This window comes from Streptomyces mesophilus (assembly GCF_040300965.1).
Classification (GTDB): Bacteria; Actinomycetota; Actinomycetes; order Streptomycetales; family Streptomycetaceae; genus Streptomyces; species Streptomyces mesophilus_A.
In genome coordinates, this window is record NZ_JBEPEW010000038.1 from 1 (window position 1) to 57,671 (window position 57,671).

The 57,671-nt window shown below is 69.7% G+C and carries 40 protein-coding genes; 12 read left to right on the plus strand and 28 right to left on the minus strand.

The window, feature by feature from the left end; genetic code table 11:
- Both ABT367_RS16180 and ABT367_RS16185 read left to right on the plus strand, forming a co-directional pair.
- Positions 1-633 (plus strand): thiamine pyrophosphate-dependent enzyme (locus ABT367_RS16180; protein WP_352253732.1); only part of this gene is annotated, 633 nt, incomplete at its 5' end.
- Positions 634-781: 148 nt separating this feature from the next.
- On the plus strand, positions 782-1,348 hold the full coding sequence (locus ABT367_RS16185) for a hypothetical protein (RefSeq protein ID WP_352253733.1): 567 nt from the start codon (positions 782-784) through the stop codon (positions 1,346-1,348).
- A gap of 60 nt (positions 1,349-1,408) precedes the next feature.
- On the opposite strand, the gene ABT367_RS16190 is transcribed toward ABT367_RS16185, so the two are convergent.
- A complete protein-coding gene (locus tag ABT367_RS16190; RefSeq protein ID WP_352253734.1) occupies positions 1,409-2,677 on the minus strand; it encodes a PLP-dependent aminotransferase family protein in 1,269 nt (422 codons plus the stop codon).
- 477 nt (positions 2,678-3,154) lie between these two features.
- Between ABT367_RS16190 and ABT367_RS16195 the strand changes: the two genes are divergently transcribed.
- A complete protein-coding gene (locus tag ABT367_RS16195; RefSeq protein ID WP_352253735.1) occupies positions 3,155-3,907 on the plus strand; it encodes a MarR family transcriptional regulator in 753 nt (250 codons plus the stop codon).
- 131 nt (positions 3,908-4,038) lie between these two features.
- On the opposite strand, the gene ABT367_RS16200 is transcribed toward ABT367_RS16195, so the two are convergent.
- The 5 genes from ABT367_RS16200 to ABT367_RS16220 form a co-directional block, all read right to left on the minus strand.
- The gene (locus ABT367_RS16200) at positions 4,039-4,167 is read right to left on the minus strand and encodes a hypothetical protein (RefSeq protein ID WP_352253736.1); all 129 of its coding nucleotides are present in this window, start codon (positions 4,165-4,167) and stop codon (positions 4,039-4,041) included.
- Between the two features lie 120 nt (positions 4,168-4,287).
- A complete protein-coding gene (locus ABT367_RS16205; protein WP_352253737.1) occupies positions 4,288-5,292 on the minus strand; it encodes an EamA family transporter in 1,005 nt (334 codons plus the stop codon).
- Positions 5,293-5,304: 12 nt separating this feature from the next.
- Entirely contained in the window at positions 5,305-6,696 is a 1,392-nt protein-coding gene (locus tag ABT367_RS16210) for a hypothetical protein (protein ID WP_352253738.1), read from the minus strand.
- A 3-nt stretch (positions 6,697-6,699) separates the two neighbouring features.
- A complete protein-coding gene (locus ABT367_RS16215) occupies positions 6,700-7,674 on the minus strand; it encodes a hypothetical protein (protein WP_352253739.1) in 975 nt (324 codons plus the stop codon).
- Between the two features lie 120 nt (positions 7,675-7,794).
- A complete protein-coding gene (locus tag ABT367_RS16220) occupies positions 7,795-8,844 on the minus strand; it encodes a zinc-dependent alcohol dehydrogenase (protein ID WP_352253740.1) in 1,050 nt (349 codons plus the stop codon).
- A 760-nt stretch (positions 8,845-9,604) separates the two neighbouring features.
- On the opposite strand from ABT367_RS16220, the gene ABT367_RS16225 reads away from it, so the two are divergent.
- From ABT367_RS16225 to ABT367_RS16235, 3 genes are all read left to right on the plus strand, one after another.
- Positions 9,605-17,317, plus strand: coding sequence for an amino acid adenylation domain-containing protein (locus ABT367_RS16225; RefSeq protein ID WP_352253741.1), 7,713 nt, complete (start codon positions 9,605-9,607; stop codon positions 17,315-17,317).
- Positions 17,318-17,320: 3 nt separating this feature from the next.
- On the plus strand, positions 17,321-21,184 hold the full coding sequence (locus ABT367_RS16230) for a non-ribosomal peptide synthetase (RefSeq protein ID WP_352253742.1): 3,864 nt from the start codon (positions 17,321-17,323) through the stop codon (positions 21,182-21,184).
- 387 nt (positions 21,185-21,571) lie between these two features.
- The gene (locus ABT367_RS16235; protein WP_352253743.1) at positions 21,572-24,538 is read left to right on the plus strand and encodes a type I polyketide synthase; all 2,967 of its coding nucleotides are present in this window, start codon (positions 21,572-21,574) and stop codon (positions 24,536-24,538) included.
- Between the two features lie 40 nt (positions 24,539-24,578).
- Here the strand turns inward: ABT367_RS16235 and ABT367_RS16240 are convergent, their stop codons facing one another.
- From ABT367_RS16240 to ABT367_RS16275, 8 genes are all read right to left on the minus strand, one after another.
- The gene (locus tag ABT367_RS16240; RefSeq protein ID WP_352253744.1) at positions 24,579-25,061 is read right to left on the minus strand and encodes a VOC family protein; all 483 of its coding nucleotides are present in this window, start codon (positions 25,059-25,061) and stop codon (positions 24,579-24,581) included.
- A gap of 43 nt (positions 25,062-25,104) precedes the next feature.
- Complete coding sequence (locus tag ABT367_RS16245) at positions 25,105-26,079, minus strand: SAM-dependent methyltransferase (protein ID WP_352253745.1); 975 nt, start codon at positions 26,077-26,079, stop codon at positions 25,105-25,107.
- A gap of 19 nt (positions 26,080-26,098) precedes the next feature.
- A complete protein-coding gene (locus tag ABT367_RS16250) occupies positions 26,099-26,896 on the minus strand; it encodes a LamG-like jellyroll fold domain-containing protein (protein ID WP_352253746.1) in 798 nt (265 codons plus the stop codon).
- 69 nt (positions 26,897-26,965) lie between these two features.
- Positions 26,966-27,910: a phytanoyl-CoA dioxygenase family protein gene (locus tag ABT367_RS16255; RefSeq protein WP_352253747.1), complete on the minus strand. Its 945-nt coding sequence runs from the start codon at positions 27,908-27,910 to the stop codon at positions 26,966-26,968.
- Between the two features lie 83 nt (positions 27,911-27,993).
- Entirely contained in the window at positions 27,994-28,869 is an 876-nt protein-coding gene (locus ABT367_RS16260; protein WP_352253748.1) for an aminoglycoside phosphotransferase family protein, read from the minus strand.
- A gap of 119 nt (positions 28,870-28,988) precedes the next feature.
- Positions 28,989-30,209: a cytochrome P450 gene (locus ABT367_RS16265; protein ID WP_352253749.1), complete on the minus strand. Its 1,221-nt coding sequence runs from the start codon at positions 30,207-30,209 to the stop codon at positions 28,989-28,991.
- A gap of 10 nt (positions 30,210-30,219) precedes the next feature.
- A complete protein-coding gene (locus ABT367_RS16270) occupies positions 30,220-33,294 on the minus strand; it encodes an AMP-binding protein (RefSeq protein WP_352253750.1) in 3,075 nt (1,024 codons plus the stop codon).
- A gap of 442 nt (positions 33,295-33,736) precedes the next feature.
- Positions 33,737-34,375 carry a hypothetical protein gene (locus ABT367_RS16275; protein ID WP_352253751.1) on the minus strand — a complete coding sequence of 213 codons (639 nt, stop codon included), beginning with the start codon at positions 34,373-34,375 and terminating at the stop codon, positions 33,737-33,739.
- 403 nt (positions 34,376-34,778) lie between these two features.
- Here ABT367_RS16275 and ABT367_RS16280 point away from each other — a divergent pair, with 403 nt between their 5' ends.
- The gene (locus tag ABT367_RS16280) at positions 34,779-35,150 is read left to right on the plus strand and encodes a cupin domain-containing protein (RefSeq protein WP_352253752.1); all 372 of its coding nucleotides are present in this window, start codon (positions 34,779-34,781) and stop codon (positions 35,148-35,150) included.
- A 56-nt stretch (positions 35,151-35,206) separates the two neighbouring features.
- On the plus strand, positions 35,207-35,575 hold the full coding sequence (locus ABT367_RS16285; protein WP_352253753.1) for a cupin domain-containing protein: 369 nt from the start codon (positions 35,207-35,209) through the stop codon (positions 35,573-35,575).
- Here the strand turns inward: ABT367_RS16285 and ABT367_RS16290 are convergent.
- From ABT367_RS16290 to ABT367_RS16340, 11 genes are all read right to left on the minus strand, one after another.
- Positions 35,503-36,417 (minus strand): hypothetical protein, encoded by a 915-nt coding sequence (locus ABT367_RS16290; protein WP_352253754.1) that lies wholly within the window; start codon positions 36,415-36,417, stop codon positions 35,503-35,505. The genes ABT367_RS16285 and ABT367_RS16290 overlap by 73 nt on opposite strands.
- Positions 36,418-36,475: 58 nt before the next feature.
- Positions 36,476-37,300: a PIG-L deacetylase family protein gene (locus ABT367_RS16295; protein ID WP_352253755.1), complete on the minus strand. Its 825-nt coding sequence runs from the start codon at positions 37,298-37,300 to the stop codon at positions 36,476-36,478.
- A 67-nt stretch (positions 37,301-37,367) separates the two neighbouring features.
- Positions 37,368-38,198, minus strand: a complete 831-nt coding sequence (locus tag ABT367_RS16300; protein ID WP_352253756.1) for an inositol monophosphatase family protein — start codon at positions 38,196-38,198, stop codon at positions 37,368-37,370.
- The gene (locus ABT367_RS16305; protein WP_352253757.1) at positions 38,195-39,352 is read right to left on the minus strand and encodes a glycosyltransferase family 2 protein; all 1,158 of its coding nucleotides are present in this window, start codon (positions 39,350-39,352) and stop codon (positions 38,195-38,197) included. The genes ABT367_RS16300 and ABT367_RS16305 overlap by 4 nt, the downstream gene beginning before the upstream one ends.
- 22 nt (positions 39,353-39,374) lie before the next feature.
- Entirely contained in the window at positions 39,375-41,255 is a 1,881-nt protein-coding gene (locus ABT367_RS16310) for an alpha/beta hydrolase fold domain-containing protein (protein ID WP_352253758.1), read from the minus strand.
- Between the two features lie 9 nt (positions 41,256-41,264).
- A complete protein-coding gene (locus tag ABT367_RS16315; RefSeq protein WP_352253759.1) occupies positions 41,265-42,614 on the minus strand; it encodes a thymidine phosphorylase in 1,350 nt (449 codons plus the stop codon).
- Positions 42,611-43,954, minus strand: coding sequence for an aspartate aminotransferase family protein (locus ABT367_RS16320; RefSeq protein WP_352253760.1), 1,344 nt, complete (start codon positions 43,952-43,954; stop codon positions 42,611-42,613). Before ABT367_RS16320 ends, ABT367_RS16315 begins: the two co-directional genes overlap by 4 nt.
- Positions 43,951-44,697: a thioesterase II family protein gene (locus tag ABT367_RS16325; protein ID WP_352253761.1), complete on the minus strand. Its 747-nt coding sequence runs from the start codon at positions 44,695-44,697 to the stop codon at positions 43,951-43,953. The genes ABT367_RS16320 and ABT367_RS16325 overlap by 4 nt, the downstream gene beginning before the upstream one ends.
- A gap of 2 nt (positions 44,698-44,699) precedes the next feature.
- The gene (locus ABT367_RS16330) at positions 44,700-46,640 is read right to left on the minus strand and encodes a non-ribosomal peptide synthetase (RefSeq protein ID WP_352253762.1); all 1,941 of its coding nucleotides are present in this window, start codon (positions 46,638-46,640) and stop codon (positions 44,700-44,702) included.
- Entirely contained in the window at positions 46,637-47,914 is a 1,278-nt protein-coding gene (locus ABT367_RS16335) for a DegT/DnrJ/EryC1/StrS family aminotransferase (protein ID WP_352253763.1), read from the minus strand. The genes ABT367_RS16330 and ABT367_RS16335 overlap by 4 nt, the downstream gene beginning before the upstream one ends.
- A complete protein-coding gene (locus ABT367_RS16340; protein ID WP_352253764.1) occupies positions 47,859-49,037 on the minus strand; it encodes a Gfo/Idh/MocA family protein in 1,179 nt (392 codons plus the stop codon). The genes ABT367_RS16335 and ABT367_RS16340 overlap by 56 nt, the downstream gene beginning before the upstream one ends.
- 262 nt (positions 49,038-49,299) lie before the next feature.
- On the opposite strand from ABT367_RS16340, the gene ABT367_RS16345 reads away from it, so the two are divergent.
- Positions 49,300-50,853: an alkaline phosphatase gene (locus ABT367_RS16345; protein WP_352253765.1), complete on the plus strand. Its 1,554-nt coding sequence runs from the start codon at positions 49,300-49,302 to the stop codon at positions 50,851-50,853.
- A 53-nt stretch (positions 50,854-50,906) separates the two neighbouring features.
- Entirely contained in the window at positions 50,907-51,383 is a 477-nt protein-coding gene (locus ABT367_RS16350; protein ID WP_352253766.1) for a hypothetical protein, read from the plus strand.
- A 40-nt stretch (positions 51,384-51,423) separates the two neighbouring features.
- Here ABT367_RS16350 and ABT367_RS16355 read toward each other — a convergent pair whose 3' ends face one another.
- Entirely contained in the window at positions 51,424-52,656 is a 1,233-nt protein-coding gene (locus tag ABT367_RS16355) for an ATP-grasp domain-containing protein (RefSeq protein WP_352253767.1), read from the minus strand.
- Between the two features lie 362 nt (positions 52,657-53,018).
- On the opposite strand from ABT367_RS16355, the gene ABT367_RS16360 reads away from it, so the two are divergent.
- Positions 53,019-54,314 (plus strand): MFS transporter, encoded by a 1,296-nt coding sequence (locus ABT367_RS16360; protein ID WP_352253768.1) that lies wholly within the window; start codon positions 53,019-53,021, stop codon positions 54,312-54,314.
- A gap of 60 nt (positions 54,315-54,374) precedes the next feature.
- Positions 54,375-55,607, plus strand: coding sequence for an ATP-grasp domain-containing protein (locus ABT367_RS16365; protein ID WP_352253769.1), 1,233 nt, complete (start codon positions 54,375-54,377; stop codon positions 55,605-55,607).
- Between the two features lie 83 nt (positions 55,608-55,690).
- Here the strand turns inward: ABT367_RS16365 and ABT367_RS16370 are convergent, their stop codons facing one another.
- On the minus strand, positions 55,691-56,731 hold the full coding sequence (locus tag ABT367_RS16370) for an LLM class flavin-dependent oxidoreductase (protein WP_352253770.1): 1,041 nt from the start codon (positions 56,729-56,731) through the stop codon (positions 55,691-55,693).
- A gap of 68 nt (positions 56,732-56,799) precedes the next feature.
- Positions 56,800-57,069 (minus strand): acyl carrier protein, encoded by a 270-nt coding sequence (locus ABT367_RS16375; RefSeq protein ID WP_352253771.1) that lies wholly within the window; start codon positions 57,067-57,069, stop codon positions 56,800-56,802.
- Positions 57,070-57,671 lie beyond the last annotated feature (602 nt).

Consider the following 57,671-nt stretch of genomic DNA (forward strand, 5'->3'; position numbering starts at 1 on the left):
AAGGGCCAGTACTCGCCCACCTCCGAAGTCGGCAAGATCACCAAGTCCACGCCGATGGGCTCACTCGACGCGCCCTTCAACCCGGTGTCCCTCGCGATCGGCGCCGAAGCCAGCTTTGTGGCGCGCACGGTCGACTCCGACCGCAAGCACCTCACCGAGGTGCTGCGCCAGGCGGCCGCCCACCCCGGCACCGCACTGGTGGAGATCTACCAGAACTGCAACATCTTCAACGACGGCGCCTTCGAAGTGTTGAAGGACAAACAGCAGGCCGAGGAAGCCGTGATCCGCCTGGAACACGGACAGCCGATCCGCTTCGGCGTCGACGGTGCCAAGGGTGTCGTTCGGGACTCGCTGACCGGTGACCTGAAGGTCGTCGAGGTCACCGAGGCCAACCAGTCGCAGATCCTGGTGCACGACGCGCACTCCGCGTCCCCCACCACCGCGTTCGCGCTCTCGCGGCTGGCCGACCCGGACACCCTGCACCACACCCCGATCGGCGTCTTCCGCTCAACCGACCGCCCCGTCTACGACACCCTCATGTCCGACCAACTCGACACCGCCATCGAGCAGTACGGCAAGGGCGACCTTGCCGTACTGCTCACGGGAAAGGACTCCTGGACCGTCGCCGGCTGACGGCCGAGAAGCCCCTCTGCCGGTACGGATGCCCTCGGCGGCTGACCCATGGGACGTGCGCCCAGGGGTACGCGATGACTGTCGCGCCGCAACGTCGCAGGGGCGGCGGCCGCACTGGGGTGGTGGACGACGCGTGACGCCGGAGTCGATGACCGACAAGCGTGCCGAGCACTTGGACGAAGCGATGCTGCGGCGTCGGCTCGCCGTGCGCTGCGCGCTGTTCCTTGCGGCCGCCGGCCTGCTCGGCTTGGGAATCGGCTGGGTGGCGAACATCGGGGAGCGGCTGGCCACCGGTGTCTGCGCCTCGGCGCTCCTGATCGCCGTGACGGCCGTGCCGGGCCGGGTGACCCTGCACCGAGACCGCGCGCGGGCCGGCCGCCACGGCCTCTCCCTCAGCCGGTATGCCTATCTGGGCGAGCAGATTCGCAGAGGGCGCCCGCCCACGGACGCGGCCCTGCGTCCCGCCGTACTGGAGGTCGCGGAGCGCCAGTCCCTCGCGGTGGAGCAGGCGTCGTCCAAGCCGGTCCAGGCGTTGCGTGTCTCCGCGATCGTGCTGGTGACCTGGCCCACCGTCGATCGGATACTCCGTCAGGAATATGGCCTCGGCGCCCTGTACCTGTGCATGATCCTGTCCACGGTCTGGGCCGAAGTGAGTGTGCGCCGCAGGCGAAGGCGCCTCGGTACGGTGCGCAGGAAGCTGGACGAGCACGTGTGACACGCCCGCGCGCCAGCCCTCATGGCGCCCCCGCTGCTGCGGCCCCGTCGATGGGATGAGTCAGAGAGCGGACCGCAGCACCGCGGCGACCCGTCGCACACCCTCGTGGATACGTTCCGGGGTCGGGTAGCAGAACGAGAGCCGCATCTGGCGGCCACCCGACCCGTCCGTGAAGAAGCCGCTCCCGGACGCGTACGCCACCTGTGCGTCCAACGCCCGAGGGAGCAGCGCCTTGGTGTCCACGCCCTCCGGCACCGTCACCCACACGAAGAAGCCGCCGTCCGGCTCGGTCCATGTGCAGCCGGGCGGCAGGTACTCCGCCAGGGCGGCCAGCATCGCGTCGCGGCGCCGGCGGTAGTTCTCCCGGAACACATCGATCTGGCCCTGCCAGTCGTGCGAGGACAGATAACGGGAGACGATCAGCTGGTTCAGCGTGGGCGGACACAGAATGGCCGACTCCATGGCCAGCGTCAGCTTCTCCCGTATCGCGGCGGGCGACAGGACCCAGCCGACCCGTAGACCTGGGGCGAACGTCTTCGAGAACGACCCCAGGTAGACGACATTGTCCTGGTCGAGAGAGCGCAGAGCCGGATAGGTCTGGCCGTCGAAGCCGAGCAGACCGTAGGGGTTGTCCTCGACGACGAGCACGCCGTACTCCCGGCAGATCTCCACGATGTCGGCCCGCCGTTCGACGGCGAGCGTCACTCCGGACGGATTGTGGAAGTTCGGGATCGTGTACAGGAATTTGACACGGCGCCCGGCCGCCCGCGCTTGCCGGAGCGTCGTCCGCAGGCTCTCCGGCACCAAGCCGTGCTCATCCATCGCCACGTGCACGACCTGCGCCTGGTACGCGGCAAAGCACCCCAAGGCGCCGACATACGAAGGCCCTTCGGCCACCACCACGTCGCCCGGATCGCAGAAGAGCCGGGTGACCAGGTCGAGACCCATCTGCGAGCCGACGCTCACGACGACGTCGTCCGGGTGAGCAGTGATGCCCTCGAGCTTCATCACGTCGCAGATCTGGCCGCGCAGCTGCGGCAGCCCGTGCGCCGACGTGTACTGCAGCGCGCTCAGTCCGTCCTGCGCGACGAGCCGAGCGGCCTCGGCGGCCAGCGCATCGAGCGGCAGTCCGGTGAGGTCCGGCAGGCCGCCGGCCAGTGACACCACCTCCGGTCTGCTGACGACCGTGAACAGCGAGCGGATTTCAGAACTCGTCAGACCCGCGGCGCGTACGGCGTACCAGTCCAGATAGGGATCCCATCCCGGTGGTGCGGGAGAGACCGGGGGACGGAGGTCGAGAGTGGGGGAACCGGTCACCGCGATGGGCACGAGTACTCCTTCAGTCGCTTCGGTCGCTGGAGGCAGACGGCGTGAAGCGCCGCAGCCCATGGCGCAGCAGAAGTAGCCGATGCCGCGAGCGGCGCCGCACGAGCTGCACGATCGGGGCGTGGGACATGGCTCTCCAGCACGTTGCAGGCCGGGTCTTGGCAGAGGGTCGGGAACGCCGGTGTACGAGCCACGATGGCCGACGGCGAACGAGAAATGCTCGAGATGTGACGGAGCGCCGACGGACCGGAGGTTTCGCTGACACGAAGGTGAACCCAATCCTGCGTCCCCGGGACCACCGCGTTTCATCCAGCGGAAAACTTGCGTTGCGTTCCTACCCGGTGCCGATTGAATTCGGCCAACTCTGCGTTCTGTACCCGGAGTTGAGTGAGGGTATCGATCTCTTCTGTTGCAATGAGATTGCGCGGCAGTTAGGTTACAGGGCGCCTAGAACCCCACAGTCCGCCAAAGGAGTCCGTGATGCCGGGAGGCAGGCTGACCGGGCAGGAACGCGAGCAGATCGCGCAGGGGCTGGCGGACGGCATCGCCTTCGCCGAGATCGGCCGCCGCCTCGGCCGCCCCACCTCGACCGTCACCCGTGAGGTCATGCGCAATGGCGGCGCGGCCGCCTACCGCGCAGACGTCGCCCACTGGGCCACCGAGCAGCGGGCCCGCCGTCGAAGGCAGGCCGACGCGAGGGATGCGACGAAGGCGGCGCCGCTGCCGCACGGGCGCGATGCCGGCGCGGTGCGCGCGTACGAGGAGGTGTTCGCCACTGTCTTCATGGCGTCGGGCCTGCCCAGGATGACGGCCCGCGTGCTCGTCTGTCTTTACACCTCGGATGAGGGCGGCCTCAGTGCGGCCGAACTCGTCAGGCGTCTCGGGGTCGGCCGGTCGTCCGTCTCCAGGGCGATCGCGTTCCTGGAGAGCCAGGGGCTCGTCCGACGTGAGCGCGGTGAGCGCCGCCGCGAGCGCTACACCGTCGACAACGACGTCATGTTCCAGTCCACGGTGGCCGGGGCCCACTCCACCGCCCGCTTGGCCGAGACCGCGCGTCAGGGAGTGGCCGTCTTCGGGCCCGGCACCCCGGCTGCCGCTCGTCTGGAGAACGTCGCCCGCTTCGTCGACTTCATCTCCGAAAGCATCATCCGCGCCGCGGAACAGGGCCGTGAACTCCTCCACATGCCCGAGCCCAAGGCCACCTCTTCGGCACGCAGGAAGAACGAACCCTGATCATCCACGGTGAGCGAGCGGAATCGAATTCATCGAATCCGGCAGAGAAAAGATTCGGGGGCGGCCCGAAAGCCGCCCCCGAATACCTCGTTTCAGGTCCTCATGCGTTTCGGACCTTCTCGATGGCTGTTTCAGGCCTTCTTGAGGACCTCAGCGGCCAGCGGAAGCTCGAGCTCGGCGAGTTCCGCGACCTCGGTCTCGGCGGCGTCGTCGAGCAGAGCTTCATCAGCGGCGGCGTTGAGCTTGTCATTGAGGGGCATGAGATTTCTCCGTTTCCTGGAAAGCATCGGGGTGCGTTTCTCAGTGGGCTGCGGCCAGTGAACGGCAGCGCCGGATCCCGGGTCAAGGCGAAAGGAAAGAACAGCCGCTCCAGCGGATTCTCAGCACTGCGATCGACTCATTCGCTGTTTTGTCCTGCGGACGGGACATGCCCTTTCCTCTTCCGGCCCGGCGTCCCCGACTTCCGCCTGCCGTGGCCCGCATGGAGCGGCGCTCGACTTCCGCTCGACTCCTGCCCCCGGGCCACTCGTCCCCGGCGGCGGCGCCTCACGAGGCGTGCTCAGAACCGTACCGATGCCGGCGAAGGTGACCAGGACGACTCCCAGCGCCTGCGGCCAGGAGGGCTGTTGGGACAACACCACGGAGCCGACGACGACACCGACAGCAGGCTCAAGACTCATCAGAGTGCCGAAGACGGCCGTGGGCAGATCCCGCAAAGCGACCATCTCGGCGGCATACGGCAGGATCGGCAGCAGCAGCGCCGCCAGGCCCGACAGCGCGAACGAGGGCATGTCCATCTGCCCGGCCACACGGGCGACATCGGCGAACGGCAGCGTCACCACCGACGCCGCCGCCATGGAGACGGCCAGCCCCCCGAGGCCCGTGAACTGATCGCCCACCCGTTTGGTCAGCACGATGTAGCCGGCCCAGCCCGCGGCCGCGCCGAGCGCGAATCCGACCCCCGCCAGGTCGACGGCGCCGCTCCAGGGCCGTGTCAGGGCGAGCACTCCGACCGCGGCGGCGAGGGGCCACAGCGCGTCGACCCGGCGCCGCAGCCCGGCCACTGCCACCCCCAGTGGGCCAAGGAACTCCAGCGCCGTGGCGGTGCCCAGCGGGATACGGACCACCGCCTCGAAGTAGAGCAGGGTGAGCAGTCCACTGACCGCGCCGAGCAGCAGCGCGGTGCCCAGCTCACGCCGGTCACGGCCGCGGATGCGGGGCCGGGCGATCAGCCACAGCACCGCCGCCGCCCAGGTCAGCCGCAGCCAGGCGGTGCCGGGCACACCGAATCGGTCGAAGAGCCAGCTGGAGGTACCGGCACCGGTCTGCACACTGATCATGGCCACCACGGCGAGCGCGCTGCCTCGCAGGCGGGGGACGGGCATGGACATCGCCGTTCACGCCCCGACGACGAGGCCGGCGACCGGGGGCGCCACAGCACCGGAGGCGTCGGCTTCGGTCCCCGGATGCCCCACGGTGCAGGACCCGGCCCCCGGATGCCCCACGGTGCAGGACCCGGCCCCCGGATGCCCCACGGTGGAGGACCCGGTCCCCGGATGTTCCGCAGCGCACGGCCCGCCCGACCAGTGCCCCTCCGCGAGCGAGAGGAGCCACCGCCCCGTCCCGGCGTCCCGGTCCACGCCCAGGAGGTCCGCGTCACGCTGCACCCGCTCTGGCGCGCGGACCGCCTGCAGAGCGAGGTAGAGCTGCGCCCGGTCGGCATCCACGACGGGCAGTGCGGGCAGTCGGCCGGCGGCGAAGTCGAACCAGCCGGCGTCCCCGTTCTCCAGCGCGTCACCGAGCAGCTTCCCGGCATCCTTGGCGCGCAGCCGCGCCCCACCCCGCTCGCACGCCAGGCGCACCAGCGCACGGTCACCGGCCGCCACCCCCACCGTGTAGGCGCCGCTGGCCTCCCGGGCCAGCAAAGCCGTGTCCACACAGTGCTCATAGGCGAAGCGGACGGCGGACGCACAGCCCGAGGCGATCAGCCGGCGCCACATCACGGTGTCCAGGACCTCCCGGTCGGCGTCCGCGAACACCTGGAACAGGGCGGGCAGTTCGGCCAGCCGGTCCTCGGCGGCCAGCCGCTGGAACACCTCGGCGAAGCCCTCGACACGGGGCGGTGGACGCAGGCACTCCAAGGCCCTGGCAAGCTCGGGCAGGGTGCCGTCGACGACGGCTTCCTCGACGGCGCGCCGGACCTCCTCCTCGTCGAGGCGGACCTCGACGTCCGTGAGCGTGGCCAGCTTGCGCAGCGCCCCGTACCGGCCGCTCGCCAGGAGGGTGCGCATTCCGGTGGCGACGGCGTCCGGCCTGAACCGGACGGGTACGCGCGTGAGTTGACGCACATAGTCGACGGCGCCGAGCCGTCCGGCCGCCACCAGCACGTCGTACGCCCGCAGGGCCGTCGCCTCGTCGAGTTCCGGACGTACACCGGTCGCCGCGATGATCTGTTCGATGCCTCCGGCGTTTCCGCGGCGGGCGAGACGCGTGCAGGCACGGCCGATGAGGTCGGCTCCGGGCCGCCGAGCGGGCGGCAGATGCTTGGCGAGGAAACAGAAGTCGTCCACCACGGCACGTTCCAGGGCCCGCTCGGCGGCCCGCGCCACCACGTCCTGCGGCAGTGAGGACATCACGGGGACGTGCTTGTGGAGCTGCTCCAGGACGTAGATCTCGTCCTGGTCCACAAGCCGGCGCGCCTGCGCCGTGACGAACTCCGCCGGCAGTCGGCCGAGTGCGCCGGGGGCGTCCTCGCTCAGGTGCTTGAGGAGATTGCGGTACGCGCGCATGGCCTAGCCCGCCAGCGCCAGCGGCCGGTTCATGAACGGCAGCAGGTGCGCGACATCCTGATCGCGGTTGAAGCGCACCATCGCCATGCGGAGCTCGGGATCGTATCCCTCGCGGCCGCGGAAGTCGGTGCTCTCGTCGGCGAGTTCCTCGCTCCAGAGCCCCGTGTAGACGGGCAGGCCCATGCCGTGCCCGGCGAGCACCACCTCGAAGATCGACTGAATGGTCGGCGGGGTCCAGTCGCCCGGCTGGGTCGTCTGCTGCAGGTAGGAACCTTCGGCGATGTAGGTGGGCGTGAGGTAGATCGTCAGCTCGGTGCCGTACCGGTCGCAGATTTCCTTCAGATATTCCATCGTGGCGACGGCCTCGCGTACCCCGTGCTCGTCGGACATCCGCGGCGCCGGCTTGATGAGGACGTAACTGGTGAGCTTGACACCCAGGGAGCCGAGGAGCGCGACCCGGTCCTCCATGATCCGGCGCGAGATCTTCTTCTTGAGCACCGTCTGCCGGATGAAGTCGTCCTGCGTCTCGAAGCCGACCGTCACATCCAGCCGGGGCGCGTGGGTGGTCTTGGCGATGTGCTCCAGGTAGTCGCGCTTGACGTACTCGGGGCGTGTCTCGATGGACAGGATCTCGAGGTTCTCCATCTCCCTTGCGCGGTGCAGCAGATGGTCCACGGACTCGCGGTGGAAGCGGCGCGGGTCGAGTGCGGATCCCTCGTTGCCGAAGGACAGCTGACGGAACCGGCCGAGCTGGTCCGCCTTCTCGGTGAACACATGGTCGATCTGCCGGTTGATCTGCTCGGCAGTCACCTCGAACGTCGCCGAGCGGGTCGGCAGGGCGCAGTAGGTGCACTGGAACTGGCACTTGGTCGTGTAGAAGGACAGCACGAGGTCGCGCCGGGTGAGGAAGGTGCGGGTGCCGATGTAGAGCGGCAGGTTCGGGTCGTGGTTCTCGGGACCGTCGAGGTTTTCGGACATGGGTGGCCCACCTTTCGAGCTGCGGGGAAGTGATGAGGGAGGCGAAGCGAGGGGGACGAGAGGCTCGGCGAATGGCCTTCAAGTCCGCGTCAGGGCATGGGCTTTCCTGCTTCGGCCCCGTCAGGGCCACGGATGCAGGACGACCTTTCCGCACTCCTTGGTGAGCTGGGTCTTCCACGCCTGCTCGATGTCGTCGAGCGGGAACGTGTGCGTGATGAACCGGTCGATGAGCGCGCCGCTGCGGGCGATCACGTCGAGCATTCCGGGAGCGTGCTGCAGATACAGATCGAGGCTGCCGTGGAGGGTGACGCCCTTTTGGATCAGGTCCCGGTCCACGTGGATCTCCAGCTCACCCGACTCCCCGAGGAACGTGACCTGTCCGCCGCGGCCCACCGCGTCGAGCCCGAACCGCTGGTAGGCGGCCTGCGCGGAACAGTCGATGACGCGGTCGACTCCTCTGCCGCCGGCGAACTCCCGTACGGCGTTCAGGGCGTCGGGCGCGGTGATGTCCACGACCAGGTCCGCGCCCAAGTCCCCTGCCAGCTCCCGCCGGTAGGGGCTGCGACCGGCGCAGATCATCCGCGCACCCCGGGCCCGGCCGTTGATCACGGCGCCGAGGCCCACCTGGCCGAGCCCGGTGACCAGGACCGTCTGCCCCTCGGCGACCTCCATGTTGTCCATCGCCGTGTAGGTCGCACCCATCCCGCAACAGGCCATCGCCGCATGCTCGTACGACATCCCGTCGGGGATCGGGACCAGCAGGTGCTCCCGCTTGATCATGTACTGGGCGAAGCCGCACTCTCCCGACGTGCCGCCGCTCACGGCCAAGGGGTTCTCGGTGTCCTCGCAGTGGGCGTAGCGCCCCGATGCGCACAGCGCGCAGCGCCCGCACGGATACCCGCTGAGTACGACCACCCTGTCCCCGGGCCGGAAGGCACTGCCGGCCCCGGCATCGACCACCTCGCCGGCCGCCTCGTGCCCAAGGGAGTCCCAGCGGTTGCGGTCACGGAAGTCCCAGTGCTCGTACGCCAGATGTTCGTTGCACATGGGTGCGGCGAGCACCTTCACCAGGACGTAGTCCTCCGCGATCAGCGGCAGCGGCTTCTCGATGATCCGGCTGGCACCGGGCCCGTCCAATGCGGCGACTTTCATGAGGGCCTCTGCGGCCATGATCGCTCCAGGAGGTCGAGGAAGGAGGCCTTCCTGCTTGGCAACTTCTTGCCTGAAGGTTGGCAATCCGTACTCGAAGCGGAATATCGAGAGGCTCGACCGGCGGTGGAAGCGCAGGTGGGAGTGGCCAACTCTTGCCGGAGGCGAGGTCTGGCCTTGCCAGGTCGACGCTTGAACGCGCTGCCGGATGAGGTGAGTTGCCAAGCTCACGTTCCGGGCCGCCTCGCTGGGGGCAACGTCATCGCGTGCCGGACAGCAGCTGTGGCAGGTGTGGCTGAAAAGCCCTCATGGAGCGCCCATGAGAAGAGCGGCCCCGCGGCCCTGTCCGACGATGGCCAACCTTCCAACTTCGCACGGAAAGTCAGGCCAGGGCCAGAGCATCTCGCCGACGGGACGGTGCGGGAGAACGCAGGGCAGAGCGGACGAACTGCCGCCCTTGTAGCGCCCGAATCGCCGGCCCTACGGTTCCGCCACCGACGCCGGGCGTCCTGCCGACCGGACAGGCGTCGGACTGCGAAGGTGCCGCGGTCCCCACACCCGGCCTGTGTCCTCCAAAGCCGCCTCGAGACGCGCGAGGACGGTGTGCATCGGCCTGGCCCGAAGGGCAGACCGGTCGAACGCCCAAGACACCCACCGGGGAGCGAGCGCTGTGACGGGATCGGATTTCGAGAGCGCGGTATCAGTGCGGGATCAGGACCCTGTCGAGTCGGGCGCCACGACCGAGGCGGCTGCCCGGGACGGGAGGACCGGGGCGATCCCGTTGTCCTTCGCTCAGCGCCGGCTGTGGTTCCTGGACCGCCTGGAGGGGCCGTCGGCGACGTACAACATTCCGTTCGCGCTGCGTCTCGAGGGGCCGCTGGACACAGAGGCGTTGGCCGCGGCGGTGGGGGATGTCGTCACCCGGCACGAGAGCCTGCGCACGCTGTTGGTGGAGAGCCGGGACGGAACGCCTGAGCAGCGGGTGGTGCCGGCGTCCGAGGCGAACGTCCCTTTCAGCGTGGTGGACATTACGCCGGACGCTGTCAACGCGTCGGCGAGTGAGTCCGCAGCGTGGGTGTTCGAACTCGACAAAGAGCTGCCGATCCGGACCACGGTGCTCCGGCTCTCCCCGCAGGAGCATGTGGTGGTGTTCGTGTTCCACCACACGGCGGCCGACGGTGCGTCGATGGCACCGTTCCTCACCGACCTGATCACCGCATACGACGCTCGGCGTCAGGGTGATGCCCCCGATTACGTGCCGTTGGCGGTCCAGTACAAGGACTACTCGGTGTGGCAGCGCGACATGCTCGGCGACGAGGACGACCCGGACAGTGTCGCCGCCGAACAACTCGGCTACTGGCGTGGGGAGTTGGCCGGGGCTCCGCAACCGTTGCAGTTGCCGCTGGACCGGCCGCGACCCACGTCGTCCACCCGTCGCGGCGGGTATGTCGACTTGGAGCTCGCACCGGAACTCGTCGCCGGTATCGGCAAGCTCGCCACGGGGCACGGTGCGACGGCGCCGATGGTCGCGCAGGCTGTGCTCGCGGTCCTCCTGCACCATCTCGGTGCGGGCAACGATCTGACGATCGGCAGTCCGATCGAGGGGCGTGCCGATGAGCAGTTGGAGGAGCTTGTCGGGTTCTTCGCCAATACGTGGGTGCTGCGGGTCGATCTGTCGAGGAACCCGACGTTCGACGAGCTGCTGGACCAGGTGCGGGAGCGGGCGCTGGGCGCGTACGACAACCAGGACGTGCCCTTCGAGCACCTGGTGGAGTTGCTCAGCCCGGATCGGACGACGGCGTACAACCCGTTGTTCCAGGTGATGTTGGCGTGGCAGTTCGGCTGGTCGCCGATCGAGCTGTCGGGGTTGACGGTCACGCCGCTGCCGTTGGGCACGGACACGGCGAAGTTCGATCTGTTCTTCAACATCGTGCCCGATCCTTCCGGGCGCGCCTACGGCCGCCTGGAGTACGCCACGGAGCTGTTCGACCACTGCACGGCCGAGACGCTCGTCGACCGCTTCGTACGCGTGCTGGCTCAGGTGGTCGCCGATCCGGGTAAGCGGATCGGCAGCGTGGACGTGCTCAGCGACGAGGAGCGAAGCCGGCTTGCGCTGCTCAACGACACGGACGTGTCGTTCAAGGCGGCGACCGTGCCCGAGCTGGTGTCGGCGCAGGCGGCCCGCGCACCCGAGGCGGCAGCCGTCATCTGCGGGCAGACCGCTTTGTCATATGGGGAGTTGGAGGCGCACGCCGGTCGTCTCGCGGTGGTGTTGCGCGAGCATGGGGTCGGTCCGGACACCCTGGTCGCGGTGGCCCTGCCCCGCACAGCGGATCTCCCGGTCGCCTTGCTCGGCGTCCTCAAGGCGGGCGTCGCCTATCTGCCGGTCGACCCCGGCCACCCTTCCGCGCGCCTGGAGTTGCTGCTGAACACGGCGCGCCCCGCACTCCTGCTCACCGACGAGGCGACACGGGCGGCCCTGCCGCACTACGAGGTGCCCGTCCTGCACCTGAGCGACGCGGTCCTCGACGGCCCGCCCGCCGAGGTCTCCGAAAGTCCTGCGCGACCGGACCACCTGGCCTACGTGATGTTCACGTCCGGGTCGACCGGGACGCCGAAGGGCGTTGCCCTCACTCACGCCGGCATCGTGAACGGTGTCAAAGATCTGGCCACGCGCACCGGAGTGGTGGCGGGGTCGCGGATGCTCGCGGGGACGTCGGTGAACTTCGACGTGTCCGTCTTCGAAATGTTCACCGCCCTGACCTCCGGCGCGAGTGTCGAGATCGTGCGTGACGTCCTCGAACTCGCCGAGCGCCCGGGCTGGTCGGGTTCCACGATCAGTGCCGTTCCGACGGTGTTCACCGCACTCCTCGACCAGCTTGCCGGTCAAGGCCGTCAACTCGACGTGGATACGGTGGTGTTCGCGGGGGAGGCGCTGTCGTCGGACCTGGTCCGGCGGGTGCACAAGGAGCTGCCCGGCACTCGCGTCATGAACGCCTACGGGCAGACCGAGAGCTTCTACGCCTCCACCTTCACCGCCCCGGGGGAGTGGACCGGCAGCGGAGCGGTACCAGTGGGGTCACCGCTGGCGAACATGCGGGCCTATGTCCTCGGCCCCGAGCTCGCGCCAGTGCCGCCGGGTGTGGTGGGCGAGTTGTACGTGGGCGGTCCGGTGGCCCGCGGCTATTACGGCAACAGCGCGGCGACGGCGGAGCGCTTCGTGGCCTGTCCCCACGGTGAGCCGGGCGCGCGGATGTACCGCACCGGCGACCTCGCGCGCTGGAACGCCGACGGGCAGCTCGTCTACGAAGGCCGCGCCGACCACCAGGTCAAGGTCAACGGCATCCGGATCGAGCCGACCGAGATCGAGGCCGTGCTCGCCCAGCATCCGTCGGTCCGGCAGTCGGTGGTGACGGTAAGGACGGATCCCACCGGCCGCAGCTGCCTGGTGGGCTACGCGGTCTTGGCGGATGTCGCCACCCAAGTCCTCGTCTCGGATCTGCGCCGGTTCGTGGCGAAGCGTGTGCCGGACTACATGGTGCCCGCCCAGCTGATCACTCTGGACCGGCTGCCGCTTACGGCGAACGGCAAGCTGGACCGTGCCGCTCTTCCGGTGCCGGAGTTCACTGGGGGTGAGTACCGTGCGCCGCGCAACGACACGGAGCGGATCCTTGCCGAGGTGTATGCGGACGTGCTGGGTGCCGGTGAGATCGGTATCGAGGACGACTTCTTCACCAGCGGCGGCGACAGCATCCGCTCCATCCAGGTGGTGGCCCGCGCCAAGAGCCGCGGTGTCACTGTCACCACCCGCGAGATCTTCGAGCAGCGCACGGTTCTCCGTCTCGCCGAACTCGTCGCCGAGCGTTCCGACGAGGAACGAGTGGTCCTTGCCGAGCTGCCGGGTGGCGGAACGGGCTGGGCGCCGCTGCCGCCGACGGCCGCGCACGTTCTTCAACTGGGCGGCGGGATCGGCCGGTTCTGCATGTCCGCGCTGCTCACCCTGCCCGCAGGCATTGACCGGCCCACCCTCATCGCCACCCTGCAGAGCGTCCTCGACCGTCACGACGGGCTGCGCGCCACCCTGGACCGGGGCAACCCAGGCCTGCGTATGCAGCCGCGGGGCACGGTCGAGGCCGACAGACTGCTTCGCGACGTGCCGTATGCGGCCGATGAGGTGCAGGGGGAGCTGGATGCTGCGGCCGACCGGCTGGACCCCGATGCCGGGGTGATGGCCCAGTTCGTACGGTTCACCAGTGCCGGAGATGATCAGTCGGACCGGTTGTTGATCGTGCTGCACCACCTGGTCGTCGACGGTGTGTCCTGGCGCATCCTGCTGCCGGACCTGGTCGACGCCTGGAAACAGGCCGTCAGCGGCACCGAGACAGACGAGCCCGCCCTCACCGGAACGTCGCTGCGCCGCTGGCTGCACGCGCTGGCCGAGCAGGCCGGCTCCGAGCAGCGCATCGCGGAACTTCCGGTGTGGCAGGAGATCCTCGCGGGCGATCAACCCTCTTTGGGCTCAAGGGAGTTGGACCCGGCCCGAGATGTCACCGCCACTGTGGACACGGTTCGCATTCAGATCCCTGCCGAGGTGACCGGCGCGCTGCTGAACAAGGTGCCGACCGTCTTCCGTACCGGGGCCGACGACGGCCTGCTCGCCGGTCTCGCTCTCGCGCTGGCCCGCTGGCGCGCCGACCACGGCACCGACGCCGCCTCCACGCTGGTCCGCCTGGAAGGCCACGGTCGCGAAGAACACCTGATCCCCGGCGCGGACCTGTCCTCCACCATCGGCTGGTTCACCGCCATGTATCCCGTGCGCCTGGACGTCACCGGCATCGACCTCACAGACGCCTTCGCCGGCGGCCCGGCCGCAGGCAAAGCGCTGAAGACGGTCAAGGAACAGCTGCGCACTGTCCCCGACAACGGTCTCGGTTACGGCCTACTGCGCCACCTCAACGATTCGACAGGCTCGCAGCTGGCCGGCCTGACCTCCCCCCAGATCGGCTTCAACTATCTCGGCAAGGCTTCCGCCGCCGACCTGCCCGAGGAGCTGCGGAACCTGGGCTGGGCGCCGGACACCACCCACCAGGACCTGATCGCCGCGGCCGACGCCGACATGCCGGTCCTTTCCGCCCTGGAGATCAACGCGGTCGCCACCGACACCGGCGCGGGGGAGGAACTGACCGCCTACTTCGGCTTCCCCACCGGCGTCCTCACCCGTCAAGAGGTCACCGAACTCGCCGAGTTGTGGGTCCAGGCACTCACCGCCCTCGCCCGCCATGCCACTCGCCCCGACGCCGGCGGCCTCACCCCAAGCGACGCCCCGCTCGTCACCGTCACCCAGGCCGAGATCGACAGCTGGGAGGAGCGCCACGGCGCACTGAGTGAGATCTGGCCGACCACCCCGGTCCAGGCCGGGATGCTGTTCCACACGAAGTTCGCCGGTGCGGACTTCGACGCTTACCACGTCCAGCTGGCGTTCGAGATGTCCGGCGACATCGACGCCGACCGGATGGGCCGTGCCGCACAGGCACTTCTGGAACGCCACACCGTCCTGCGCGCGGCTTTCGCCGGCCGCGCCGACGGCGATGTCGTCCAGGTGATCCCGGACTCGGTGACCCTGCCCTGGCAGTACCTCGACCTGACGCAGCTCGACGAGCCGCAGCGCACCGAGCGGTTCGAAAGCTTCCTGAAGGGCGACCGGAAGACATACTTCGACACCGAACAGCCGCCGCTGATCCGCATGGCGCTGATCCGTCTCGAACCCGGCCGCGCGCATCTCGTCCTGACCGCTCACCATGTACTGATCGACGGCTGGTCCACGCCCCTGCTCATGCAGGACCTGCTGCTGCTCTACACCTCCGACGGCGACCCCACCGGTCTGCCCGCCCCTCGCGACTTCGGCGAGTTCCTGGCCTGGCGCGCCCGGCAGGACGAGAGCGAGACCGCACGGGCCTGGGCGCAGGAGCTCGAAGGGGTTGAGGAACCGACCCTGATCGCTCCGGGCAGCGCGGAAGGCAGGCAGAGCGCCGGTCAGCTGGACGTACCGCTGACACCCGACGACGCGCGTGAACTGGTGGCTGTCGCGGCGGAGTTGGGCATCACCGTCAACACGCTCGTCCAGGGCGCCTGGGGGCTCCTGCTCGGGCGGCTCACCGGCCGCCAGGACGTGGTCTTCGGTGCGACCGTCTCCGGCCGCCCGCCCGCCGTCGCGGACGTCGAGTCGATGGTCGGGATGTTCATCAACACCCTGCCCGTACGGGTGAGTTATGCGCCGGGCGACACTCTCCACGAGCTCCTCGGCCGGCTGCAGAAGCGGCAGGCCGCGCTGCTCGACCACCACCACCAAGGGCTTTCGCAGATCCAGCAGGCGGTGGGACTGCCGTCGCTGTTCGACACCCTGGTCGTCTTCGAGTCCTACCCGGTCGACGAGGAGGGACTCGGCGCCGCCGGCGACGGCATCACCTTCACGGGGCTGCGTGCGTCCACGGGCACCAACTATCCGCTGGCCCTGATGGCGGCCGTCGAACCGCACTTGAAGCTGATCCTCCAGTACGCCCCCGAAGTCTTCGATCCGGACACGGCCCACGTCCTCGCGGACCGCCTCGCACGCGTCCTGCGGCACCTCGCAGGACCGGGGGACGTGACGGCCGCACAACTCGACGTACTGGAACCGGCCGAACGTGCCCAACTGCTCACCGAGTTCGACGACATAGCTGCAGTGACAGACGGCACCACGGTCCACGCCCTCGTCGAGGCCACGGCAGCGCGCACCCCGGATGCCACCGCCGTGGTCGCCGGCGACACCACGCTCACGTACGCAGAACTGAACACCCGTGCAAGCGCCTTGGCGCGCACACTGGCTGGCCAGGGAGTAGGGACGGAGTCGTTGGTCGCCGTCTCCCTGCCCCGGTCGGCGGACCTGGTGATCGCGCTGCTCGCGGTACTCAAGGCAGGCGCGGCATATCTGCCGGTCGACCCGAAGTACCCCAGCCACCGTCTGGAGGCCATCCTCGACGAGGCGCGGCCCCACCTCGTCCTGACCGACGCCGCGACGGCCGAGGTCCTGCCGCGGCACGCCGCACCGGACTTCCACCTGGACGCACAGGACCTGACCGGTGGCGAGGGAGAACATCATCTGCCGGTCCACGCGCAGCAGTTGGCCTACGTGATGTACACCTCCGGCTCCACCGGCAAGCCCAAGGGCGTCGCCATCACCCATGCCACCGTCGTCAACGGCGTACTGCGGCTCGCGGAACGCGTCGGCATGGCGCCGGGCCGGCGGATGCTCGCCGGCACCTCGGTCAACTTCGACGTCTCCGTGTTCGAGATCTTCACCACCCTCGCCGCCGGCGGAGTCGTCGACATCGTCCGCGACGTCCTGGTCCTGGGCGAGCGCAAGGACGGCTGGAACGGCAGCGTGATCTCCACCGTCCCGTCCGCCTTCGACGAACTGATCGACGCCATCCGCGACCGCACCCACGTGGACACGGTCGTCTTCGCCGGAGAGGCACTGCCGCCCGCACTTGTCCAGCGGACCCGCCAGGCCTTCCCTGATGTGCGGATCCTGAACGCCTACGGCCAGAGCGAATCGTTCTACGCCACCACTTGCACCGTCCCCGCCGACACGGCCCCCCTGTCCGGCAACGTGCCGGTCGGCATTCCACTCGGTGGCATGCGCACCTACCTCTTGGGACCCGACCTGGCCCTGGTTCCACCAGGGGTGACAGGAGAGCTGTACGTCGGCGGCCGCGTCGCCCGCGGCTACTTCCGCCGCGGCGCACTGACCGCCGAGCGCTTCGTCCCCGACCCCTACGGACCGCCCGGCTCCCGCATGTACCGCACCGGCGACCTCGCCCGCAGGCAGGATGACGGACAGCTGGAATACCTGGGCCGCACCGACACACAGATCAAGATCCGTGGCTTCCGCGTCGAACCCGGCGAGGTCGAGGCGGCACTGACCGCGCACCCGCACGTCGCCCAGGCAGCCGTCATCACCCGCCCCGGACGCGGCCGCACCACCGGGAAGCAGCTGCTCGCCTACGTCGTACCGCACGGCACCCTGGACACGCGCGATCTGCACGAGTTCACGGCACAACGGCTGCCGGACTACATGGTCCCGTCCGCCTTCACGGCTCTCGACCGGCTGCCGCTCACTCCGAACGGCAAGCTGGACCAGGCCGCACTGCCCGAGCCGGAGTACACCGACACCGCGTACCGGGCGCCGCGCACATCCCGCGAAGAGACCTTCGCCGCGCTGTTCGCCGAGGTGCTCGGCGTGGAGAAGGTCGGCATCGACGACGGCTTCTTCGCACTCGGCGGCCACTCCCTGCTCGCGGTCCGGCTCAGCCACCGCGCGCTCGCCGAGACGGGCACGGAGATCCCCGTCAGCAAGATCTTCGACCTTCCGACGGTCGCCGCGCTCGCCGCGTGGTCGGAGCAGTCCGCTCCGCGCCGTCGCCCCAGCCTGCTCGAGATGTTCGCCAAGGAGTAAGCCATGACCCCGCTGTCGTTCGTGCAACGCCGCACCTGGTTCCTGCACCACCTGGAAGGTGCGGAGAACTGGAACATGTCAGCGGCATTCCGGCTGACCGGCGCCCTGGACGAGGACGCCCTCGTCGCCGCGATACGTGACGTGGCCGACCGGCACGAGATCCTGCGGACCACGTATCCGTCGGACCCGTCCGGCATGCCCTACGGGCAGATCCTGCCGATGACTTCGGACCTCGTACCGGTGGCGGTGAGCGAGGTGACGCCCGAGGGCGAGGCCGAGGCGATCGCGAAGGCCGTCTCGCACCGCTTCGACCTGGCGGCCGAGATCCCGCTGCGGGCCACCCTGCTGCGCCTGTCACCGCGGCAGCACGTCCTGGTCCTGGTCGTGCACCACATCGCCACCGACGGGAGCTCCGGCGCCCCGCTGGCGCGCGACCTCGCCGCGGCCTACACCGCACGCCGCGAGGGCCGGGCCCCCGACTGGCAGCCGCTGCCCGTGCAGTACAAGGAGTACACCCTGTGGCAGCGCGAGGTACTCGGTGATGTCGAGGACCCGCACAGCATCGCCGCGGAACAACTCGCCTACTGGCAGGCCGAGCTGGACGGCGTACCGCAGCCCCTGGGTCTTCCGCTGGATCGGCCGCGGACCGCGGAGGCGCGCACCGACGGCGACACGGTCGCCTTCACCGTGAGCGCGCGGATTGCCGCCGAGCTCCAGCAGGTGGCCGCCGCACGCAACACGAGCATGGCGATGCTCGTCCAGGCGGCCGTGGCGGTGCTCCTCGGCAGACTCGGCGGCGGCGACGATGTGCCCATCGGCACCCCGATCGCGGGACGCGGCGACGAGGCGCTGAACGACCTGATCGGCTGCTTCGTCAACAACCTGGTCCTGCGCGTGGACCTGAGCGGTAACCCCACGTTCACCGACGTACTCGCGCAGGTCCGCAGGAAGGCGCTCGCCGCCTTCGACCACCAGGACCTGCCCTTCGAGCTGCTCGTGGAGCAGCTCAACCCGGAGCGTTCCGCCTTCTACCGTCCGCTGTTCCAGGTCATGTGCGGCTGGCAGAGCTACGAGAAGCCCGAGCTTCATCTGCCGGGCCTCGAGGCGGAGTTCCAGCAGGCCCTCACCAACACCACGCAGGTCGACCTGTTCTTCAGCATGGCCCTGGACAACTCCGGCACGCTGCACGGCGACATCCAGTACGCGACCGGGCTGTTCGACCGCGACACCGTCGAGGCCATGGCCGCCCGTCTCGCGCGCATCCTCGAACAGCTGGCCGCCACCCCCGACCTGCGTGTCGGCGACCTCGACCTGCTGGTCCCGGGGGAGCGCGAGCGCGTACTCGGCGACGTCAACGACACGGCCGAACCCTCCCTGGACGGCGGCTTCGTGTCCGCCCTGCGGCGCCAGGCGGACCTGCGGCCCGACGACCTCGCCGTCATCGCGCCTCAGTCCACGCTCACCTACCGGGAACTCGACACCCGCTCCAACCAACTGGCGCACTGGCTGATCGGCCAAGGGGTGCGCGCCGAGTCCCTCGTCGCCGTCTGTCTGCCACGCACCGCCGACCTGATCGTGGCGCTCCTGGCCGTACTCAAGTCCGGCGGAGCGTATGTCCCGCTCGACCCGGACCACCCCGAGTCCCGTATCGGCTTCGTCCTCGAGCAGGCGAAGCCGGCCCTGGTGCTCGACGCCGCCACGCTGGCCGGCGCGGACTGGAAGGCCTGCGAGCACACTCCACCGCACAGCGCCGCAGGGCCCCGGAACACGCAGTACGTGATCTACACCTCGGGCTCGACGGGCACACCGAAGGGCGTGGCGGTCCCGCGCGGAGCGCTCGACAACTTCATCGCCTCCGTGCAGCGCCGCTTCCCGCTGGCGCCCGGCGAACGGATGCTGTTCAGCACCACGGTGGCGTTCGACATGGCCAACACCGAGCTGTTCCTGCCGTTCGTCTGCGGCGCGACCATGGTGATGGTGGCCAAGGAGACGGTCACCGACCCGGCCGCCGTCCTGGCAGCCGTACGCGACCACCGGATCACCGCCGTACAGGCCGCGCCCGCGTTCTGGCAGATGCTGCTGATCCACGACCCGAACGCGGCGCGCGGGCTGCGCATCATCGTCGGTGCGGAGGCCGTACCGGTCCGGCTCGCCTCGACCCTGGCCGACCAGGCCGCTGAGGTGGGCAACTGGTACGGCCCCACCGAGACGACGACCTGGTCGACCATGGCACCCGTCGAGTCGGGCGCCGCACCGGTCATCGGTGTGCCCATCGGCAACACCCAGGTGTACGTGCTCGACGCGACGCTGCGTCCCGTCCCGCGCGGAGTGCAGGGCGAGCTGTACATCGCCGGCGACGGCGTGGCCCGCGGATACCAGGGCCGCCCCGACCTCACCGCGGAGCGCTTCGTGGCCTGCCCCTTCGGACCGGCCGGCAGCCGCATGTACCGCACCGGGGACCTGGTGCGATGGGACAGGGACGGGCGCCTCGAGTACCTCGCGCGCACGGACTTCCAGGTCAAGGTGCGCGGCTTCCGTATCGAACTCGGCGAGATCGAGCACGCTCTGGACAGCCACCCGGAGGTCGCGCAGGCCGCGGTCGTCGTGCGCGAGGTCCGGGACGTCCAGGACGGTGACAAACGCCTGATCGGCTACGTGGTCCCGGCGCGCACGGCCCACGCGGGCCAGTCCGGTGCGCACGGCGACACCGGCGCACCCGTCGTCCTCGACGACGAACCGACGCGCCTGCTGCTGAGTGCACTCGTCCCGTACCTGCGCGCACGGCTGCCCGAATACATGGTGCCGCCGATGTTGCTGGCCCTGTCGCACCTCCCGCTGAACCCCAACGGAAAACTCGACCGCAAGGCGCTGCCCACCGAAGCGGCGGGTGCCGGCGCCACCGGGGCGCCGCGCAATGCCCACGAGGAGCAACTGTGCGCCCTGTTCGCCGAGTTGCTCGGCCATGACGAGGTCGGCATCGACGACAGCTTCTTCACCCTGGGCGGGCACTCCTTGCTGGCCACCCGGCTCAGCCGGCGTATCCGCACCCAGTTCGGCATCGAGATGCCGCTGCGGACCATCATCAAGTTCCCCACGGTGGCCGAGCTGGCCGCCCTGCTGCTCACCGGCACCATCCCGGAAGAGCTGGCGGACCCGTTCTCGGTCGTGCTGCCGCTGAACAACGATCCCGGTACGGGCACGCGCCCCCTGTGGTTCTTCCACGGCGGCGGCGGCCTCGGCTGGGCCTACTTCAGCTTCGTGCACCACGTCAAGGACCGCCCGGCGTACGCCCTGCAGTCCCGGGGTTCCAACGGCACCGACCCGCTGGCCGGCTCCGTACAGGAGATGGTGGAGGACTACGCCGACCAGATCCTGAAGATCCAGCCGGACGGGCCGTTCGACCTGATCGGCTGGTCCTACGGCGGCACCGTCGTCCAGGCCGTCGCCCACGAACTCGACCTGCGCGGCCACGAGGTCCACCTCGTGGCCATCCTGGACTCCCAGCCCGGCGGGCACGGATTCACCGAGATCCACACCGGCAAGACGCAGGCGGACTACCGGGGCGAACTCGAGCACTACTTCGGCCAGTACATCGGCACCGACAACCAGGAGCACTTCCTGGACGTCATGTCCAAGGTCCTGGCCAACAACATGACCCGCATGATGGCGTTCGAATCGCCGGTCTACCGGGGCGACGTCGTCTTCTTCAACGCGACACAGCAGAACGAGACGTACGCCCACCTGTGGAAGCCGTACGTCCAGGGCAAGTTCGAGGTGCACGACGTACGCGCCGTCCACCACGAGATGCACATGCCCGCACCAGTGGCCGAGGTCTTCGCGGTGATCAACCAGAAGCTGCGTACCTGACACCGGCAGGCGCGGCAGAGAGATGGCCGACCGATCCGTCAACTCCCGCTTCGACCAGGGGAGTTGACGGAGCCCGTCCGGCGCGACGCGCACGGCGAAAGGGGCGGACGCCCCACCCCGAGACCCGACCTCAGCCGCCCGCCCACCGCTCTGCCGAAGCCCCTCAGCTACTGGCCCTGTTGGGGAACCCGCGGCTGGAGAACCGCTTGTCGCATGGCAGAGTCGGAGCGGAGGGCCCGTTATCGCGGGCAGCGGGAACAGTATGGTCACGTGCAGCGGAGGCCATGGCGCGCGGGCCACGGACACGGCCCATGCGCTCACGGCGGGCGGGAGCGGGCGCGAGCGGACCTGTGGACGTACGGCCATCCACGCGCAGTGAGGATTTCCATGAGTCGTGACCCTTCGTTCGATATCGCGGTCACCGGTGTGGCCGCCAGGTTTCCCGGGCCCGCCGATCTGGGCGAGTGGTGGGAGGCCGTCCTTGACGGTCAGGTGTTCACCACGATGTTGACCCGCGACGCCTTGATCGCAGCGGGACTTGAACCGTCCGTGGTCGACGACCCCCGCTACGTGCCGGTCCGCGGGTTGCTGCCGGATGCCGACCGGTTCGACCACGAGTTCTTCGGGATGAGTCGCCGAGAGGCGCAGTTGACGGACCCTCAGCAGCGACTCGCCCTGGAGGTCGCCTGGCAGGCCCTGGAGGACTCCGGGGTGAACCCGTACGGCGACGTCCGGCGCACGGCCGTGTTCGCCTCCTGCACCGGCAGCGGCTATCTGCGGGCGATCCTCGGGCGCGGTCCGGTGGATCCGGCCATGCTGGACGATCTCATCCACGGCTCCGAACCGGACTTCATGGCGAGCCGTATCTCGTACAAGCTCGGTCTGACGGGACCGGCGCTCGCCGTGCAGACCGCCTGCTCCTCATCCCTTGTGGGCGTGCACCTGGCGGTGCAGAGCCTGCTGAACGGAGACTGCGACCAGGCACTCGTGGTGGCCACCGGCATGGGGTTCCCCCAGGGCGGTCATCTGGCGCTGCACGGAGGGGTGTTGTCGCCCAGTGGGAACTGCCGGCCGTTCTGCGGTACCGCTGATGGAGTCGTCGCCGGATCGGGGGCTGCCTGTGTCGTGCTGCGCAGGGCGGAGGACGCCGTCCTCGACGGGGTCGTCCCGCACGGGGTGATTCTCGGGTCCGCGTTCAACAACGACGGGTCGGCGAAAGCCGGTTACTACGCGCCTTCGGTCAGGGGCCAGCAGGAAGTCATCCGCAGCGCGCTGGCCGCCGCCCAGGTCGGTGCGGAGAGCATCGGCTATCTGGAGACCCACGGCACGGGGACGCCCATCGGTGACCCCATCGAGTGGGAGGCGGCTTCCAGCGTCCTGAGCGACGGGGGCACCCGCCGACAGCAGACAGCCGTCGGGGCGGTGAAGGCGAACGTGGGCCATCTCGACGCCTGTGCGGGGCTCGCGGCTCTCGTCAAGGCATTGCTGGTGCTCAAGACGGGCGAGATACCACCGGTCGCGGGCTTCCAGAAGCTCAACCCGCTCCTCGAATCCTCCTGTTCGCCGCTCTACGTGCCCACCGAACGCACACCATGGCAGGGGCCGGCGGGGCCGCGTCGTGCCGGCGTGAGCGCGTTCGGCATCGGGGGGACCAACGTCCACGTGGTGCTCGAGCAGCCGGCTGTAGCTGCGGCGCCGGACAGGACCGACGCCGGGCGCCCTCGCGTCCTGGCGCTGTCCGCGGGGGACGGGAGCGCCTTGCAGGCGCTCACCGAGGCGACGGCCCGTGCGCTGGAGGCGGCGGGCATGTCCGTCACCGATGCCGCATGCACCCTGGCCCGTGGCCGGGCTCCGCTGAAGCACCGCCGTGCCGTGGTCGCCACCGCTGCCGACACCGGTGCCCGCCTGCTGCGGGAGCGATCGGAGGGCGTGCATGGAATCGTGCCCACCGACGGGCCCGGACCGCTGCTGCTCCTCTTCCCCGGTCAGGGGACGCAGTCGCCGGGTATGGCCCTCCCGTACCAGGAGGCGCTTCCGGGGTTCCGCGAGGAGCTCGGCCGGTGTCTGGATCATCTCCCGGGACCGCTGCGCGCGAGGGTGCACACCGCGCTCGTCGATCCGTCCTTCGACGCGGGCGCACTGGACGAGACCGCGCTCGCCCAGCCTGCGCTCGTCTGCACACAGATCGCCGCCGCCGCGGCTCTCGGGGCGCTGGGTGTGCGTCCCGACGGGGTGGTGGGGCACAGCCTCGGCGAACTCGCGGCGGCGGTCGTCGCGGGGCTGCTCACCGCGCAAGAGGCGGTCGGCCTCGCGGTCGTACGTGGCCGCGCCATGCAGGCATGTCCTGCCGGGGCCATGCTGGCGCTCGGGTGTGATGTGGAGCGTGCGCACGAGTTGATCGCGGGGACCGGCGTCGATCTCGCCGCGGTCAACGCTCCCGCGGCCTGCGTGGTGGCGGGCTCCGTACCGGAGATCGAGCAGTTCGCGGCGGCCTTGCCCACTGGCCTGGTCCACCGCCGTCTGCGGACCACCCGTGCCTTTCACAGCCGCCTCGTCGATGCATGCCTGGGTGAGCTGGAGGACGAGGCGTCGGGGCTGGCACGACGGGCGGCCGTCCTGCCGTTCGCCAGTTCCGCGTTGGGACGGGTGCTGGGCGAGGGTGAGGAGCTGGATCCGTCCGTCTGGAGTGCGGGCGCCCGCTCGACGGTGCTGTTCCATGAGGCGTGGGTCGCGCTGGCCGAAGTCCTGCCGGGAGCCGGTGCACTTGAGGTCGGCCCCGGCCGTACGCTCACTCCGGCCGTGGCGGCCCACGAGGTGCCCTGCGCGACGCTCGGCGGCGCTCCGGGCGACACGGATCCTGTTCCGGTGCTGCGGGGCCTCGCCGACCTGTGGGCAGCTGGCAGACCGGTGGATCTGGCGGCACTCGCGGGGGACGGTGCCCCGGCCCGGCTTCCCGTCCACCCCTTCCGCGGACCTGTACACCGGGCACCGGAGTTGTCTGGTGTGGCTGCGGAGTGGAGCCGTGGACAGCCTGCACCCAGCTGTGGAGAGCCTGCGCCGGCATCCGTCGGGGCAGAGGGTGACCGGAGCGGTGCGGGGGACGAGGTGGCGGCCGTGCCGGCACCGGACGTGGAGCACCTTGTCGCCTCCGCCTGGCGGGTCTGCCTCGGGCTCGACGAGGTGGATGCGGACTCCGACTTCTTCGTGCTGGGCGGGGACTCCTTGCTGATCACGCGGCTGATCGGGCGGCTGGGCAACGAGTTGGGTATGCGCCTGCCCGTACGGGCCATGCTGGCCGCCCGCACCCTCGGGGGGCAGACAGAGGTGGTCAGGCAGGCGGTTCGGGCTGGTTGAGGCACCGTGCGGAGCACAAGCGGCCGGGCCGCGCTGTGTCTCAGACCCCGGTGGCAAGGGCGGAAGGATGGGGCAGTTCCTCGTAGAAGCCGCAGGCCGGAGCGGTTTGGGCGGGGGCCGGCTGTGGGGGTTGCTCCTCGGTGTAGAGCTCGAGGCGGATTCCGTCAGGGTCACGGAAGAAGAACTGCCCTCGGTCGCTGACCCGGGCCGGGCCATGCGGGTCTTCCCGCAGCTGTACGGCGGCCGCGCGCACACGGTCCTCCAGCGCCGAGAGCTCCGCCATGGAGGCCACCTCGAACGAAAGGTGGTGCAGGCCCGCGCGTGCGGGAGCGTACGGGGTACCGGCCTGCTGCCAGAGCGTCAGGAGGACCTGGCCGTCGAGCCCCAGGTGCGCCCAGGGCGGGGCTCCCGGCGGTGAGCGGCGTACCACTTCGAAGCCCAGGGCCGAGACGTAGAAGGAGACCGAGCGCGTCAGGTCCGTCACGTTCAGCCCGGCGCTGCCGGTCGTCAGGGGGGCGGGCATCGTCGTCTCCTGGTGATGTGAGGTCCGGTGCGCGAGGTGGCGTTCAGTGCTGGTCCTGGTTCTGATGTTGTTTGGCCAGGGCCCAGAGTCGGCGCAGCCGTTCGGGTGGGGCGTCGGTGAGGTCCTCGCCCAGGGCCTCGACGTAATCGAGGCGTCCGGTGAAGCGGCGGACCGCCGCGCGCAGGGCGGCGTCGGGGTCCGCCTTCAGCAGCCGGTGCACATGGACGGCGGCGAAGAGGATGTCCGCCGCCTCGGCTTCGGTGGGTTCCGCGCGTGCCTCCTGCACCTCCGCCTCGACGTCGGCGAACGCGGCGTCCAAGTCGCGCATGGTGTATCCCAGGCGGGCGCCGCGCTGCTGGGCCAGAAGGGCTTCCGCCAGGGCTGAAGTGGCGGGGGGCGCCGGCAGGTACAGCGAGGTGTACGCATCGACCCTGACGGTTTCGCCGGGCCGTCCCGGCGAAACCGTCAGGAGGTTCTCGTCCGGCAGGCCGACGTGGCGAGCCAGGACCGCCTCGCTCTGCGGCCTCGACCCGATGACGGCGTCGAGGCGGCCGGCCGGAAGGGCGGTCAGGTCCGTCAGGACCAGGGGTGCGGCAGTGGGCAGGTATGCGTCGGCGGTTTCGGCGGGGATCACCCGGACGCCGTGCAGGAAGGGGTCGATACCGAGGCGGGGCCACAGGGCGTCCAGGAAGGAGATGCCGGGAACGACCCGGACCGAGTCGGGGGCGGTGGCCAGCAGGCCGGCCACCACCGGCTCGAGGACGAGGGGCGAGCCGGGGACGGCGAGGACGACGGGGTGTCGGTGGGCCTCCTCGATGAGGTGCCGGGCGGCGGTTGACGGGTCGCCCTCCGGTTCAAGGGTTACGAGGGGGCGGTCACCCAGCAGGCGGCCCGCCGGATGCCACGACGCGGTGGTGTGGACGCGCCGTGCGGCGTCAGCCGCCTCCAGGGCGGCGGGGGTGATCATGCCCCGGGGGCCGGGGCCCAGGCCGATGACGGTGATACGTGGAGTGGGCATCGCGGGTCCCCAGGAAGGATCAGCCGGCCGTGGAGCCGAGGTCGTAGCGGTAGAGCTGCTGAGCCTCCTCCGCTGTCAGGACTCCTTGGTACAGGCGGACCGGACCGATGGATCCGTGCCACTGGTCGACGGGTTGGTTCCGCCAGTAGGCCCGGCCGATCTGGAGCGGGGCGTCGGCCTGCCAGAACGGCCAGTTGTCCACGAGGGTGGCGCTGCCGTGGTCGCCGGTGGCGGGCAGGTGGACGTGGGTGGTGAGGTTCTCCTTGTCGATCACGCCGACGAGGAAGACCCACCGGTCCAGCGCGGAGGAGCCGAGCACTTCCTTGGAGAACGCGTTCTCCCAGACATACGGCCACGGCGGGCCGGGCGGATCGCCGTCGACGGGTGCGGTCTCGAGACACCACATGACGGTGCCCGGGGTCTCTTCGTCCTGGGCCCTGACCCCGAGGTAGAACGGGGAGTGGGTGAGCGAGTCCGGCGTGGGCCCCGGCTGACTGACGGCGGTGAGGGCGAACCAGTCCGGCGGCAGGGCGAACTCTTCACCGAGCACCGCACTGTCCAGACGCAGCCATGCGGCGATGCTCAGGCTGTCGTCCGTACGCAGGGGAACGCTGTCGGTCTGGAGGTACTGGTCCGCGCCGTTGAGGGCGATGGCGCCGCCTGTTTCGGCGCGTGTCCAGGCCGGGTTGCCTATGAGGCGGAGGGTGTGCCCGTTGCCGGAGGAGTCCTTGGCGATGTCGCCCACGCCTTCGTCGAACTTCCACCAGGCGACGAGCCGGGCATCGGCCGGGGTGGGCTCTGCGGTGGTCTCGGTCATGCTGTCCTCCTTGTTCGGGTCCTGGCCGCCAAGCGGAGCGGCAGGTGGAGAGGTGGGTGGAGGGGCGGGTCAGGCGAAGCGGTTCTCGCGGGAGGTGGACAGCCAACTGGGGCGTGTGTACTGGGTGTCGGGGCCGTCGGACCCCCACGGCCAGGAGCCCAGCAGGCCCATGAGCGCGGCGAACCGGGAGGAGTTGCGCTGCAGCATCTCCGGTGTGGTGGAGGCGAAGAACGCCTCCTGGGGGAGCAGGTGGTACCCGACCATCGGCATCACGAGGGTGACGCGATCACCGGGTGCAGTGCGGGGTACCGCTCCGTGCCACAGTCCGCCGTGCCAGAGGATCACGGAGCCGGCGGGGGCTTCGATGACTTCGAGGTCCGGGTGGTCGTGCGCCATCTCGAATTCCTTGGGCACGTCCGTACACAGCTTGTGCGTACCGGGGAAGACACACACCGCGCCGTTGTCCCGGGTGTAGTCGGTCAGGCACCAGGTGATGGTGCAGTACTGGGCGTCGCTGGGCCAGGGAGCGGGCACTTTGCGGCTCTGGTCCGCGTGGATCTCCATGGGCGAGACGGAGGACTCGTCCTTGACGATGGCCCTGAACTGGCTGAGCTTGGCCCGGTATCCCATCAGGTAGGCGACCAGGGCGAGCGGGGCCGGAGCCATGAGTGCTTCTTCGAAGGCGGGGTCGCGGTCCAGGATGTGCCACATGTTGCGGCCCCGGGAGCGCCCGGCCTCGGGTGCATCGGGCTGGTCCTCCGCCGCGATGGCGAGGATCCTGTCCCGCAGCCGGGCGACGAGTTCGGGAGTGCCGGCGATTCCGGGGGGCAGGACGGTGTAGCCCTTGGTCTCCAGATCGACCGCATACGTCTCGAGCTGCAGCTTGGCGAGGTCTTCCCTGACCTGCAGGGCTGCCTGGAGTCCGGTGGGCAGGCGGTCCTCCTCGACCTTGGCGGCGGCGATGCGGCGCAGGTCGGCGAGGGTACGCGTCAGGTCTCGATGGTCGAATGACACGTGGGTTCCTTCTGGCTGGTCCGTGCTGCGGACGGGGGCGGACCTCTGGGGCCGTCGTCGGGGTGCGACGGCCCGGTGAGGCGTCAGTCGATGACCGGGTCCTCGAGGACCTTGACGAGGACCTGGTTCTGGAAGCGCTCGGGATCGGGGCTCGACAGGCCGCCCATGGTGGCCAGTGCTTTCCACAGGGCCCAGCCGCGTGCCCGGCGCCAGGCGTCGTCGTCCAGCCCCACGGCCTCGCGGAACGCCCGGCGTTCCGCACCCTCGAAGTACGTCCAGGCCATGACGAGGTCGCAGGCGGGGTCGCCGACGCCGCAGGTACCGAAGTCGATGACCGCGGAGAGCCGGCCCTCGGCGGCCAGCATGTTGCCCACGGCGACATCGCCGTGGAACCAGACCGGTGCCTGGGGCCAGGCGGAGGTCAGCGCGTCCCCCCAGATCTCCTGGCAGGCGGTGACGTCCACTTCGTCCTTGAGCGTGGTCAGCGCCGCTTCGACCTGCTCGCCGTACACGCTGGGGTGGCAGCCGCGGAAATGGGAGTGGCGGCCTGCGGCGGGGCCCGCCTCCGTCGGGACCTTGCGCAGGTTCGTGAGGAAGTTGCCGAGGTCACGGGCCAGTACGGTGCGGTCGATGTCCGTGGCATCCGCGACAGTCCGGCCGGGCAGCCAGCGCCGTACGGACCAGGGGAAGGGGTAGGCGGAGCTGGGGCGTCCGGTGGCCACGGCCTCCGGCACGGGGAGAGGCAGCGAGCGGGCCAGCACGGGCAGACAGCGGTCCTCCTTCTCCACCGCAGCGACATAGCTCTCTCCGCTGGGCAGCCGTGCCGACAGGTCGTCCCCGATCCGGAACGTGCGGTTGTCCCACCCCTGGGGTTCGACAGGAGTGACAGGCATGTCGGCCCACTGAGGGAATTGCTCCGCGACGAGTGCTCGGACGATGTCGACGGTGATGTCGGTCATGAACTGGGGTCTCTTTCTGCCGGAATTGGGGTCGGGATCGGTGCCGGGCTTGGACTTGGTCGTGGTGTCGGGTCGGTCCTGGTATCGGTATCGGTATCTGAAACGGCATCGGTTGTGGGTCAGGGACGGGCCGTCCGGCGACGTGTCCTGTCATGAGCAGCGAACGGCGCCACCCGGGCGGGAAGCCGGGCCGGACCGCCCACCACGATCGAGCGCAACGGCTCATGAGGACCGGCCGGCTCGAACCACCGCCCGCTGTCGAGGAGTTCGGACAGCAGCGCGGTGCTCTGCAGACGGGCCAGGGCGGCGCCGATGCACGCGTGCGGCCCGGCTCCGAAACTCATGTGCCGGTTGGGGCGCCGTGTCACACGGAACTCATCGGGTCGCTCGAAGGCCGACTCATCGCGATTGGCAGAGGGGAGCCAGAGCACCACACGCTCCCCGGCGGCCACGGTCCGTCCTGCGAGGGACACGGTGGTGGTGGCGGTGCGCATGCTGTGGGTGGCGCTGGAGGTCCAGCGGAGCACCTCGTTGACGGCGTGCGGGAGATATTCGCGGTGTCGGGTGAGCAGGTCCCACTCGTGCGGACGGCCGGCGAAGGCCAGGATGCCGCCGGCCAGCGACAGGCTGGAGTTCTCCGCGGCGCCGATGACGTTCTCGCAGTTCAGGAGCGCTTCCATCGGCGTAAGCCGCTGTCCCGCGACGGTGCCGGTGACCAGGCGGCTGAGCAGGTCCTCTCCGGGGTCGTGCACGCATTCGTCCATCAACTCCGCAAGGAATGCCATGAGTTGCGGATGTGTGGCCAGCGGGCGTGCCTGTTCGAACGCCTCCGATGTCCACTCCAGCAGGTTGTCGCGGTCCTCGCCGCCGACGCCCAGCAGGCTGCCGATCACGGCAGCCGTCAGGGGCGCGGCGACATCGTGGACGAACTCGCAGCTGCCGGACTCCTGCGCGGTCCGGATTAGGCCACGGGCGGTGCCGCGGAGGTGCTGCTCGAGGCCCCGTACGGCGCGGCCCGCGAAGAGGTCCGCGACGAGGGCCCGCGCCGCGCCGTGCCTGGGTGGGTCGCACAACGCGATAGTGACCCCTCCCGCGGGATCGTCGCCCAGGGCGAGGGGGCGGAGCATCACCCCGTGTGCCGAGATGAAGGCCGCCGGGTCGGTGTAGACCCGCCGGATGTCCTCGTAGCGGGTGACGGACCAGAAGGCGGGGTAGTCCCCGGCCTTGTGGTGGTGCACGGGCGCGTGTTGTCTCATCCAGCGCCACACCTCGTGTACGTCGCCGCTGGCGTGCGCCTGCGGGTCGGTGAGGAGCGCCGGGTCGACGGCGAGCCGGGTCATGACAGCCGCCTCACATTCGGTCCAGGAGGGTGTGTGTGATCCGGAGGAAGGCATCCGTGATCGCTTGGGCGGGTGGGCTGCCGCTGCCGCCCGTGTCCGGCCGGTGTGAGACGTCCAGGCGTAGTCCGCCCTGGGGCTCGGGCCACAGTTCCGCATGCAGTTCCAGGGGAATGTCCAGGTACGGCTGGCGGATGAAGGAGCTGCGGGTGTGGCGCAGACCGAGCAGGGGCGACGGGTTGTTCTGAAGGGCGAACATGATCTGTGCGACCGGAGGGCGGCCGGAGCGCCGCGGACCGGCCAGCTCGACCGCGGTCGTGTACGGGATGTCTCCGGCCGCCCGGGCACGTCTCAGGGTCTCGGTCACGGCCCGCAGGGCGCTCAGGTCACCTTTGAGCGCCGAGGAACGCAGCCGCAGGAAGAGCGTGTTGATGTGGCAGCCGATGGCCTGCGCCGTCTGCGGGTCGGCGCGTTGGTTTACGGGGGTGCTGACGACGAAGTCCTCGTTCCCGGTGACCTCGGCGACAGCGGCGGCGAAAGCGGTGAGCAGCGTCACGAAAGGGGTGGTTGCTGCCTTCCGTGACTGTCGCTCCAGCCGGTGCATCTGCGGCTGGGGGAAGGCGGCGGTGATGAACCGGTCCTCTGCGGAGTTCTGGTCGCAGGCCGCGCCGGGCCACACGATGTCCGGGGCCCCAGCGAGTGCTTCGGCGGTCCTTGTACGGTCCTCGGGGGTGGCGTTCGCGCAGTGCCGCCAGGACAGATCGAGTGGTACGGGTGCTGCCGGCAACGCGGGGGGCTTTCCGGCCGTGGCGGCGTTGTAGGCCTCAGTGAGCTCCGCGGCGAGTAGGTGTTCCGACCATCCGTCGAAGGCGATGTGGTGCACCACGACTCCCAGGACGCTGGTGTCGTCTCCCACGGGTACCAGAGCGAGCCGCCACAGATCGGCGGCGGTGGGGTCGAGGTCCTCATCGAAGGCGCGGCGGACGGCAGCGACGGCGCCGTCCACCCGTGGCTCAGCAGGGAGTTCCTCCACCGGGGGCGGGGCGAGGTCGACGAGCTGGGGGTGCGGGAAGGGCTCCGTCACATAGGCGGCTCGCAGCACCTCGTGGCGGTGGTGGACGAATGCCACGGCGGACTCGAGTGCGTCGAGGTCCACTTGCCCCTCGATCACCCACGTCAGCAGGCAGTGTCCGGTGCGGTCGGAGGGGTCTGCCAGATGGCGGGTGAGGAAAAGGGTCTGGATGGGGGTGAGGGGGGCCGTGCCAGGAGCACGCGAGGGAATGTGGTCCTGGTGTTCCTCGCGGGCGAGCCAGACGGCGAGCGCCTCCGGGGTGGGGTGCTGGTAGAGCCCGGACACCGGCACCGGGCGTCCGGTGGCCTGGGACAGCCGGGTGCACAGCCGTCCTGCGTCCAGGGAGGAGCCACCCTGGTCGAAGAAGGACAGGCTGCTGTCCGCACAGGGCCGTCCCAGGACGGTCGAGAAGAGATCACGGACCAGGGCGAGCAAGGCGCCGTGGTGGGCCGGAGGTTTGGCATGCGGGGCGTGCCGGCCGGAGTCCCGTACGAGGTCGAGGAGTGCCGCGGCGTCGGTCTTGCCATTGGGGGTCAGGGGGAGGGCCCGGACAGTGACCACCTGGTCGGGCGTCTGATAGGCGGGGAGTTCCCGGCGCAGGACAGACAGCGCTTCGGACAGCCGGTCCTGGGGGTCATGAGGTACGCAGAAGGCGAGGAGACGGCCGGGGCGTCCGTCGTCGCCCGGTGCGGCCAGGACGTGGCAGGCGCGCACCGGCAGCAGGCCTTCGATCTGGCGCTCCACCTCGGAGGGTTCGATGCGGTGGCCGCGGATCTTCAGCCGGCGGTCGGCGCGGCCCCGGAAGTGCAGCAGCCCGTTATGGTCCCGTACCCCCAGGTCGCCTGTGCGGTAGACCCGTACCGGAGTGCCGTCGAGCGTGAGCCGGACGAAGGCGGTCCGGGTGAGGGCCTCGTCTCCGAGGTACTCCCGGGCCAGGCCCTCCCCGGCGATCACGATCTCTCCCTGGGCGCCGGTGGGACAGGGGTCGTCGCCCCGCAGGACGTACACCGTTGTCCCGGGGACCTCGGTTCCCAGGGGGATACCGCCGGCCAGATCGCAGTCCTCAAGGGTGATGCGGTGCATGGTTGCGAAGACCGTGGATTCCACCGGCCCGTAACCGTTGAACAGGTCGATGTCCGGGTGGTGTTCGAGGAAGAGGCGAACATGGCGGGGGGAGAGCCGCTCCCCGCCGGTGACCACCATGGCCAGGCCCGCGAAGGCCCTCGGATCCTCGTCGACGATCATGTTGAAGACGCTGCTCGTCAACCATGTGGCGGTGGCCCGGTGTTCGGTGACGGCGCGGCGCAGGGAGGGGCCGGTGAGGTACGGCTCGTCATCGAAGAGGGCGGTGCCCCCGTTGAGCAGGGGCCACCACAGTTCGAGCGCGAAGGCGTCCCAAGGGGTGGGAGCGCCCACCGGTACGACCGTGCGGTCGGCGAGGCGGGTCAGAGGGCCGGCCCGGAACAGCCGGGCGATGGCGCCGTGCGGGGTGATGCTGCCCTTGGGCGATCCGGTCGTACCGGAGGTGAAGAACACGCAGCCGGCGTCGTCGGACGTGGTGTCGGCCTCCGTCAGGTCAGGTGGCGGTGGGGCGGGCCGTTCCGATGGTGTCCACAGGGTGCGTTCCTCGGTGATCTGCTCGGCGAGGGTGGCAGGACCGCAGACGACGGGGCTGCCGAGTTGGCCGACGAGGGCCGCAAGGCGGGCCGGGGGCCAGGAGGGGTCGAGCAGGCAGTACGCCGCACCGGTGTGGAGGACCGCCAGGAGTGCAGTGACCAGTTCGGCGTTCCGGGGCAGGACGATCGGCACCAGGTGCCCGGACCGTACGCCGAGCGCGGTCAGCTCGGCCGCCCAGGCGCGTGCGCGACGGTCGAGTTCGCCGTAGCTGAGGGACCGGTCGCGGTCCACGAGCGCCAGTGCCCCGGGACTTCGGCGGGCGGTGGCCGCGACGGCCCGATGCAGGCCCTCGACCCGGTCGGTGCCGATGGCCGTTCCCGGACGGGCGTGCGTCAGCATACGGACCCCCTCATCGGGCTGCGGCGGAGCTGGTCCCTCCGGACTGTGGTGCGCCTGGCACCGTGTGCGCGTTCGGTCATGCGTAGTCGTCACGGGCGTCGGTCGGACGATCGCCCATGGGGCGGTGTGGGGCGTCCGTCGCCCAGGTGCGCTGCCGTGGTGTCGTCCGGCCGTCCGTGCGCGGACCGCGCGGGTCAGGTGACAAATGCGGCGTTCGGGACCATCACGCTGACGGCGGCTCACGCTAGTTGTCCGCGCGCGGTGACGTCCAGGGAGCAGGCCCTCTGCGCAGACCTCACTCCAGCAGTCCTCGACCAGGCCTCGAACGGTCCACTGTGAGGAAGCGCAGTTCGGCCGTGTACGCCTGTCTGTCGCGTCGGTGAGCCAGGTGTCCCGGGCTCCGGGGAGCATCTCGGTGAGCGACACGGTGCCCGTGTCGTGCTCAGCCGTGCGCCGTAGTCGTGGCCGGCGCGTTGACGAAGACCAGGCTCGTGAAGTCGACGAACGTCGGCTTGTCCTCGACGGGCAACTTGGAGAAGGCGTGCTCGGGCAGGCCGTGTCCGGTACGCCAGGCGCGGGCCGCGGCGTAACGCTCGGCCTCCGCGGTGACGAAGGCCCACGAGAGGTCCTTGGCATCGAAGGTCCAGCTCTCCCGGGCGATCACCAGCCGGTCGCAGGTGATCCGCGGGCGGTGCTGCGCCGGTGCGAAGAGCTTGAAGGCGTCGACCGAGCAGGTCGCCAGGTATGCGGCCACCACCTCGAACAGGGCTGCCTCGAAGCCGCCGTCGACGGCGGCCACGGTGGGTCGGTCGCCGTCCCGATGGACGTACAGATCGGCCGAGGGCATGACCCGACCAGGCGCTCCGACCGCGTCGGTGTGCGGGGCCCAGTACCGGAACTGCGGTGAGAGCAGGGCGGAGGGAGGAGCAAGCCGGGAGGTGACGGCAGGCCATTCCTTGGGCGGCAGGGCGTAGATCCGCCGCGCGCCCAGGTCCGCCTCGGCCGCACGCAGCAGTGCCGGCGGATGCTCGTGTCGTTCGGCGAGCCCCTGGCTTTCCAGGGAGTTGAACGACAGGTGCATCTCCCGAGTACGGCGAGGAAGCCCTCCCCCGTACCGGCGAGCATGAGATCGAGGAGTGATGGAACGCGGTCGCCCAGGGAGCGGCCGTGTGGGGGAACAGTCGGCGCAGCGAGTAGATCAGGAGCGGGGTGGCGGGGCCGAGCAGGCCGCCGGTGCCGGCGGCCGGGCGGCGGACCGGACCTCGGTGCCGTCGATGATCGTGCCGCCTCGCTCGGCCAGCAGATCGCTACGCGTACTCCGGTCCCCAGCACACAGGCCATGATCAACGGTCGAAGTCTCGACGCGCCACCGCCAACCGCGCACGAGTTCGTTAGGCGTCACGCTTCAGGGTCCGGTTCGAGAAATGCTGGAACCATGCTCAACCGGGGCTTCACGTATACGACTCAGCCGGTACGCTCCAAGAATGGATCTACGTTCTGCGGACCGTTGCAAACGTGAGAAGTCGCACGAGACCATCGACGTCTGGTGGCTGATCCGGCCCGAGGAGCTCCGTAAGGCGACCGAGGGCGGATATCTGGAATACGTCACCGAATTCGAGGTGGCAGGCGGAGACCTCGTGGAAAGCCACAGTCATCCGTCAGTCGAGTTCTACTACGTGCTGCAGGGGCGGGGCCGCATGGTCGTCGGTGACGACGAACGAACGGTCTACCCCGGCGATCTCATCCACATTCCGTCCAACATGACGCACAGCCTGGCCCCGGTGAGCGGATCGGACTCGGTCCGCTGCTTCACGTTCGCGGTCTCCGACCCGGGCGAGGACAGCCACTACCGATAGGCATCGCCTTCTCCTGTCCGCCGCCAGTTCATTGAAGTAGAGAATGGGGGCAGCCGATGATGGCGCCTGTATCTTCTTTTCCCGCTCAGGTGCTGCGTTTTGCGGCGGATGAGGACTGGGTTGTCAACGAAGGATGGGATATCGAATCCCGTCGCCTGAAGGCCGATGGGTGCGATGTCATCTTCGCCACCTATCCGGAGGGAATGTCTCTCGAACCGCACCAGCATGACGACATGGATATCGTGGGCGTGGTGACGAAGGGCGTCGTACGTCTCACGATCGGTGGAATGGAGAGGCATTACACGCCTGGTGAGTGGTTCCATGTTCCACCGTCTGTGGTGCATTCGGCGACCTACGAGGAGGAGTGCTCCCAGGTGGAGCTCGTCTTCCCGGTCCAGGACGCCTCGGCCCAGCCCTCCCACTGAATGAGGGTCCCCCGTACCGGTTCCTCGTAGTACGCGTAGAGCCGTCGCACCATGTCGGTCGCCTCGTTCTCGTCCCGCGGGGCGGGGAGCGCTTTGCCGATCGTCAACTGCACGGTGTTGCCGGGGCCCGCGGTGGCGAAGCACGGCACGGCCGGGAGCTGCTCGCTCAGGCAGAACAGGTGCCACGAACTGTGGGCCGTCAGCTGCCGGCCGAGGAAGCGGAGGGGGATCTTCGCAGGGTTGCCCCCCCGGGGGAGGTCCGGGTAGACGATCACGGCCCGGTCCTGGCCGAGTGCCTGCCGGGCGCGCAGAAGTACGAACGGGTCCTTGCTGTCGAGCAGGATGCCGGGCTGTTCGCGAGGCGGGTTCCGTACGACGTCGTCGGGGTTGTTGACGGACACGATGGTCGCGTAGCGCAGGGACAGGGACTTCAACGCCGGCGTGAGCAGCGGGAACTGCCTGATGTGGAAGGGCAGCAGCATGAACCGGAAGCTCCCGCCGGCGGCCTCGCGGAAGTAGTCGAGGCCGGTGACCACCACGCGCTGTTCGAGCTCGCTCATATAGATCCGGGTCAGGGCCTTCCAGTACAGGATGTCGGCACGCCAGTCGAGGTAGCGGGCGGCGGCCCGGTCGCACTCCTCCTCCGGGAAGAGCGAGAACTCGCGGAACAGTCCCGGCCATTGCTCCCGCCGGCGGAAGATCGCGTTGAGAGCGGGACGTTCGGCGTCGAAGAAGGCGCGAAGGACCGGGGCTCCGGCGTCGAGGCCGAGCGAGGTGAACACCTCGATCACACTGCGGTTCAGCGGGCCTCCGTGCCGGAACAGGCCTGTGGGCTCGGCCACTTCAGCCACTTCGGTTACTTGAGTTACTTCATTCAATTCGTTCACTGAAGGACACTCCTCATGAGGCGTCGGCGGCGGGTGCTGTGCCTTTCGGGACGGCCCGCCAGATGAGTTCGCGCTGCAAGGCTCCTGGGAACCTCAGTAGCGGTCCCATGTGCTGCACCTCGCCCATGGCACCGACGAGGCTGAGCTGGGAGGCATAGCTGAGGATCGCCTGGCGCTTGCGGGACCACGTCCGTGCGCTCATCGGATCCGAGCGCACCGGCGTCAGGTCGTAGCGCTCGGCCAGCTCGCGGAACGCCGGGTCGTGGTGCTCCAGTTCCTTCTCCAGCTCTACGGTTTCGGCTGACAGCCAGTCACTGGTCAGGGCCGGTGCGTACGGCAGATCGGCGTAGACCAGCAGGGCCCGCCCGGCCAGGGCGTCGAGCGCGGCATCCCGGACCGCCCGGTGGTCGGGCTGGCTGGTGCTGAGAGGTACGGCGACGTCCGCGTGGGGGTCGAGCGAACCGAGCAGGTCGTGCAGTCCCTGCAGCGGTCCCGCCGTGCGGTACGGGTTGTCGGGGTTGGGCAGGGTGACCTGGTCGGCGCCGACCAGGGCGCATGCGAGACGGTCCTCCTCCTTGCGGACGCGGTGGGCCTCCTCGGCCGTACGGAATCCGCAGTCGGCATCCCAGCCGGAGACCGGCGTCCCCGGCGCGGGGGCGCCGCCGTGGACCGTCACCACGGCTTTCGGGATACGGTTCTCCGCCAGCCTGCCGCCCAGGGAAAGAACGGCGTCGTCGAAGTGCGTGGACAGGACGACCAGGCGCCAGCGGCGGCCGTCCGAGGACGCCGGGGCCGGCAGGGCATCGGGTTCCTGCTGTGCCGGTGAACTGGGCATCATGCGAGCGTTCCTTCCAGAGGCGGCCCCGCGTGGGCCGGTCGCGGTCCCCAAGCGGGCCGGGTGGCGGTCATCCGTGCCGGACGGGTGGGAGAGAACGGGACGGCGGTGGTCCGGGCGTCAGGAGTACCCGCAGACTCGAATGGAGCTGCGGTCCCGCCGCAAGGACGCCGGTGCCGAAGTCGGTGACCACCCCGCCCGCCTCCTCGACGATGAGCCGGCCTGCGGCCCAGTCCCAGCGCGCCAGTTCGTCCTCGAAGTAGCCGTCCACCCATCCGGCGGCGAGCCAGCACAGGTCCAGGGCCGAGCTCCCCGTCGCCCGTATGTCCGCGACCTCGGGGGCGATCCGTGCGATCTGGGCCGCCTGACGCCTTCGGGCGGCGGGCAGATAGTCGAACTCGGTGACCAGGACGGCCTGGGCCCGCGACACCGGATCCGTCACCGACAGGGCCGTGCCGTCGCGATGGCTGCCGCCGCCGCGTACGGCGGTGAACTGATGTCCGCGTACCACGTCGTGGACGACGCCGATGACAGCCTGCCATGCCCCTTCCGTCCAGACCTCGCAGGCGATGCTCACCGCGACATGCGGGATGCCGTGCAGATGATTGACCGTTCCGTCCAGCGGGTCGGCTACCCAGCGCACACCGTTGCGGGACGCGATGTCCTCGCCGTCCTCGCTCAGCAGACCGTCGTACGGCCGTTCCGTCACCAGCCGGGCACGGAGGGCCGCGTCGCTCGCCACGTCGGCCGCGGTCACCGGGTCGGTGGGCGAGGACTTGGTTCTCAGCGGCCGTCTGCCGCCGGTCAGTTCGGTCACGGCCCGGGCGGCCTCCGCCGCGGCGCGGCTGCCGAGGCGGAGCAGTTCGGGCAGGTCGACGGGCGCCCGGGGCGCCCCGGTCATCGGCCGGCCTCGGCGACGTGGCCGCCCACCCGGCGGGCGGTGGCCCGGACCTTGTCCCGGTAGGTGGCGGACAGTTGGGCGATGGCGGGCATGATGTGGCACCGCTCCATCTCACCGTCCTCGTGGGGCAGCGCCATGCCGATCAGCGGCAGGGTCTCGGCGGGCTCGGCCGGGTCGAGGGCATCGCGGACGAAGGGGTCGAGAATCCTCAGGTCGGCGTCGAACGGTACGCCGAGGAACAGGGTGTCGGCGCCGGCGACCGTACCGCCGACCGATCCGAGCTGGGTGGCACCCCGGGGTAGGACGGTGCGCAGTTCGGCCTGCAGTCGCGGATACAGGGTGTTGGCCTCCACATCGCTGAAGGCTGCGGCGAGTTCCACGTCCAGGCCGGGCCATTTGCGCAGGAACTGCCGGTAGGTGATGGCCTCGGTGGCGAAGTTGGCCGCCGAGTCGCGGGTATGGGGCAGGTGGAGCGCGTAGAGATCCTTGCGGAGCACGATGGGCGTGCCGGTGGCTGCGATCCGGTGCCCCCATTCGATGTCGTCGACGCCCCAGCCGCGGAACGACTCGTCGAAATACAGGTCGTGTTGGTGCAGGAGTCGGGCGGGGAGCGCGATCAGTCCGGTCCAGGCGAAGCTCCAGGGGATGACGTGCTCGACCTGGAAGCGGGGGTCGCGTGGTTCCTCGGCCGTCCCGCGGATCTCCTCCAGCCGTTCGCGCCAGACGCTGAAGGGCTCCTTCTCCACGTGCGGTACGTCGCCGTCGTAGTTGTTCCCGTACCCCAAGACCTGGCCCACGACGCAGGCGGACTGGCCGGAGGCGTAGTGCCGTTCGTAGAGGTGCTCAAGCATCTCGGCGGGCAGGAGGGTGTCCGCGTCCATGTTGACGATCACGGAGCCGGTGGCCTGGCGCATGGCCATGTTGCGGGCGCGCGGGATCTCGAAGTCCTCGTGCGTCATGACGGTGACGAGGCGGAGCCTGCGGGCCGCCGCGCGGGTGAGGGAGAGGTACTCCTCGTCGTACTTCGTGGTGCCGATCACCACTTCGAAGTCGTCCCGATCCATGGTCTGGTGCAGGAGCCCCTCGAGGGCGAGGGTGAGATTGTCGGGCCGTCGCTCGTACGGAATGATCAGGCTGAGCTTGGGGCGTGGCATCGCAGGCTCCTCCCGGCGAAGTTCAGATGGTCCGGTCAAGCAGGCGGCGCAGCCAGGAAAGACGGGCCGCCTCCGCGGCCCGGGAGACCTCGGCATCGGGCACCCACTGGTCGAAGCTGTGGAAGGCCCCGGCCCAGACATGGAGTTCGGCGGGGACACCGACGCGGCTGAGTTCCAGCGCGTAATGCATCGCCTCGTCGCGCAGCGACTCCACGGCACCGACGTCGATATAGGCGGACGGCAGCCCGGACAGGTCGCCCGCGCGGGCGGGGGCGACATAGCAGGAGACGTCGTCCGTGCCGCGCCGGTCGCCGAGCAGGGCGGTCCACCCCGTGCGGTTCGAGGCGGTGCTCCAGAGTCCCACGTGCTCCATCTGCCGGGCGGAGGCGCTGTCGCAGCGGTCGTCCAGCATCGGGCACTGGAGCATCTGGCCTAGTGGTGCCGGTGCGCCGCGGTCCCGGGCGAGGAGGGACACCCCTGCGGCCAGTCCGCCGCCAGCGCTGTTGCCGCTGAGCACGATGCGCTGCGGGTCGAAGCCGAGTTCCTCGCTGTGCCGCACTGTCCACAGATATGCCGTGTAGCAGTCCTCCACCGGTGTGGCGCCGGGGTGTTCGGGTGCCAGGCGGTACTCCACCGCCACCACGGCTGTGCCCAGGGCGCGGGCACGGGCGAGTTCGCCGCGCAGGTCGGCGCACCGTGCGTCGCCCGCGACCATGCCTCCGCCGTGGATGTTGAGGATGACCGGGAGCGGGGTGTCCCTGGCCTGGGTAGGCCGGCAGATCAGCAACCGGACCCCGGGGCGCCGGTCGTGCCCCGGGAGATCCCGCCATGCGACGGAGAAGGCTCCGTCGCTGCGGATCTCCTCGTCGCTCATCCCGCCGCGCAGCGTCCGTACGCGGCGCTCGGCGATCTGCCCGAAACTCAGGGCGGGCAGGTCGGCGAGGATCTCGCGCAGCGGTCCGCCGAGTTCGGTGTCGAACGGCGGCGGTGTGCCGTCTTGAGGGCGCGCGGTGACGGCCTGGTCCACCCAGGGCCGTGCGTCGGGGTGCCGCAGGTGGAGGCTGCGGAAGAGCAACCGCCGCTTGCCGGGGCCGTCTCGGTAGGCCGTACGGCCGTGCGAGATCCGTGTGTTGTCCATGACCATGGCCTGGCCTTCGCCGAGAGGGAAGCGAAGGACGTGCGGGCTGTCCGGGCGGCGCGCCGCGTGCAGGAACGCGAGGCCGCGTTCGGCGGCCTCGGTGTCGGCCTGCCAGCGGTCGGTGGCGTCCACGCAGTAGCGGCACACCAGCCTGCCGTCCTGGATGGCGAACGCAGGTCCCTGGTTGATCTCGTCGGAGTCGTTGAACGTGGCCCGGCGCTCCAGGAGCCGCGGCGCCATCAGGGCGAGGGCCGCGGTGGGATCGGTGTCGAGGAGCTCGGTGAACGCGGCGTGGGCGTTGAACAGAAGGGTGTCGCCGCCGTCGATGCCCTGTGAACGGCACAGCAGGACAGCCGACTTGATCACGCCGATGTCCTGGAGCGTGCCGTCGCAGTGCAGTTCCTGCCCGACCGTCGTCTCGAAGTGCGGGTGCCGTGATGATGTGTCTGTGCTGCTGGAGGCGGAGATCTGGGACACCTTGGTTGAGGCGTAACCGGCCCTGGTGTACAGCGGCGGTACGAAAGGTTCGCCGAGCTCCAGTGCCGCAGCGATCTCCTCGACCGTGGTCTGCGTGCAGTGCTCGGGGCGCAGTTGCAGAAGTGCGAAGCCGTTGTCCTGGTAGCGGGCGACGACCTCGGCTGCCGTGGTCAGGGAGAGCCGCCGGGGGTCGGCGACGGTCACGGGCCGGGCCGGTACGGTCGCGAAGGTCGTCGGGGTGATCCGTGCCGCGGCACGGAGTTCTCCGGGGGATGCGGTCAGCAGCATGTCGGGTTCCTACGGTCCGAAGATCTGGTGGACGGCCACAGGTGCGGCCTGCGGCTTGTCGCCGAATCCGAACGCGGACTGCACCAGCGCGCGTGCGCCGTCGGCGTCGCCGGTGTCGTAGTGGAGTTCGGCGAGGACGTCGCCCTTGTCGACGCGGTCACCGACCCGATGGGAGAGCACCACGCCGGCTCCGTAGTCCAGGGAGTCGTCATGGGTCAGCCGGCCGGCGCCGACCATCAGGGTGGCGTTGCCGATGGCGCGGGGGTCGATCCGGGTGATCCAGCCGGACTCCGCGGCCTTGACGGTGGACCGGCGTGCGGCCTGCGGGAGTTGTCCGGTCTCCAGGACGGTCGCGTCCGCTCCCTGGGCGACGGCCCACCGTACGAAGGTCTCGTGGGCGGAGCCGTCGTCGAGGACGCGGTCGATCCTCTTCATGGCCTCGTCGTCGGTGAGGTGAGGATCGACACTCTGCAGCATCAGCCGGCAGAGCGTCGCGCACAGGTCCCAAAGACCAGGGGTTCGCTCGCCGCGGAGGACGGCCAGTGCCTGCCGGATCTCCAGGGCGTTGCCCACCGCGGGGCCCAGCGGCTGGCTCATGTCGCTGAGCACGGCCCGTGCACTGAGACCGAACGCCGTGGCGAGGTCCAGCATCGTCCGTGTCAGCTGCACCGAGTGGTCGTAGTCGGGGATCAGGGCACCCGACCCGGTCTTGACATCGAGTACGAGCCCCTGGGCGCGTACGGCGATCTTCTTGCTGATGATGCTGGCCGCGATGAGAGGAATGCTCTCCACCGTTGCGGTCACATCCCGCAGGGCGTACGTGGCGCCGTCTCCCGGAGTGAGCTCCGCGCTCTGCCCGGTGATGACCATGCCCACCGACCGGGTCATCGGCACGATCTCCTCGGGGGCCAGATAAGGGCGGAAGCCGCGGAGCGATTCGAGCTTGTCGAGGGTGCCGCCCGCGAAGCCGAGGGCGCGGCCGGTCATCTTCACCACGGGCGAGCCGCAGGCTGCCACCACCGGGACCACGATCAGTGTGGTGGTGTCCCCGACGCCGCCGGTGCTGTGCTTGTCGATGACCGGACCGTCGAGCCGGTCGAGATCCAGTGCGCCGCCGCCCCGGGTGTAGGCCCTGGTGAGGGCCACCAGTTCCTCGGTGGACAGGCCCTGGCAGGCCACGGTCGCCAGCCAGGCGGACATCTGGTAGTCGGGGATACAGCCGGCGACGAAGTCCGTGATGACCTGGTCGAAGTCGTCGGGCGGGAGGGGCCGGCCGGCGCGTTTACGGTTGATCATGTCGAGTACGCGGGCGGAGGCGGCCTTGGTCCCGGCTCCGAGGACCGAGGGATCGGCGCTCATCGTGTGGTCTCCTCGATCGCTGCACAGAACCGCTCGACGAGCAGGTTGATATCGGACTCGCCGCTGGTGAGGGGTGGGACAGCCATGGCCACCTGGCCCTGGCGGCGCAGCAGCAGCCCGTGCCGGCGGGCCGCCTCGACGACGCGGGCGGCGGTGGTCTCCTCGGCGAACTCCACGGACACGAACAGGCCGAGGCCGCGGACATCGGTGATGTCCGCGCTGCCGAGGAAGGTCCCGAGCTCCCGCAGGAGTCTGCCGCCGAGCTGTTCGGCCCGCTCGGTCAGCTTCTGGTCCTCGAGCAGGTCCAAGGTGGCGAGGGCGGCGGCGCAGGCCACGGCATGGCCCGAAGTGGTCTGGCCGAATCTCAGTCCGCCGAGGTATGAGTCCTCGGCGAAGGCCTGGTAGATCGTCTCCCTGACGCTGACGGCGGCGATCGGGGCGTAGCCGCTTGCGAGGCCCTTGCTCGACACCACGATGTCCGGGACGACGTTCTCCCGCTGGAAGGCGAACAGCCGGCCGGTGCGCCCGTATCCGGTGGAGACCTCGTCGACGATCAGGAGGGCGCCGTGGGTATCGCACAGGTCCCGCAGGCCCGTGAGGAATCCGTCCGGCAGGACCACACCGCCGCCGACGTTGACCAGCGGTTCGACCAGGACGGCCAGTGGAGGAGCCGCCGGATCCGCGGTCAGTGCCTGGCGCATGCCGTCGAGGAGCGGGCCGAGAGCCTCCGGCTGCCGCGTCTGCCGTGCCGGACGAGGCAGCGGCACACGGCTGACCCGGAGGGGGTTGTGGAACGGGTGGTCCAGGTGAGGCAGGCCGGACAGGCTCCGGGTCAGCACCGTGGAGCCGTGGTAGCCGCTCTCGAACGTCACCACCCGGGTACGCGGTTCGCCGCGCAGTCCGGCGTACATCCCGGCGATGAGGAGCGCCGCCTCGCAGCCCTCGGTTCCGCTGTTGGTGAGCAGGGTCCGCGAGAGTGCGGACGGCATCAGGGAAGCGACCCGTTCGGCGACCGCGCCCGCCAGGTCGTGGGTGGCGACGGACAGATCGTAGCCGTGCATCCGGGCGGACTGCCCGGCCATCGCTCCGATGATCCCCGGGTGGGCGTAACCGCACGTCAGGTTGAGAGAGGAAGCGTCCAGATACTCCTTGCCCTCGACGTCGGTGAGATAGGAACCCGCGCCCCTCACGAACATGGAGTGCGCCATGTCCGTGGTCACGGGGGACCAGATGTGCCACAGATGGCTGCGGTCGCGTGCGCGGAGCGCGTCGGCGTTCCCTGTGGAAACGGCCGGGGGAGCGGTGTCGGCCTGCATCGTTGTCCTGTCCTCGGTCGTCATGGCCGCGGCGTCCGTGCGTGCGTGGCGGAGGAGGCGGGCACGGTCCCTCTCAGGAACTCGAACGGTGGTTCCTCGGTGAGGTAGAAGTGGCCGCCGCGCACGGTGAGTTGCCGCAACGGACCCGCTGTCAGCGTGCTCCAGGGCCGGCAGTCGGCCTCCTCGTCCTGATCGCCGGTGAGTACGGTGACCGGGCACTGCAGAACGGGTCCTGGGGCCATGGCGTACGCGTGGAACATCCGGCTGTCGCCCATGACGTAGGGCAGGACGAGCTCACGGAAGATCTCGTCGTCCAGCATCTCGCGGCTGGTGCCGCCCATCGCGGCAAGCTGTCCGAGCACGCTCTCCTCGTTCTCGTGCAGTTCTCCCGGTTCGGGCAGGGGAGCGTCACGTGATCCGGAGGCGATGAGGTGGGCGACGCGCAGGCCCGAGGTCTCCAGGCGCCGGGCGGCCTCGAGTGCGATCGGCGCCCCCATGCTGTGCCCGAAGAGGACAAGGGGGAGATCTGTGAAGGGGCGGAGGGCGTCGGCGATGTCGTAGGCCAGCGCCCGGAGGTCCTCGGCCAGGGGGTCGGCGATCCGCTCCGCCCGTCCGGGATAGCAGACGCCGAGCACGTCGGCCTCGGGGAGACGGCCGGACCAGTCCCGGTAGAAGGAGGCCGATCCGCCCGCGTGCGGGAAGCAGACGAGCCGGTACTCGGTGTCGGGAGACTCGCTCCAGCGCTGCAGCCAGGGTTTCAACTCCACGTTCACTCCCCGCTTGTTCGTCGGGCCCGCAGTCGGCGGGAGGCGCGGACGGCTGCGGCGCGGGTCTGTGGGTCCGATGCGCCGGTGTGCCCGTCGGCGCCTGCCCGTGACGACTCGATCAGCCTCGCCTGGTCCTTGACGGTGGTGTGCTGGAAGAGGGCGACGATGGGCGCCTGGACACCGGTGTGCCGCTCCAGAGCCACCTGGAGCTGGAACATCGCCAGGGAGTGTCCGCCCATGTCGAAGAAGTTGGTGTCCCGCGGCACGGTGTCGAGTCCGAGTACCTCGGTCCAGGCCGCCACGACCTGGGACGCCGTGTCGCCGACGACCCGGGCCCGCGCGGCCGACGAGGCGGCCGTCGCTCCTGCGGTCACGGTCCGCGCCAGCGCGAGACGGTCCACCTTGCCGTTGGGGGTACGCGGGAGTTCTGACAGGAACCGCACCGTCGCCGGCAGCATCACGGGCGAGACTCGCGTGGCCAGCTCGGTGCGCACTGCTGCCTCGGTCAGGGGCTGCGTGGTGGCGACGAAGGCGATGAGCCGAGTGTGGTCGGCATCGGGCAGGACCACCGCTTCCGCGACGCAGCGGATACGGCGCAACTCCTCCTCCACCGCCCCCAGTTCCACGCGGTGCCCGCGTACCTTCACCTGATGGTCGCGACGGCCGGTGAAGTGGAGAGTGCCGTCCTCGTTCCAGCGGACCATGTCGCCGGTGCGGAACATGCGGGCACGGGCGTGCGGCGCGAACGGGTCGGGCAGGAAGGCACGGGCGGTGTTCTCCGGTCTGCCGAAGTAGCCCTCGGCGACCCCCGGACCTCCGATGTACAACTCGCCCTCCGTACCCGCGCCGAGGGAACGGCCCTCGTCATCGAGGACGTACAGCCTCGCCCCGGGGATGGGCCGGCCGATCGAGACGGGCCCCGGGGCCTCGAAGCGGTGGTAGCTGGCGAAGACGGTGGCCTCGGTGGGCCCGTACTCGTTGACCAGTTCCGCCGGTCCGCGGTGGAAGGCGAAATGCCGCTCCACCAGGTTCGAGGGCAGTGCCTCCCCGGCGAGCACGACGCTGCGCAGGGACGCCAGCGCGGTCCGGGTCCTGTCGGCAGCGTCCAGCAGCTGCGCGTAGAGGGCCGGTATGCACAGGAGTTGGGTGGCGCGGTGACGCTCGACCAGCTCGACGAGCCCATGGACATCGCGCGTCTCGTCCTGGCCGGCCACGAGCAGATGGCCGCCGGTGGTCAGGGTGCCCCATATACCTGCCACCGAGGAGTCGAAGGCGAGCGGTGAGACAAGCAGGAAGGTGTGACGGCCCGGGTAGATCAGCGCGCGTGCCTGGGTCGAGGCGGACAGCTGCCGGTGTGTGACGACCACGCCTTTGGGCTCGCCCGTGCTGCCTGAGGTGTAGATAAGATAGGCCGTGTCCGGGGTGACCGGCCGTGGGGAGGCCGCTACGACAGGCGCTACGGTCAGTGCGTCTGTGCGCGCCGTCACGGTGCCGGGGTGTCCGGCGGGTAGGGCCCGTACCAGGGCGGCGGTGCCCGCGCCGTCGCTGACGACCGTCGAGACCGCCGCATCGTCCAGGATGAGGCGGATACGGTCGGCGGGCAGGGTGATGTCCACGGGGACGTACGCGGCGCCCGCCAGCAGCACGGCATACACCGCGACGATCATGTCCGCCGAGGGCAGACAGGCCACAGCCACCCGGCTGCCAGGGACAGTGCCCGCCCGCGACAGACGCTGGGCCAGCTGCTGTGCCTCGGTGACCAGTGCGCCGTAACTCAGCTGCCGGTCCTGGCCGATGACAGCGGTCGTGTCCGGTGCGGCGGCGGCCCTTTGCAGGACCAGGTCGTGCACCGGTGGGCGGGGGCCCGGGGGAAGTGCGGGACCCACCTCGAAGGAATCCTGCCGGAGGCCGTGCGCGGGGAAGGTCGTCGTGAGGATGCTCACCGGGCTCCCCTTCCGGGTGTCGCCGCGGCGAGCCGGGCGTCGGCCCCGGGTCCGTCGTGGTGGGTGAGATGGTCCGCGATCTTCTCGGTGACGGCGCGGACGCCCTCGAGATAGCGGGCGTCCTCCTCCTCGAAGCCCGCGGGGGCACAGGGAACCGAGATCTTGAACGTGCGGGCCGCGAGCCGGTCGGCGACGGGGAACGTGGAACGGATGCCCGCCCGGTCGTAGGTGGTCACCGGGGACAACGGCTTCTGGAACAGGTGGAGGGTGTGCAGCGGTGATGTGGCCTTGGGGATGTCGACGTCGCCGATCCCCTCCGCGTTGCACGCCGCCACCAGCCAGTCCCTGCCGCCGGGCAGCCGCCCGGGGTCCACCTCGAAGAGCAGGGCGTAGTGGGCCGACACACGCTCGGGGGTCGACAGGGTCAGGGGGGTGATGCCGTCGATCCGCGCGAACAGGGTGGCGATCTTCTCGGCGAAGCCCTGCTTGTTCCTGATCCACGCGGGCAGTTCGGCGATCTGGCCGACCGCGAAGGCGATACCCAGCGGATGAGCGCGGTACTTCAGACCCAGGCCGGTGACCGCGTACTGATACAACGGCCCCTGCGGGTCCATCTCCTGCAGGGCACGCTTGTTGAAATGCCCCAACAGCTGTGCCCGGTCGTAGATTTCACGACTTGAGGTGGTCATGACGCCGCCCTCGCCGGCCGCGATGAGCTTCTGGGTCTGCAGGCTCCAGGCGGCCGCGGAGCCGAAGGTGCCGACCGGACGGCCCGCGTACGTGGCGCCATGCGCGTGCGAGCAGTCCTCGACCAGGCTGAGGCCGTGGTGACGGGTGAAGGCGACGATGGCGTCCATATCGCATGGCAGACCCCACATATGGGTGAGGACGACGGCCTTGGTGCGGTCGGTGACGAGCGCGGCCGCGGCCTCGGGGTCGAAGGAGCCGTCGGGCCGTGCGTCCACCAGCACGGGCAGGGCGCCGAGTTGGAAGAGAGAGGCCGAGGTGGCGAAGAAGGTGTACGAGGGGCAGAGGACCTCGTCGCCCGGCCCGATGCCGATTCCGTAGAAGGCCGAGTGGAGCGCCGCCGTGCCGGAGTTCGTCACCAGGCTGTACGGGGTGCCGTGGGCTTCGGACCAGGCGTCCTCGAACTCGGCGACGACACCGGAACGGTCGTAGACGGAGAGCTTCCCGCTCTCCAGCTGGCGCAGGACTCGCTCAGACCATTCCGGCCGCCGCTTCGGCCAGGGGTACTCCACGGTCGTGTCCAGCACTGGTCTTCCCCCGTGGATGGCCAGCTCCGCAGTAGACACCGTTTATCTCCTCGTGCATCGGCTTCATGGACGTTCGCTGCGCGATCGACAGGTAGAGAGATTCGATGGTGGCTGTCACCTGCACACCGTCCGAGACCTCCCGTTGGACGACCTCCGGGCGGGAGAAGTTGTCCAGCACGTCGAGCAGCAGCCCGGTGGCCGAGTCCCAGGAGCGCTCGCCGACCAGTTCCTCCACCAGGTTGTTCGAGCGGTCGTAACGCTCGAATGTGTTCTTGGTGAGCCTGATATGCCCGCCGGTACCGTAAATACGGATCAGTTCGTCCTTGGTGGCCTCGCAGAGCGAGAGCCGTAGCGTGCCGGTGACGCCGCTGTCGTACGAGAAGTTGGAGAGCACCGTTTCCTCGATGTCGTACGCGGCCCCGGGGATCAGCTTGGGGGCGGCGCTCGCGTAGACAAGCGAGGGCATACCGAAGAACCAGTGGAGCAGATCGATGATGTGGTACCCCATGTCGATGATCGCGCCGCCGCCGGAGGTCTCGGTGGTGGCACGCCAGCCGACCTGGTAGGCGTCTGTGCTGAGCTGGTAGCCGGCATCGAAGTGTCTGACCTCGCCGATCTCCTTGAGCGCTGCCCTGGCACGTGCGTACAGCGGGTGGTAGCGGCGCTGCACGCACAGCCGCATATGTCCGTCGCGTCCGCCGATGGCGTCGGCGAGTTCGTAGGCCTGGGGCAGGGACAGGGCGAAGGGCTTCTCCTTGATGAAGGGAATGCCCTGACTGATCAGGTCCTTCGACACCTCGTTGTGGGTGTGGTGGGGTGTGACCACGATGGCGAGATCCGGCCGAACCTCGTCGAGCAGCGATCTGTGATCGGTGAAGAAGCGGGGGCGCTCGAAGCTGCCCAGCTTCCGCAGTTCGTCGACGAGCCTGGTCTCGGCGGTCGGATCCACGTCGCACGTCGCGACCAGACTGACGCGTGGCGACAGGCCGGTGAGCGCGGGCACGTAATCCTTTAGTGTCCTGCGGCCGACGCCGATCAAGGCGCACCGCACGGCGGTTGAGAAGTGCAATGCCCATCCCCTGACTGGCCTGAGAATAGGCCTCGAAGCTTGCAAAAGAACCACTTGAACGCGCGATTACATCCGGGCTACGAGATCACTTTCGGAAGCAAATTTGGCACTGCTCGGCCCGGCGACCAAGGTCACTTGAGTCGTTCTCAAGACATTATCGACCTCTCCGTCCGTCCTCAGGCGGCCACGAGGAGGCGTGAGTTCACGACCGTATCCGCTGCCGGAGGGAAACATCGGAAGGGGTCTTTCGCCCGTTGTTCATCTTCAAGTCGCCGAAGATTGACCGTGAATGAAACGGGCTCACATACTCGCCGCCATGTCATCCAAACTGTCGAAACCAGGCACCCTTGCGCTGGTCTGCGCGCTGGTCGCCGGGGCAGCCACCGTGGCCGGTTCCGCCCAGGCGCTCCCGGCGGACTCCGCCCACAAGGAGATCCGCAACGTCATCTATCTGCTCGGTGACGGCATGAGCCGCAGCCATGTCGCCGCGGCCCGCTACCGCTTCCATGGAGCGGACGGGATGCTGAACATGGAGCGACTGCCTGCCGCAGGCACCGTCTCCACCCACGCCTCGCGGCGGAACAGCGACTTCCCCGTGCTGGTCACGGACTCCTCGAGCGCGGCCACCGCCTGGGCCTCGGGCGTGAAGACATATAACGGGGCGGTCGGCATCGACGCCTACGGCAGGCAGCGCGCCACTTTGATGGAGCAAGCCAAGGCATCGGGATTCGCCACCGGGAACGTCACCACCGCCGAGGTCACGGATGCGACGCCGGCGGCCCAGTACAGCCATGTGCTGCACCGCAACTGCCAGGGCCCCGACTTCTCCGCGGACGCCTGTGTCTTCGAGCGGGCGGACGGGACCTTCGAGCCGCTGCCGGACAACCGCACGCTGGTCACGCCGATCGCCGAGCAGATCGCGCGCAATGGCACGGCCGACGTGGTCTTCGGCGGGGGCCTGGCCCGGTTCGAACCGGACGATCAGCTGGCCCTCGAGGCCCAGGGGTACCAATTGCTCGGTAACTTCGGTGATCCCGCCATGGCCGAGCAGACAGCCGCCAGCCAGACCGTCGCCACCCGGGCCGACCTCGACAAGGCAGCGGGCAGCAAGGTCTTCGGACTGTTCAACCGGGGAAACCTGACCACCGAACACGCCAGGACCCGCCTGCCGGCGGACTCTCCGGCCCACCAGGAGCCGACGCTGGCGGAGATGACCCGTGCATCGATCTCGCTGCTGTCCCGTCGGCGGGACACCAAGGGCTTCTTCCTGCAGATCGAAGGAGCGTCGATCGACAAGCGCTCGCACGCCAACGAAGCGGCGCAGACCCTGGGCGAGGTCAAGGCCTTCGATGACGCGGTCAAGGCCGCTGTCGACTTCGCCCGAAGGGACGGGAACACCCTTGTCATCGTCACGGCCGACCACGAGTGCGCCGGCTTCTCCCTGATAGAGAAGGGTGCGTTCACCAACGCCGAGGCGGTCGCGCCCCCGGACAACAGGGACTCCGACAACCCGGCGAACAACGGCTCGCCCACGCGTACCCGGTCGGACCACAAGAAGGACCCGCTGCGCTCCGGCGGGATCATCAACGGTGCGGGATCGCAGGATCCGAAGAACTTCGCCCCGGCGACGCTGCGTACTCCGGACGACCCCGCCGACGTGGTCGACGGCAGCCCCGACGCCAGCCTGTGGCTGTCATACCTGTCCGGCGAGCACACCGGCGCCGACGTGCCGCTGTACGCCTACGGTCCGGGCAGTGGCCGGCTGGTGGGGGGCCAGGACAACATCGAGCTCTACGAGGAGATGTTCCTCCGGCTGTTCGGGCAGACGGCCGCGCAGGACGGATCCATACAGGCACGTGAGAGGTCATGAGACGGCTCAGGCGTTCCAGATATTCCCCTCCCGCCTGGAGGGTTGGTCTCCTTGTGGCCCTGGCCGCCCTCAGCGCCGGCTGCGCAACGGACGGCCGCGAGCCCGCCGCACGCCCGGCCGCCTCGCCCGTCGCCGCGCTCTCCTTCCCCTCGCCGAGTCAGGCGCCCGCTCCACCGGCCACTGTCGAGCCGCCGCTCGCACCGGACGAAGTGCGGGTCGAGGAGGGGCCGTTCACCGACCGGGTCCGGTTCACCGGACTGGCCCTCACCGACCGGTGCTCGGTGCGGGGACGGCTGATCATCACCTCCGACACCAGCCAGGTCCTCGCCCTCGAAGTGCGGGCCGCGTTCTACGACGCCAAGGGGAGGCTGCTGTCCACGGCGGCCTTCCGGGCCGGCGGGGGGCACGTTCACGGCGGGCATGAGGCAGCCGAGGGCGAGGAGGGGATCGGCTTCACAGTCACGGCTCCGAAGGGTCGCGACAAGGTGTCCGGTGTCGTGGTCTCCGTGCCGGTGCTTGTCAACGAGTAGGCCGAACGCCGCCCTCGTCACCGGAGGCGGCGTACGGCCGTTACTCGACCTCGGCGCGGATGTCCCGGGCCGCCGCGATCGCGGCGTTGAACGAGAGGTTCACCGAGTCGGCCACGGTACGGATTTGGCACAGGTGGCCGCGGAAGTCGACGGGCGGGGAGACCTTTTCGCCGACAGCGGCGCCTGGGAGCACCTGCGTGACGAACGGTGCGCGCCCGGCCTCATCGATGCCGTGGACGGCGCTGAGCTTGCCGGCCACGGGCGGGTAGACGGTCATGGTGGTCGAGCCCCGTCCGTTGAGGCCGGTGGGCGGCAGCGGTCGGCCGAGTGCGGCGGCGGCGAGGATGGCCGCGATCGGGCTCTGCAGGCAGTCGTTCATCATCAAAGGGGCGGCGGCGCCCGCGAGCCTCATGTTGGTCTCGATGATCAAGGGGCCACCGGCCGTCACCACGAACTCCGTGTGCAGCATTCCCTGGGGTATGCCGAGCGCGGCCGTGCAGGTCTCCACCGCCTTCCGCATGGCGTCCTCGACCTGCGCGGGAAGCTGGACGGGGAAGCTGTAGGAGACCTCACAGAAGGCCGGGTTGGGCCCCAGCTGGCGGTCAGTGATGCCCAGGTGGTGGCACCGGCCGTCCACGACCAGGGTCTCCAGGCTGTACAGAGGGCCCTGCACATATTCCTCGGCGAGCAGTTCCCCGCCCATGTACCGGCGTTCTCCGCTCAGTTCACCGAACGCGAGCACGGCCTCGTCGGCATCGCGCACCAGCCGTACGTCGAGGCTGCCGGTGCCCCGGCAGTTCTTGACGACCGCGGGGCCGTCGAGCGACTCGACGAAGGAGACGAGTTCACCGGCCGAACCCGGCGCGTTCCAGCGCAGGTTCGGGATGCCTGCCCGGGTGTAGAAACGCCGTGCCGCGCGCTTGTCACGGATGGTGCGTACCGCCTGTGGGGAGGGGTGGGGCGCCCCCACCCGCTGAGCCAGGACCGCAGCGAACTCGAGGCTCTGGTCGAGCGAACAGATGACACCCATCGGGCCGCCGGCGGTGAGGATCTCCGCGACCAGACCGTCCGGGACCACGGCCGTCTTGGTGGAGGCCAGTTCGAAGACCCGCCCCCGGCGCTCCAGTTCGTCGAGGACCTCACCGGCAAGGAGGGTTTTCGCGGCTGGCACGGACCGATCGGTTACGTAGGCCGCGTCGATCGCGTGGTCGACCGCCCAGCGCACCAGGGACATGCCGACGCCGGTCGGAGTTGATTCCACAAACAGCAGCATGCGACTTCCTTCGCGTCAGGGATATTTCCTTGGGTAGGCGTGCGGCGCTTTTTCGTGACGTCCGGCAGGGAGATCGATCCGCGTCGGCATGAGACATTTCCGTGAGGGCAGTACAGCGTATTGACGCTACGTAAGTCCCTCATGAAAGCAAGCCATTTGACGTTCGGGCTGGGGGCTGCCCGAATGTATCCGCCATGGCTTGACACCGGAGGCGCCGAGGCCGTAATTCGAAGGTGTCGGGCAGCTGGGGCGATCTGCCGTGAGCCGATTCTGATCGGCCGACTTTTCCCGGTCCGGGAAGTGGAAGAGGGGAAAATGAGAACCTGTCGGATTAATGCAGGACGGCTTCCGAGGCCTGCGTCATGAAGAAGGCCGGCAGGTTGGGGGTCCTGGCCGAACGCCGCTTCCGTCTGCTGTGGACCGGCCGTACGACGTCGGCCCTGGGTGACGCGCTGATGCCGGTCACCCTGGTGTTCGCCGTGCTGTCGTGCGGAGGCAACGCCACCGATATCGGACTGGTTCTCGCCACGACCATGGTGGTGCGCACGCTGCTGCTTCTGGTGGGAGGTGCGCTGGCCGACCGGCTGCCGCGTCGCCTGCTGATCGGGGGCAGCGACCTGTTCCTGTGCCTCGTGCAGTCCGTGATGGGCGTTGTCCTGCTGACGGGACGGAGCAGCGTGGCTCTCCTGCTGGCAGCAGCGGTCTGCTACGGGGCGGCCTCTGCGGTCTCCAAGCCCGCCGTCGGCGGACTCGTGCCACAGACCGTCAGCCCGGAGCGGCTGCAGGAGGCCAACGGCCTGATGCAGCTGTCCCGCAGCGCCGTGCAGGTGGCGGGCCCTGCGCTGGCCGGCGTCGCGGTCGCCGTCGCCGCTCCCGGTTGGGTGTACCTGTTCGATGCCCTGACCTTCCTGCTGAGCGCCGCGACCATGGCCTTTCTCCCACTCGCCTGGGAGCCGCGGTCCCGGCGCGGCAGTCTGTTCCGCGATATTGCCGACGGCTGGAAGGAGATGACCGCCAGGACCTGGTACTGGGCGGTGCTGTGCGGTCACGCCGTCTGGAACGTGGGTTCCAGTGCGTTCTACGTCCTGGGACCTGTGGTGGTTTCCCAGCAGTCCTCGGGGGCGGCCGGGTGGGGCCTGGTCAGCGCGGGCATGTCGGTCGGTGCTCTGCTCGGCGCCGCCATCGCCATGCGCTACCGGCCGAGCCGGCCGCTGGTCACCGCGCACCTCGGCATGCTGCCCACGCTGCTGCAACTGGTGGCCCTGGCCGTGTCGGCGCCCACCGTTGTCATCGTGGGCTGTGCGGTGCTGAGTTCGGCCGGGGTGATGTTCCTCAACACGGTCTGGACATCGGCCGTGCAGAGGCTGGTGCCCGAGGATGTGCTGTCGCGTGTCACGTCCTACGACTGGGTGATCTCCTTCACCGTCGCGCCGCTGGGCTTCGCCGCGATAGGGCCGGTCTCCGAGGCGGTCGGTACGGCCGGTGCGATCCATCTGGCCATGCTGTGCGTGGTGCTGGGGGTGGGGGCGGTCCTGCTGCCCGCCCCGATCCGCCGGCTCCGGCAGACGCCTGCGGGAGCGCTGCACGGCTGGCCCGAGCTGGACGAGGAAGGTCAGCGCCCCTCCAACGAACAGGCGGCCGTGAGCAGAGCCCATTGAGTCGGGCGTGCGGCCGCACGGCCTCGGTTCTCGTCGTGTCCCTGAGATCGGAGTTCAGCAGTGAGAGCACTCGTCCTCAACCGCGCCGCCTTCGGTGGAACGTCCTTCACCCGTCACCTCGGCCCGGACTGGCAGGTGTCGCTCGTCGGGGAGCCGGACGCCGTGCGTGCGGCGGAGGCCTCCGGTGACCGCTACGAGCAATTGGTGCCGGTAGCGGACTACTTGGAGTCCTCCCAGGTCGAACTGACCGCGTACCGGCTGCACCAGGAGCGGCCGTTCGACATGGTCGTGGCCCTGGCGGAGTTTGATCTGCTCCGCGCCGCGCGGCTGCGGGAGTTGCTGGGCATCCCCGGCCAGAGTGTGGCGAGCGCCATGGCGTACCGGGACAAGCTCGTCATGAAACGGACGCTGGGAGCCGCCGGCGTTCCGGTGGCGGGCTATGCCGAGGTCTCTGCCGCGAGTGACATCCTGGCCTTCGCCGAGCGGTCCGGTTTTCCGTTCGTGGTGAAACCGCGCCGGGGTGCGGGGTCGATGGGAGTGGAGATCGTCCATGACACCGCGGACCTTGAGCGTGTTGCTCTGGCCCACCCCGGTCTGGGCAGTGACGAGGGCGCGTCGCTGCTCGCCGAGGAGTACGTGCCGAACTCCACGCTGCACGTGGACGGGCTCATCGTCGGCGGCGAGGTGCGGCTCATCTGGCCCTCGACGCACGGGGAGACGAGCACACTCGACTACCGCGAGGGCGGCGGGCTGATGAGCTGCATGCTGGACCGGACCGACCCCCGCTGGGAGCCGTCGGTGAAGCTCGTACACGAGACGATCGCCGCGCTCCCGACGCCCGGCACCACGCTGTTCCACGCCGAGGTCTTCCACACCCCGGACGGACGGATGCTGATGAACGAGATCGCGAGCCGGATCGGCGGCGCGAAGGTGGCCCGCGCGTTGCGGGCCGCGTTCGGGATCTCGCCGGTGAGCGAGTATCTGCGCGCGCTGGCCACCGGTGAGGTGGGCTTCGCCTCCGGCATGGAGCCCGAGCAGCTTGCCGGCTGGTTGCTGATGCCGCCGTCCCCGGGCCGCATCCGGCATATCCCCACGAGCTGCCCGGTCCCCGATATCGACGAGTTCTCCGTGTACGCCGCGGCGGGCCAGGAGACGAAGTCGGCCATCGCGTCCGTCGACGGGCTGATGACGGTCGTCGCCGTGGGCGAGGAGCGGGCCGCGGTGGGCAAGCGGCTCGAGGAGACGCGCGACTGGTTCCTCGGCGAGCTCGTCATGGAGTCGCTGCCACGATGAGGCCCCGGTCTCCGGGGCGTGCCGCCGGCCGCCCCGGAGACCGGGCGCGACCCGGGTGGCGCGCAGGCCGCCGGCGCACCGGGTCAGCGCGCCGCCTCGGCCGCCTTGGCCAGGACGCGCAGGGTCTGGACGCCGTCCTCGACCGACCGGGGGGTCAGCCCGACGGACAGAGTGGTCACCCCGGCCGCGGCATAGGCGCGCATCCGGTCCACGATTCGCTCGAATGGACCGATCAGCGACGTACGGTCGATCAGGCTCTCCGGTACCGCGCGCCGGGCGGCGGGACTTCCCTCCAGGAAGAGCCGGCGGACCTCCCGGGCCTCTTCCGGGTAGCCCATCCGCGCCACGTGGTCGTGGTAGTAGTTGCGCTTCGTGCTGCCCATCCCGCCGATGAAGGTGGCGTAGTACGGCCTCAGTCGGTCGACACAGGCGGTGACGTCCTCGCCGACGACGGCGTTGACCCCGGCCGTCACGTCGAACCCCGCCATGGTGGCGCCCCTGCGTTCCCTGCCGGCCGCCACCGTCGCGACCTGTTCCGCTGCGAGATCCGCGGCGAGGAAGAGCGCGATCCACCCATCGGCGATCTCCCCTGCCGTACGGAGGCTTCGAGGGCCCACGCCGGCCAGGTAGACGGGGATGTCGGGGCGGAAGTTCCGTAGATCCAGCATCATCGGACGGCTGTCCGAGCCCCGCAGCGGTACCTGGTGGAGGGCGCCGTCGTAGTCGACCGGCCGCCTGCTGAGCACGGCCCGCACGATATCCACGTACTCCCTGAGACCAGCCAGCGGCTGATCGAACCGGGTGCCGTGCCAGCCTTCGGAGATCTGCAGGGTGGAAGCGCCCAGGCCCAGCACACACCGGCCGTCGGACAGAAGATCGATGGTGGCCGCCGTCATTGCGGTCATGGCGGCGGAACGGGCGGGCACCTGCATGACGGCCGAACCCAGCGCGATGCGCCGGGTGTGCGCGGCGAGCCAGCCGAGCAGACTCGGCGCGTCCGAGCCGTACTTCTCGCTCACCCAGAGGGTGTCGTAGCCCAGTTGGTCGGCTTCCCTGGCGTAGGTCAGCGTATCGGCGATGCGGGAGCGTGCGGTGAGTGAACCCAGACTCAGAGCCAGTCTCATTGCTTTCCCCCTGTGGGCCTGCGTGTGCGGCGGGCGGCTTGGTGTCCGATGCGGGAGCGGGCGGCGGTCTACTGCTCCTCCTCCGACCAGGGCTCGGACTCGGGCAGGACTGCGGCAAGCGCCTGCGGGGTGGGGTGATCGATGATGTCGAGGATGTCGGCGTCCCAGGCCAGTTCGCTGCGGATGCGGCCGCGGATCGCCATCGCGGTGAGGGAGGTGCCGCCCATGTCCACGAAGTCGGTCGTGGCATCGATATCGCCGGTCTCGAGGACGCTTGACCAGATGGCGGTGAGGTGGGCGACGAGTGCGTCGCCGGTCGGCTGCTGCGCTTCAAGCATCGCTCGGTGTCTTTCTGTGGGGAGCCGCACGGAGCGGCCGGCCGGCAAGGGGTGTCACGCACCGGCCCGGCGGGTGCGCGCGGGCAGGGTGCGAAGAGTCGCCGACTGTCCGGGGGGCCTGTCGGCGGGTGGCCCGGTCCAGTCCGGGAAGGCTTGGGGCCGTACGGGCCACGGCGCCCGCCGGGAGGGCAGACAGCTGCTCCGGTCGGTGTGGACGGTCGGTGCGGCGAACGTACCGGCAGGGACGCGTGTTGGCTACGGCCTTCGTTCCGGTGGGCGCTGCGGTGCGGTCCTGGCGGTGAACGCTTGGTGCGGTGATGGCCCGGACGTACGATCCCTTTCACGCCGCCCCAACGGACAACTGCCTTTCGAGTGACGCGAGTTGGCGATCGGCGGGCTGATTGTCGAGGGTGCCCCCTGGGTCGCGCCGGCTTCTCCCCGGCCCGTACACACCGGGAAAATCCGGGCACGCACGGGCTATCTGTCCACAAGTGTTTGCGCCTGCGGCGGACAGCCGCCGAAGCCGCGTGTCCCCGGCGGCTCGGGCGTGTTCGAGGTCCACGGACCGGACACCGCCGGTTCCACTGCTCCTCCTGCCCTCA

Coding starts and splice junctions, on each gene's coding strand:
- ABT367_RS16375 (WP_352253771.1), bottom strand. CDS start 57,069: ATGCTTGAAGCGCAGCAGCCGACCGGCGACGCACTCGTCGCCCACCTC.
- ABT367_RS16295 (WP_352253755.1), bottom strand. CDS start 37,300: ATGATGCCCAGTTCACCGGCACAGCAGGAACCCGATGCCCTGCCGGCC.
- ABT367_RS16250 (WP_352253746.1), bottom strand. CDS start 26,896: ATGACCGAGACCACCGCAGAGCCCACCCCGGCCGATGCCCGGCTCGTC.
- ABT367_RS16220 (WP_352253740.1), bottom strand. CDS start 8,844: ATGGCCGCAGAGGCCCTCATGAAAGTCGCCGCATTGGACGGGCCCGGT.
- ABT367_RS16230 (WP_352253742.1), top strand. CDS start 17,321: ATGACCCCGCTGTCGTTCGTGCAACGCCGCACCTGGTTCCTGCACCAC.
- ABT367_RS16345 (WP_352253765.1), top strand. CDS start 49,300: ATGTCATCCAAACTGTCGAAACCAGGCACCCTTGCGCTGGTCTGCGCG.
- ABT367_RS16245 (WP_352253745.1), bottom strand. CDS start 26,079: ATGCCCACTCCACGTATCACCGTCATCGGCCTGGGCCCCGGCCCCCGG.
- ABT367_RS16285 (WP_352253753.1), top strand. CDS start 35,207: ATGATGGCGCCTGTATCTTCTTTTCCCGCTCAGGTGCTGCGTTTTGCG.
- ABT367_RS16240 (WP_352253744.1), bottom strand. CDS start 25,061: ATGCCCGCCCCCCTGACGACCGGCAGCGCCGGGCTGAACGTGACGGAC.
- ABT367_RS16315 (WP_352253759.1), bottom strand. CDS start 42,614: ATGAGCGCCGATCCCTCGGTCCTCGGAGCCGGGACCAAGGCCGCCTCC.
- ABT367_RS16205 (WP_352253737.1), bottom strand. CDS start 5,292: ATGCCCGTCCCCCGCCTGCGAGGCAGCGCGCTCGCCGTGGTGGCCATG.
- ABT367_RS16300 (WP_352253756.1), bottom strand. CDS start 38,198: ATGACCGGGGCGCCCCGGGCGCCCGTCGACCTGCCCGAACTGCTCCGC.
- ABT367_RS16310 (WP_352253758.1), bottom strand. CDS start 41,255: ATGCTGCTGACCGCATCCCCCGGAGAACTCCGTGCCGCGGCACGGATC.
- ABT367_RS16370 (WP_352253770.1), bottom strand. CDS start 56,731: ATGAGACTGGCTCTGAGTCTGGGTTCACTCACCGCACGCTCCCGCATC.
- ABT367_RS16235 (WP_352253743.1), top strand. CDS start 21,572: ATGAGTCGTGACCCTTCGTTCGATATCGCGGTCACCGGTGTGGCCGCC.
- ABT367_RS16305 (WP_352253757.1), bottom strand. CDS start 39,352: ATGCCACGCCCCAAGCTCAGCCTGATCATTCCGTACGAGCGACGGCCC.
- ABT367_RS16320 (WP_352253760.1), bottom strand. CDS start 43,954: ATGACGACCGAGGACAGGACAACGATGCAGGCCGACACCGCTCCCCCG.
- ABT367_RS16265 (WP_352253749.1), bottom strand. CDS start 30,209: ATGACCCGGCTCGCCGTCGACCCGGCGCTCCTCACCGACCCGCAGGCG.
- ABT367_RS16210 (WP_352253738.1), bottom strand. CDS start 6,696: ATGCGCGCGTACCGCAATCTCCTCAAGCACCTGAGCGAGGACGCCCCC.
- ABT367_RS16355 (WP_352253767.1), bottom strand. CDS start 52,656: ATGCTGCTGTTTGTGGAATCAACTCCGACCGGCGTCGGCATGTCCCTG.
- ABT367_RS16215 (WP_352253739.1), bottom strand. CDS start 7,674: ATGTCCGAAAACCTCGACGGTCCCGAGAACCACGACCCGAACCTGCCG.
- ABT367_RS16185 (WP_352253733.1), top strand. CDS start 782: ATGACCGACAAGCGTGCCGAGCACTTGGACGAAGCGATGCTGCGGCGT.
- ABT367_RS16195 (WP_352253735.1), top strand. CDS start 3,155: ATGCCGGGAGGCAGGCTGACCGGGCAGGAACGCGAGCAGATCGCGCAG.
- ABT367_RS16275 (WP_352253751.1), bottom strand. CDS start 34,375: ATGCACCTGTCGTTCAACTCCCTGGAAAGCCAGGGGCTCGCCGAACGA.
- ABT367_RS16270 (WP_352253750.1), bottom strand. CDS start 33,294: ATGCTGACGCACGCCCGTCCGGGAACGGCCATCGGCACCGACCGGGTC.
- ABT367_RS16360 (WP_352253768.1), top strand. CDS start 53,019: ATGAAGAAGGCCGGCAGGTTGGGGGTCCTGGCCGAACGCCGCTTCCGT.
- ABT367_RS16200 (WP_352253736.1), bottom strand. CDS start 4,167: ATGCCCCTCAATGACAAGCTCAACGCCGCCGCTGATGAAGCTCTGCTC.
- ABT367_RS16260 (WP_352253748.1), bottom strand. CDS start 28,869: ATGACCGACATCACCGTCGACATCGTCCGAGCACTCGTCGCGGAGCAA.
- ABT367_RS16280 (WP_352253752.1), top strand. CDS start 34,779: ATGGATCTACGTTCTGCGGACCGTTGCAAACGTGAGAAGTCGCACGAG.